Source organism: Pseudorhizobium endolithicum (genome assembly GCF_902153245.2).
GTDB classification, from domain to species: domain Bacteria; phylum Pseudomonadota; class Alphaproteobacteria; order Rhizobiales; family Rhizobiaceae; genus Neorhizobium; species Neorhizobium endolithicum.
The window spans coordinates 230,981-275,346 of the sequence record NZ_CABFWF030000011.1; the positions used below are offsets into that span (position 1 = coordinate 230,981).

46 protein-coding genes and 2 pseudogenes (1 of these 48 cut by a window edge) are annotated in these 44,366 nt (G+C 59.1%); 19 read left to right on the forward strand and 29 right to left on the reverse strand.

What is annotated here, in order from left to right:
- Both RTCK_RS09160 and RTCK_RS09165 read right to left on the reverse strand, forming a co-directional pair.
- Positions 1-176 carry the 5' end (the start) of an SDR family NAD(P)-dependent oxidoreductase gene (locus RTCK_RS09160; protein WP_142523153.1) on the reverse strand. 622 nt of this gene lie to the left of the window's left edge, so 176 of the gene's 798 nt are visible here — the first part of the coding sequence; it begins with the start codon at positions 174-176; its stop codon lies beyond the left edge, outside the window.
- The gene (locus RTCK_RS09165) at positions 173-934 is read right to left on the reverse strand and encodes a FadR/GntR family transcriptional regulator (protein ID WP_142592672.1); all 762 of its coding nucleotides are present in this window, start codon (positions 932-934) and stop codon (positions 173-175) included. Before RTCK_RS09165 ends, RTCK_RS09160 begins: the two co-directional genes overlap by 4 nt.
- Positions 935-1,065: 131 nt before the next feature.
- Here RTCK_RS09165 and RTCK_RS09170 point away from each other — a divergent pair, with 131 nt between their 5' ends.
- The 4 genes from RTCK_RS09170 to RTCK_RS09185 all read left to right on the forward strand — a co-directional run bounded on the left by RTCK_RS09170 (position 1,066) and on the right by RTCK_RS09185 (position 3,720).
- A complete protein-coding gene (locus RTCK_RS09170; RefSeq protein WP_142523151.1) occupies positions 1,066-2,208 on the forward strand; it encodes a mandelate racemase/muconate lactonizing enzyme family protein in 1,143 nt (380 codons plus the stop codon).
- A gap of 17 nt (positions 2,209-2,225) precedes the next feature.
- The gene (locus RTCK_RS09175) at positions 2,226-3,131 is read left to right on the forward strand and encodes a DUF6772 family protein (protein WP_235988634.1); all 906 of its coding nucleotides are present in this window, start codon (positions 2,226-2,228) and stop codon (positions 3,129-3,131) included.
- A complete protein-coding gene (locus RTCK_RS09180) occupies positions 3,131-3,466 on the forward strand; it encodes a hypothetical protein (protein ID WP_142523150.1) in 336 nt (111 codons plus the stop codon). The genes RTCK_RS09175 and RTCK_RS09180 overlap by 1 nt, the downstream gene beginning before the upstream one ends.
- 98 nt (positions 3,467-3,564) lie before the next feature.
- Positions 3,565-3,720: a hypothetical protein gene (locus tag RTCK_RS09185; RefSeq protein ID WP_185927966.1), complete on the forward strand. Its 156-nt coding sequence runs from the start codon at positions 3,565-3,567 to the stop codon at positions 3,718-3,720.
- Between the two features lie 217 nt (positions 3,721-3,937).
- On the opposite strand, the gene RTCK_RS09190 is transcribed toward RTCK_RS09185, so the two are convergent.
- Positions 3,938-5,083 (reverse strand): FAD-dependent oxidoreductase, encoded by a 1,146-nt coding sequence (locus tag RTCK_RS09190; protein ID WP_142523149.1) that lies wholly within the window; start codon positions 5,081-5,083, stop codon positions 3,938-3,940.
- 90 nt (positions 5,084-5,173) lie between these two features.
- On the opposite strand from RTCK_RS09190, the gene RTCK_RS09195 reads away from it, so the two are divergent.
- Entirely contained in the window at positions 5,174-5,728 is a 555-nt protein-coding gene (locus RTCK_RS09195; RefSeq protein WP_235988653.1) for a TetR/AcrR family transcriptional regulator, read from the forward strand.
- Positions 5,729-6,031: 303 nt separating this feature from the next.
- Here the strand turns inward: RTCK_RS09195 and RTCK_RS09200 are convergent, their stop codons facing one another.
- Positions 6,032-7,024: an MBL fold metallo-hydrolase gene (locus tag RTCK_RS09200; RefSeq protein WP_142523147.1), complete on the reverse strand. Its 993-nt coding sequence runs from the start codon at positions 7,022-7,024 to the stop codon at positions 6,032-6,034.
- A 180-nt stretch (positions 7,025-7,204) separates the two neighbouring features.
- Here RTCK_RS09200 and RTCK_RS09205 point away from each other — a divergent pair, with 180 nt between their 5' ends.
- Positions 7,205-8,107 carry a LysR family transcriptional regulator gene (locus tag RTCK_RS09205; RefSeq protein WP_142523146.1) on the forward strand — a complete coding sequence of 301 codons (903 nt, stop codon included), beginning with the start codon at positions 7,205-7,207 and terminating at the stop codon, positions 8,105-8,107.
- A 62-nt stretch (positions 8,108-8,169) separates the two neighbouring features.
- Here RTCK_RS09205 and RTCK_RS09210 read toward each other — a convergent pair whose 3' ends face one another.
- The 3 genes from RTCK_RS09210 to RTCK_RS09220 form a co-directional block, all read right to left on the reverse strand.
- Positions 8,170-8,715, reverse strand: coding sequence for a hypothetical protein (locus tag RTCK_RS09210; protein WP_142592577.1), 546 nt, complete (start codon positions 8,713-8,715; stop codon positions 8,170-8,172).
- A 121-nt stretch (positions 8,716-8,836) separates the two neighbouring features.
- Positions 8,837-9,532 (reverse strand): transcriptional regulator, encoded by a 696-nt coding sequence (locus tag RTCK_RS09215; protein ID WP_142523144.1) that lies wholly within the window; start codon positions 9,530-9,532, stop codon positions 8,837-8,839.
- 442 nt (positions 9,533-9,974) lie between these two features.
- Positions 9,975-10,781: an IclR family transcriptional regulator gene (locus RTCK_RS09220; RefSeq protein WP_142523143.1), complete on the reverse strand. Its 807-nt coding sequence runs from the start codon at positions 10,779-10,781 to the stop codon at positions 9,975-9,977.
- A gap of 420 nt (positions 10,782-11,201) precedes the next feature.
- Between RTCK_RS09220 and RTCK_RS09225 the strand changes: the two genes are divergently transcribed.
- The 10 genes and pseudogenes from RTCK_RS09225 to RTCK_RS21190 form a co-directional block, all read left to right on the forward strand.
- Complete coding sequence (locus RTCK_RS09225; protein WP_142592578.1) at positions 11,202-12,329, forward strand: iron-containing alcohol dehydrogenase; 1,128 nt, start codon at positions 11,202-11,204, stop codon at positions 12,327-12,329.
- Complete coding sequence (locus tag RTCK_RS09230; protein WP_142592674.1) at positions 12,329-13,111, forward strand: SDR family oxidoreductase; 783 nt, start codon at positions 12,329-12,331, stop codon at positions 13,109-13,111. The genes RTCK_RS09225 and RTCK_RS09230 overlap by 1 nt, the downstream gene beginning before the upstream one ends.
- Before the next feature lie 112 nt (positions 13,112-13,223).
- Positions 13,224-14,189, forward strand: coding sequence for a tripartite tricarboxylate transporter substrate binding protein (locus tag RTCK_RS09235; protein ID WP_142523140.1), 966 nt, complete (start codon positions 13,224-13,226; stop codon positions 14,187-14,189).
- 66 nt (positions 14,190-14,255) lie between these two features.
- Positions 14,256-14,726 (forward strand): tripartite tricarboxylate transporter TctB family protein, encoded by a 471-nt coding sequence (locus RTCK_RS09240; protein ID WP_142523139.1) that lies wholly within the window; start codon positions 14,256-14,258, stop codon positions 14,724-14,726.
- Between the two features lie 9 nt (positions 14,727-14,735).
- Positions 14,736-16,247 carry a tripartite tricarboxylate transporter permease gene (locus RTCK_RS09245; RefSeq protein ID WP_142523138.1) on the forward strand — a complete coding sequence of 504 codons (1,512 nt, stop codon included), beginning with the start codon at positions 14,736-14,738 and terminating at the stop codon, positions 16,245-16,247.
- Between the two features lie 91 nt (positions 16,248-16,338).
- Positions 16,339-16,836 carry a 2,4'-dihydroxyacetophenone dioxygenase family protein gene (locus RTCK_RS09250; RefSeq protein ID WP_235988635.1) on the forward strand — a complete coding sequence of 166 codons (498 nt, stop codon included), beginning with the start codon at positions 16,339-16,341 and terminating at the stop codon, positions 16,834-16,836.
- Positions 16,814-17,578, forward strand: a complete 765-nt coding sequence (locus RTCK_RS09255) for an SDR family NAD(P)-dependent oxidoreductase (protein ID WP_142523137.1) — start codon at positions 16,814-16,816, stop codon at positions 17,576-17,578. The genes RTCK_RS09250 and RTCK_RS09255 overlap by 23 nt, the downstream gene beginning before the upstream one ends.
- A gap of 370 nt (positions 17,579-17,948) precedes the next feature.
- On the forward strand, positions 17,949-18,248 hold the full coding sequence (locus RTCK_RS09260; RefSeq protein ID WP_142523136.1) for a hypothetical protein: 300 nt from the start codon (positions 17,949-17,951) through the stop codon (positions 18,246-18,248).
- The gene (locus RTCK_RS09265) at positions 18,248-18,679 is read left to right on the forward strand and encodes a type II toxin-antitoxin system VapC family toxin (RefSeq protein WP_142523135.1); all 432 of its coding nucleotides are present in this window, start codon (positions 18,248-18,250) and stop codon (positions 18,677-18,679) included. The genes RTCK_RS09260 and RTCK_RS09265 overlap by 1 nt, the downstream gene beginning before the upstream one ends.
- Positions 18,680-18,828: 149 nt before the next feature.
- Positions 18,829-19,011 (forward strand): annotated as a pseudogene (locus tag RTCK_RS21190) (hypothetical protein); the annotation flags it as partial.
- A 265-nt stretch (positions 19,012-19,276) separates the two neighbouring features.
- Here RTCK_RS21190 and RTCK_RS09275 read toward each other — a convergent pair.
- From RTCK_RS09275 to RTCK_RS09300, 6 genes are all read right to left on the reverse strand, one after another.
- Positions 19,277-20,353, reverse strand: a complete 1,077-nt coding sequence (locus tag RTCK_RS09275) for an ABC transporter ATP-binding protein (protein WP_142523134.1) — start codon at positions 20,351-20,353, stop codon at positions 19,277-19,279.
- Positions 20,350-21,177, reverse strand: coding sequence for a carbohydrate ABC transporter permease (locus RTCK_RS09280; protein WP_142592579.1), 828 nt, complete (start codon positions 21,175-21,177; stop codon positions 20,350-20,352). Before RTCK_RS09280 ends, RTCK_RS09275 begins: the two co-directional genes overlap by 4 nt.
- Positions 21,174-22,076: a carbohydrate ABC transporter permease gene (locus tag RTCK_RS09285; protein ID WP_142592580.1), complete on the reverse strand. Its 903-nt coding sequence runs from the start codon at positions 22,074-22,076 to the stop codon at positions 21,174-21,176. Before RTCK_RS09285 ends, RTCK_RS09280 begins: the two co-directional genes overlap by 4 nt.
- 104 nt (positions 22,077-22,180) lie before the next feature.
- Positions 22,181-23,410: an ABC transporter substrate-binding protein gene (locus tag RTCK_RS09290; RefSeq protein ID WP_142523131.1), complete on the reverse strand. Its 1,230-nt coding sequence runs from the start codon at positions 23,408-23,410 to the stop codon at positions 22,181-22,183.
- Between the two features lie 75 nt (positions 23,411-23,485).
- Positions 23,486-24,394 (reverse strand): sugar phosphate isomerase/epimerase family protein, encoded by a 909-nt coding sequence (locus RTCK_RS09295; protein ID WP_142592581.1) that lies wholly within the window; start codon positions 24,392-24,394, stop codon positions 23,486-23,488.
- Entirely contained in the window at positions 24,387-25,439 is a 1,053-nt protein-coding gene (locus tag RTCK_RS09300; protein ID WP_142592582.1) for a Gfo/Idh/MocA family protein, read from the reverse strand. Before RTCK_RS09300 ends, RTCK_RS09295 begins: the two co-directional genes overlap by 8 nt.
- A 124-nt stretch (positions 25,440-25,563) precedes the next feature.
- On the opposite strand from RTCK_RS09300, the gene RTCK_RS09305 reads away from it, so the two are divergent.
- Both RTCK_RS09305 and RTCK_RS21195 read left to right on the forward strand, forming a co-directional pair.
- Complete coding sequence (locus RTCK_RS09305) at positions 25,564-26,580, forward strand: LacI family DNA-binding transcriptional regulator (RefSeq protein ID WP_142592583.1); 1,017 nt, start codon at positions 25,564-25,566, stop codon at positions 26,578-26,580.
- A 65-nt stretch (positions 26,581-26,645) separates the two neighbouring features.
- On the forward strand, positions 26,646-26,924 hold the full coding sequence (locus tag RTCK_RS21195) for a serine hydrolase (protein ID WP_408004520.1): 279 nt from the start codon (positions 26,646-26,648) through the stop codon (positions 26,922-26,924).
- A 249-nt stretch (positions 26,925-27,173) separates the two neighbouring features.
- Here RTCK_RS21195 and RTCK_RS09315 read toward each other — a convergent pair whose 3' ends face one another.
- The 14 genes and pseudogenes from RTCK_RS09315 to RTCK_RS09380 all read right to left on the reverse strand — a co-directional run bounded on the left by RTCK_RS09315 (position 27,174) and on the right by RTCK_RS09380 (position 40,574).
- Positions 27,174-28,205: an AbrB family transcriptional regulator gene (locus RTCK_RS09315; protein WP_235988636.1), complete on the reverse strand. Its 1,032-nt coding sequence runs from the start codon at positions 28,203-28,205 to the stop codon at positions 27,174-27,176.
- A 13-nt stretch (positions 28,206-28,218) separates the two neighbouring features.
- Positions 28,219-28,512, reverse strand: coding sequence for a putative quinol monooxygenase (locus tag RTCK_RS09320; RefSeq protein ID WP_142592586.1), 294 nt, complete (start codon positions 28,510-28,512; stop codon positions 28,219-28,221).
- A gap of 11 nt (positions 28,513-28,523) precedes the next feature.
- Positions 28,524-28,931: a cupin domain-containing protein gene (locus RTCK_RS09325; RefSeq protein ID WP_142592587.1), complete on the reverse strand. Its 408-nt coding sequence runs from the start codon at positions 28,929-28,931 to the stop codon at positions 28,524-28,526.
- 10 nt (positions 28,932-28,941) lie between these two features.
- Entirely contained in the window at positions 28,942-30,342 is a 1,401-nt protein-coding gene (locus tag RTCK_RS09330; protein WP_142592588.1) for an NAD-dependent succinate-semialdehyde dehydrogenase, read from the reverse strand.
- 1 nt (position 30,343) lies between these two features.
- Positions 30,344-31,177 carry a TIM barrel protein gene (locus tag RTCK_RS09335; RefSeq protein ID WP_142592589.1) on the reverse strand — a complete coding sequence of 278 codons (834 nt, stop codon included), beginning with the start codon at positions 31,175-31,177 and terminating at the stop codon, positions 30,344-30,346.
- Positions 31,178-31,187: 10 nt separating this feature from the next.
- A pseudogene (gene rraA / locus RTCK_RS21200) lies at positions 31,188-31,663 on the reverse strand (ribonuclease E activity regulator RraA).
- A 9-nt stretch (positions 31,664-31,672) separates the two neighbouring features.
- Positions 31,673-32,311 (reverse strand): 3-oxo-tetronate 4-phosphate decarboxylase, encoded by a 639-nt coding sequence (otnC, locus tag RTCK_RS09345; protein ID WP_142592590.1) that lies wholly within the window; start codon positions 32,309-32,311, stop codon positions 31,673-31,675.
- Positions 32,308-33,579, reverse strand: coding sequence for a 3-oxo-tetronate kinase (gene otnK, locus RTCK_RS09350; RefSeq protein WP_142592591.1), 1,272 nt, complete (start codon positions 33,577-33,579; stop codon positions 32,308-32,310). The genes otnC and otnK overlap by 4 nt, the downstream gene beginning before the upstream one ends.
- A gap of 2 nt (positions 33,580-33,581) precedes the next feature.
- Positions 33,582-34,280, reverse strand: a complete 699-nt coding sequence (locus tag RTCK_RS09355; protein ID WP_142592592.1) for a 6,7-dimethyl-8-ribityllumazine synthase — start codon at positions 34,278-34,280, stop codon at positions 33,582-33,584.
- A gap of 62 nt (positions 34,281-34,342) precedes the next feature.
- Positions 34,343-35,419, reverse strand: a complete 1,077-nt coding sequence (locus RTCK_RS09360) for an ABC transporter ATP-binding protein (protein WP_142592593.1) — start codon at positions 35,417-35,419, stop codon at positions 34,343-34,345.
- Positions 35,412-37,172, reverse strand: coding sequence for an ABC transporter permease (locus tag RTCK_RS09365; RefSeq protein WP_142592594.1), 1,761 nt, complete (start codon positions 37,170-37,172; stop codon positions 35,412-35,414). Before RTCK_RS09365 ends, RTCK_RS09360 begins: the two co-directional genes overlap by 8 nt.
- A gap of 63 nt (positions 37,173-37,235) precedes the next feature.
- On the reverse strand, positions 37,236-38,342 hold the full coding sequence (locus tag RTCK_RS09370) for an ABC transporter substrate-binding protein (RefSeq protein ID WP_142592595.1): 1,107 nt from the start codon (positions 38,340-38,342) through the stop codon (positions 37,236-37,238).
- A 124-nt stretch (positions 38,343-38,466) separates the two neighbouring features.
- Positions 38,467-39,561 (reverse strand): isocitrate/isopropylmalate dehydrogenase family protein, encoded by a 1,095-nt coding sequence (locus RTCK_RS09375; RefSeq protein ID WP_142592596.1) that lies wholly within the window; start codon positions 39,559-39,561, stop codon positions 38,467-38,469.
- Between the two features lie 86 nt (positions 39,562-39,647).
- On the reverse strand, positions 39,648-40,574 hold the full coding sequence (locus RTCK_RS09380) for a GntR family transcriptional regulator (RefSeq protein WP_142592597.1): 927 nt from the start codon (positions 40,572-40,574) through the stop codon (positions 39,648-39,650).
- Positions 40,575-40,754: 180 nt separating this feature from the next.
- Here RTCK_RS09380 and acnA point away from each other — a divergent pair, with 180 nt between their 5' ends.
- The gene (acnA, locus tag RTCK_RS09385; protein WP_142592598.1) at positions 40,755-43,391 is read left to right on the forward strand and encodes an aconitate hydratase AcnA; all 2,637 of its coding nucleotides are present in this window, start codon (positions 40,755-40,757) and stop codon (positions 43,389-43,391) included.
- A gap of 632 nt (positions 43,392-44,023) precedes the next feature.
- Here acnA and RTCK_RS21205 read toward each other — a convergent pair.
- Complete coding sequence (locus RTCK_RS21205) at positions 44,024-44,287, reverse strand: DUF433 domain-containing protein (protein WP_408004521.1); 264 nt, start codon at positions 44,285-44,287, stop codon at positions 44,024-44,026.
- Positions 44,283-44,366, reverse strand: an 84-nt coding sequence (locus RTCK_RS09395; RefSeq protein WP_185927978.1) for a TIGR02186 family protein, incomplete at its 5' end; no start/stop codon positions are given. The genes RTCK_RS09395 and RTCK_RS21205, both read right to left, overlap by 5 nt.

Genomic DNA, 44,366 nt, shown 5'->3' on the forward strand with positions numbered 1-44,366 from the left:
CAGCCCGTTGCGCGCAGACTACCGGCGAACGTCTCAGTCACCTCGTCCGCACCGAAATGATGCAGGACGAGATCTGCACCCAGTTGCGCAAGTCCACGTGCAATGGCTGCGCCAATGTCGGAATTGCCCCCTGTTACGAGCGCCCGTCGCCCCTTCAAGGAAAAGGGCACGCTCATTCCCTGCCTCCTTCGCCGAGCTTGTTGGCAACCTCCAGCGAGGCAATGTCGGCAGCTTCGTAGTGAACCTCTATCTGTTTCTGGGCGAGATCAGGATCACCTGCGGCAATGGCCTCATAGATTGCCCGGTGCCTCTCAACGGTCGCATTCCAATCCGCATCAGTGCGATTCGAGCGCCGGGAAAACAGCTCTGAGACCTCGCGCTGCACGGCGCGCATGCCTTCCATCTGAACCCGGATCATCGTGTTCCCGGTGGCCAGTGCCATGCCCGAATGGAAGAGGATATCGGCGTCGGTAAAACCATCGGGGTGCTTCAGCGCACGCCCCATCTCGACAAGTGCGCGATCCATAACCGTAAGGCCCGATCTTTCTCGACGCTCGGCAGCAAGCCGGGCGATCCCCGTCTCTATGACGCGGCGCATCTCGTTAGCCTCACGCAAGCGCTCCAGGCTGAAACGCACTGCATAGCCGTAGATGCGCTCAAGCGGCTCGCCATTGAATTCCTTGGCGCGCGCAACCTTGCCCTGTTGCGTCGAGATCAGCCCGGCAGACGTCAGATGGCGCAACGCCTCGCGTGCGATCGGCTTGGAGACACCGAACTCTTTGGCAATCTCACCTTCGGCAGGCAGGGGTTCGCCTGGCGCGATTCGACCATCCAGTAGAGCCGCGGCAATGGCATCGGATACCGCGTCAGCGAGCCTGGCCGGTGTGGCTGGCTTCCCTCCGAAGATCGACTTTTTCGCGGCGTCGGCACTCATGTTTCTGTCTCCTCGACAAATCGGTAACACAGGTCGCAACGACATAGCAACTATGTTTGTCAGTTGCCAAGTTGCGTAGTTGGAGGATAAGAGGGAGAAGAGACATGTCTGGCGTTCGGAGGAGGCCAAGGATGAACAGGACTGCCAACAGTGCGGACATTCGCATCACCGATGTGATCGCCCATCCGCTGATCCAACAATTGCCGCGGCCCACCGTTACGTCCTGGGGCAAGTACTCCGAAATCTCGATCGTGCTTGTAGAGGTGCGAACGGATGCGGGAATCGTCGGCATAGGCGAGACTCTGGCTCGCTTTGCCCCCAAGGCTTACGCGGAGGCAATTGAGTCACTTCTGAAGCCTCGCCTTGTGGGACAGAACCCGACCGACATTACTGCCTTGTGGCGGAGCATGCGGCGCTCCTTGTCAGGCCGTTCGGGAGGCATGCTCTTCGAGTCGATCGCCGGCGTTGACATCGCCTTATGGGACATATTGGGCAAGGTCGCCGGGATGCCGCTCCACCGCCTGTTGGGCGGCATGGGTCGCACGGAGGTTCCTTGTTACGCAGCATCCGTCAACTGGGGCGATGACGCATTTATGGAGGAGGAGCTTGACCGCTATCTGGAGAAGGGGTTTCCCCGCATCAAGGTCAAAATAGCCAATCCGGTCAAGGATGCGTGCAAGCGCATAGCGCTTCTGAGAAAGCGTGCCGGCGACGACATCGACCTGTGTGTTGATGCCAATTGGGCATACACGCTGGAGGAAGCGGTCGAGGTCGGTCGCGCTCTATCGGACAATAACTACTTCTGGTTCGAGGAGCCGCTGCGCCCTGAGGATGAGACGGGCTATCAAGAACTGCATCGCCGTTGCGCCACGCCGCTTGCGGCTGGTGAGAGCAACTACACGCTCGACCAGATGATGCGTCTGGTTGCCAACCGGACCCTGTCTTACATCCAGCCAGACGTGGCGCGTTCGGGGGGCATATCGGAAACAAGACGCATGGCCGAGTTCGCCGCAGCACACGATGTCCAGTATGCGCCTCACATCGGTATGTCAGGCATCATCTGCGAGACGGCCAGTGTTCATCTGGCCGCGGCAATGCCGAACATCAAGGCGATGGAATGCGAAACCGACGCCAGCCCCTTCAAGACCGCCATCACAGGAACCGCGCCGGGTGCCGACCGGCAGAAGAACGGCATGTTGCCGGTGCCGGTCGGACCGGGACTGGGAATTGAAGTGGATTGGGATGCCGTCAGGCGCCTGCGCGTAAACGGATGAGACGGAGACAGACCGAAATGACGGCATCACAAACACAAACTGAGATGACCGAGGCGGTAAGGCTTGCGCTGCTCCGTGCTGACCCAGAACTGTCACGCTTCGATCCCCTTTCACGCATAATCAGCCATGACCAGTTCGCAAATGGTCACTGTGGCTGGTCGCAACTCGTCGGAAACTACGAGAACGATCTCGACACCATGCTGCCGGGCTATGCCCAGCATACGGGAGCAATGCTGTCCACGCTCGCTCATTGGGATTCTGGTTCCCACGGCGCGATGGGTTCGTCATACGCGCTCAAGATAGCGACCCGTCCCAAGAAAGGCGCACAGAATGTTGCGATCAAGCGTCATACGTTCCGACACCGCGGCAGAATTCGCTTCGAGCTCTACTTCACATTCAAGCCGGAGGCATCCGAACTGAAGCTCAGCGAGACGGACGTCCGCTCCATCGGCTTCCTCTTCGACCTGCAAGCAGGTGATAATGACAAGGCCGGCGAGCGGGTCATGCCCCATTTGCGCTTTCTCAACGCGCTTGATGGCAAGCATCTGCAGAAATGGCAATTCAAGCGGCATACCAGCCCATTCCAGGCCGTCGGCAACGGTGAAAAGACACTCAGCCACTATCATCTCGCCCCTGAGGGCTGGGAGGACCTACCAAGTGGCGAACAAAGGCTCTGCTACAACGAGATCGCGACGAAGGTTAACTGGACCTACTTGCGGTTCGACTTCGATCTTGAAGAGATGAAGGCACTCGAATTCCAGTGCAATGACCGCCAGTTTGACATGTCCGGCTACGAGTCGATCCGTATCCCAGCAATGAAGAATCTATGGTGCATGCTGAATTTCTGCCTGTTCGCAGAGACAGATGCCGACAAACGCGCTTTTCTTTATGTCGACTCCGTTTGCATCTCGGGAGACTTCTGATGCTGCCAGAGAACATCACCTCTGTTGTTTCCCGTAACGAGACCTGGACTGGAGCCGCGGCCAGCGAGCCTCATGAGGCCGGCTGGGCCAGGGAAGCCATCATTTTCGTGCGCGCGCTGAAGGAGCCGAAGGGTAAGCAGCCTGTTGCGCGGGTGGAAATTTCCCCCGATGGCATGCGCTGGGTGGCGGAAGGTACTCAGGCGGCCATGCCCATCGAACAGGATGGGATTGCAGTCATGCGCGTGCACCATTTCGGTAATTGGCTGCGGGTCGCCGCGGACTTCGCAGACGGTTGTGAAAGTACAGTACTCGTAACGATCCACCTGAAGGCCTGAGGCCCGCCCGCTACATGGCTGGACGGCACGCGATCTCGCTGGGCACGGGTCGACAAGCTGGTTTGCGCAGCATTCGATATGTTTCGGAGAATGAGGCCGTGTTTCAGACCCTGCTACCCACGAGTTCCGGGAAAAGTCCTAGCCGTCGCGGTGGCCGTCGCAACACCTGGACCATGGAGAAGGTAGTCATCATCCATCTCCTGCATGGTGCGACCGACTATGGCGCTATCCTGTTCAGCGAAATCATCGAATGAGCGCGACTGAGACCGCCCGACTCCAACACGTAGCCGGGTACGTCGTCGGACTCACGCCGATTGTTGGTTAAGGTGATTCAATCCACGAAAGCCGGTGTGCCCTGCGATCAATTGATCATATAGCCAATAGGCTTTCCACGCAGAACTAGTTCAGCTCGCACCTGATCCCGTAGGGGCAACGGCGGTCTCATCATACGGCACACTTCGAACCGAAATCTCAGCGCATTCCCGCAAGGGTCAGCGCCATCGTTCGTCGGACGAGCGGAACCGTGGCGGCTGCGGAGATCAGTCGATTGCGAATCCAGCGCGCGCCCGGGTTAGACAGCGTTGCCACTTTCGTCAGCCGGTCGGTCATCTCGAGCACCCTGGAAGCTGCCAGCCGCCGCTCCGTGGCATACTCCACAAGAGGCTCCCCGGAACCAGCGCGCAAGGCCGCATCGAGGGCTCGGCTCAGGGCTTCGGCATCGCGCAGGCCCAGATTCATTCCCTGCCCGCCGGCCGGACTGTGCACGTGTGCCGCATCACCCAGAAGGGCGACCGCGCCGTGATGGAATCGGTCGGCGAGCTTATGGTGGACCTGGAACCTTGATCCCCATAACAGTTCACGTACGCGAACACCACGACGTGGACCACGAGCGTTTATGACTTGCTGCACGTCTGCCAGGCTCGGCATCGACGGCGCATCCTTGAGCTGCGCCACCACTCGGTACCGCTCGCGCGACATCGGGGCGACGACAAGCGTACCTGCGCCCGAAAAGAACAGCGTCACCTCCTCGCGGGCGATCGGCCATTCCATTCGCACGTCCGCGAGCAAGAACGATCCGTAGGTTTCTCCAGGAAATCCGATGTTCGCACCGGCTCTTACCGTGCTTTTCTCTCCGTCTGCCCCAACGATGTACTTTGCCTCGGCCACGAACGTGCCTTCTTCACCCTCGCAGTGGGCTTCAACGCCTCCCTCAGTCATTTTGTAGCCTGTCAAACGCACGGGCCGACGTACCGCATGGCCCAATTGCGCGAGCCTGTCGATGAGGATCTGTTCGGTTTCATCCTGAGGGATCATCAGCGCAAATGGTGTGGGCGAAGGCAAGTTCGAGAAGTCCGAATGAAGCAAGATCGAGTCGCGGTCGCGGATCCTGAAGTGCGGCACCTTGATGCCCTGCTGTACAAGGCGCTCACCGATGTTCAGCGAATAGAGGCTTTCCAGCGTGGCCGCGTGAATGACCGCCGCGCGCGACGTATTTTGTGCCTCGGCCAGGGCGTCGACGATGATGAAATCGACGCCCCTTTCGGCGAGGCCGATTGCGGTTGCCAAGCCGGTAGGGCCAGCGCCGACGATCAGAACCGAGGTTGAAATCGCATTCATTGCGGTGCTCCGCCAATAATTGTAAACATGCGTTTACTTTAGACTTGACCTTAAATAAGTCAACAACTGTTTACAAGGAGACAGAAATTGGTGAAGGATGCGGAAGCGACCCGGGAACGCTTGATTGCCGCAGCAAGGACTATGTTTGCGAAGCGCGGGTACGAGGGTACAACTGTGCGCGAAATCGCTGGCGAAGCCAGGGTCAACCCCGCGCTTATCAATCGCTATTTCGGCGGCAAGGAAAAGCTCTTCGCAGAAGCTGTCTCGATCAGCCTCGACCTCCCCAACCTCAAAGACGTCGAGCGCGGCGTTATCGGGCGACGATTGGTAGAGCACTTCTTCACCAGGTGGGAAGGAAGCAAGAGGGATGACCTTTTGAGGGTGCTGGTGCGCACAGCCGTCACGAACGACGAGGCGGCTGCGCGCATGCGTACGATCCTGTTCACGCAAGTCGCCGCCATGGTGGAGCAGGTCACAGGACCCGACCGCGCAAAGGAGCGCGCGGGCCTGATCGCGACGCAGATTCTGGGCCTTGCCTATGCCCGAAACGTTCTTGCGCTTTCGGATCGGGAGTTAGCGCGCGACACGGTGATCGTCATGATCGGCGACACAATTCAGCGCTATCTCGTAGAAGAGTTGCCGTGAAAGCCCACAGGCCATACGGAAAAACGAACAGGGCATTCGGAACGTGCAAAGCCGCACCGAATGAACCCGTCGATCTGTCTGGCCACGATCCAGATAGCGTGGAGTGGTAGGGATCAGCCGAATTACGGCGCACAGGCGCGTCTCCCTTTTCCAGAACCAAGCCACCACAACTGTGAGGACAATGACCGGGCTCCGGTCGGTGTTGACGCCGAGGGCCATGACGGCGACGGAGACCATAGGACCACCAGGCCGGACCTTGAGGTGGCTGGCATCGATCTACAGGCGGCCATTCACCATCAAGCGTCAGAACTGCCAGTTGGCAGGGACCCAGGCGTAGCCATTATCGGTCTTGAGCATGTGGCCGAGACCGGGAAAGGGAAAGTGGAAGCCGAGCACAGTGATGCGATCAGCGGCTGCTCTGTCAAAGATGCGCTTGCGGGAGGCAAGAGCCGTCTCCTGGTCGCGGTCTGGCCCCGGAAGCCAGGGCTTATCGACATTGACGACTGGATGGTAGGCGAGATCCGCTGTCAGCAGCAGTTGGTCGCTTCCGGAATGGACGAGGAAGGTCGCCATGCCGGGCGTGTGACCGGATGCGGCGATGGTCGTCAGGCCTGGCACGATCTCGACGCCGGCCTCGTAGAGTTCAACATCGTTCATGACCGGCTCGAGACTGTTCTTGATATTCGCTGCGAAGCGTATGCGAAACTCCTGCGGTACCGGCATGTAGGAGAGATCGGGATCGGTGCGAACGAAGAAGTCCCAGTCGGCCTTCGGAACGAAAACCGTGGCACGTGGGAAGGCTTTGCCGCCGCCTGCAGTTCTCAAATTGCCGACATGGTCGGGATGGGTGTGCGAAATGACGATCGTATCGATGTCCCCAGGACCGAGTCCGATCGCCGCGAGGTTATCGAAGATGTGGCCACCATTCGGGCCCATGGTCTTGCCGGCACCAGCCTCGATGAGAACCCGCCGACCGCTGGTTTCGATTAGCAGCGTATTGAGGTTAAGCGTCATGTGGTCGCTGGAAAGAAAGGCTTGCCTCAGTACCTGATGAAGCTCGGCCTCGGGCGCATTACTTGCATAGACGCGAGGCGGGCCACCAATCACGCCGTCGCTCAAGACCGTCGCGCTGATCTCGCCGACACGGAAGCGATAGTGGCCTGTGTTGCCGCGCAACTCGGGAGCTGCTTGAGCATTGGCATTGCCGCAGCCGCCCAGGCTCGGGATGAACATGGTCGATGCGCCTGCGACAGCGGACAACATGACCGCTCGCCTGTTTTGAGTGAAGGCATTCATTGGTATGGTCCCTTCTTCGTTGGGTGCTCTGTTGCTTCTTCTGGCTCCAGGGAAGTCTGGCATGACCCGCTGGAAGGTCGAAGACAGAGCACAGCGCCTAGTCCTTAGGCGAACATGACACAGGACCATTGATCTGATAATCTGCACAAAAGTTAGCAGCTTGGTTAGAAATACTTCCCAATGGAAGCTCTTCGGCTAGACAGTTTCGACGTATTCGTCGCAATCGTTCGGTGCGGCGGGTTCCGCGCTGCCGCCCTCGAACGAGGCGTGTCTTCGTCAGCCTTGAGCCAGACCATGAACGGTTTGGAGGAGGCTCTTGGCATTCGGCTCCTCAACAGGACGACCAGGAGCGTAGCCCCGACGGAAGCGGGACAGCGCCTCCTTGAACGCTTGGCTCCAGCCTTGAGTGATATCAGGCTCGCCATCGCAGAAGTCGACGAGTTGAGGGATAGTCCATCGGGGACTTTGCGGATCAATGCGCCGGGACCCGCCATCGACCATGTGCTTTGCCCGCTGGCATTCGACTTCATGAAATCCTATCCGGACGTAAAGATCGAGCTCATCAGCGATGCGGCTGTCATTGACATCGTGGAACAGGGCTTCGATGCTGGAGTGAGATTTGGTAAGCAACTGGCGCAGGACATGATAGCGGTTCCACTAGGTCCCGCGCTTCGTTATGCCATCGTGGCGTCGCCGGAATATGTTGAAAGCCGCGGAAGGCCGCTGACGCCCCACAATCTTGCCAGTCATGACTGCATCAAGCGTAGATTTCCCGGCGGCACCCTCGTCACCTGGCACTTTTCCGATGGAGACGAAGAGATCGAAATCTCACCCGAAGGCCGCCTCACGGTGAGTAGCGCGCCTAACGAACTACAAGCGGCGCTCGCCGGCAGAGGGATCGCCCATGTTTTCGATGACTATGCCAAGCCTTATCTGCTGAGCGGTCGGCTGGTGGAGCTTCTCGCCGACTGGAGCCCGATCTTGCCGCAGTGGTTTCTCTACTATCCCAGCCGCCGTCTTCCCAGCGCCACGATGCGTGCGTTCCTCGACTACATGAGAAGCTACCACTGGCCAAGCAAGTGAGGACGCCCGTGCACACAAATTGGAACCAAAGCCCCTCGATTGGGACGCACGCAAGAATATGCTCACCGTTCGAATCTTTCGAGCATCTTCTTCAGTTGCTCGTTTTGGACCTTTAGTCTGCTCGCCAATTGCCCCTTGAGCACCTTGATCTCCTCGTCCAGGCTCATCCTTTCATCCGAAGCTGTGTCCGGCCCGTGAGAAACCTGAGGCGGAACGACAACCTGCCTCGCAGGCTTGCTATGGCCTCTCCGTTTACGCGTCAGGCCCGCGACAGCCGAATTGGCTTCAGTAGCGTCGTGTGCAGCGGCGACAGGTTCGTCTGCTTCATCGGTTGATGTCGAACCGTCAATTGCCAGAATGTTGGCGCGACCGCCGTCGCCCTTTTCCCTCTCAACTCCAGCCTTAGCGGAGACAATATCGGCTAGATTCTGTAGCTCAAAACCTGCGGGTCGAGCCGCGTCGTCCGAGCCCTCCTCCACAAGCGTTCCAGCAGGGCCGGCAATTGACAGGACTTCCGGCCTTGGGTCGTCCGCCGTATCTGCGTCTTGCTTTCGATCGCTTCCTCGACTCCAAATTCGGCGAAGAAATTTCAAGGGAGATGCCATCATTCAACCTCAGAATTTACCCTAAAGGACGCTACGAGGCTCTCCCCTGGCAACGGTAGACAGGTTCGCGAATGCGTAGTTCACGCGCGAAGATGTACGGCTGGAATCGAGGGCCCGCTCTAAATCAATCGAGCTTGAGCTTCTTCCGCAGATCGGCGTTTTCCGCACGCAGCTTTTCAGCCAAGAGCTTGCGTAGTCTTTGGTTCTCCTCCTCCAACTGCAGAAGATCCGCCATCTCGTCACCGGCCGAAGTCGCCTCGACGGCTGCTGCCTCTTCATACTTGCTTGAACGTCTTACTGGCTCCAGTGTGGAGGCTGCCGCGCCTCCGAGTGTCTTAGGCTTGCGACCGCGCCTCTTTACTCCCTGGCTGCCATCCAATCCAACTGCAGTGTCAGCCCCCGTCATATCAGAGGAAGCTTTCTTCATGCGCGGCTTGCGCTGCTTCTTCGGCGCAGATTCCGCCCTGACCGCCGCTGGCACATCCGCATTGGGAAGTGCGTCGGCGTTAGCCGTCGTATCAGCGTTGGCGGCCATATCATGCTCGTCAGCCATAGAGATCTCCTGTGTATCTGCGACAGCTTTCGAGGTTGCGGCCGGCGCTGTCAATGTCGGCAGTATCAGATTTGCATTCGGCGGAGGGCATTCCCCGTCGCGTTCGATAACGGCTGGATTGTTCGATAGCATCGGCGTCAATGATCTCTCCACGTCTCGTGCGACAGACTTCAGATCTAGATCGCCCCAGACCGAGTTCGGTTTTGCATCTGTCCTACGGCGACTGGATTTGTATTCGACTGCAAAACTGCGCTGGGACTTTTTCACTGAAGGGCCTTTGATTTTTGGCGGCAATAGCACGAGGTGAGAGCGAGTGTTCGCACTGTCCAGAGCACCGCTACTATCGTCGTTTCATATAATATCAAGAGCCGACAGATCGCTAGACAGGATTCTCGACTCCGCGTGGGTGAAAGGCTTTGCTAGTTTCGGCAGGTCAGCTCCACTGCTTTCTCTTCAGTCACAGAGGCGTGCTAGGCGTTCTAGATGCCACTGGCTGAATCGTCGCTCTCCGAAAGGCGATGGTGCCACCGATTCTCCCGCTGATCTGTCAGCGGCCACCTCGCCTCTTGGGGGACGGTGACTATTATGAAGGTGCCAGCATAAACGTCCGGCGCTCGGTTGACCGGAAGCGGAGATCGTCGCTGATCATTACCGCGATCATCTTAAGGAGTTGGCAAACGGTGCGTCTCCTCAGGACGGCCACTGCCGTCTATTTGACCACCGCTGCTAACGACTGTGTAATTGATGCGGCAGTTTCCTGGATCAGGCGAGCATAATCTGCGTGCTCATCCTCGTTATACCTGTAGAGTGGAATGCTGATGCTCACTCCCGCCACCGGCTCGCCTGATCTGTCATAGATGGCGCTGCCGAAACAGCGGATATCCCGTTCGTTCTCCTCATGATCGTAGGAATATCCGCGACTGCGGGTCTTCCTGATCTCTTCAAGGAAGAGGTCCCGGTCGGTAAAGGTGAAATCCGTGAAGGGGCGAAGCTCAAGCCCCGCAATGATCTGCCATGAGCGCTCCTCTGGAAGCGCTGCGAGATAAGCCTTGCCGACCGAGGTTGAGTGAAATTCAACCCGCGCACCGATTCTCGTCATCATGCGCACGGCGTTGGGGCTTTCGAGCTTATCGATATAGGCCATACCGTTGCCACTTGGCACTGCAAGGTGAACCGTTTCCTTGGCGGCATCGCGAAGCGCTTCGATGAAGGGGCGTGCTGCGTTGCGTATATCGGAAGCTTCCCAACTCTTTGATGCTAGTTGAATGAGCCGATAGCCAAGCGAGTAGGTACCATCCAGATTCTGCATTGCCAGCCCTTCAGCGACAAGGCCTGCCGCGATGCGATAGGTCGTGGCACGCGGAAACCGAACTGCGGCTGTGAGTTGCGCGATATCCAGCTTTCCCGGATTGTCACCGATCACCTGCAGCACGGTCATGAATTTCGAGAAGGAGGCAGTACCTTGCACGGCAGGGCTAAACGCCTCTCCTTGAGACACAGCCGTATGTTCGTTCATTGTGTTGACCGTCAGAAGAGATGTTTCATGCGCTAGCACCATGATGCGCGGCTAATGCAGCCTGCGCAAGGAGGGCGCGCCACGAATGATGGTGGAACACAGTTCTTGTCATCTAGCGTCCATACACTCTGCAGGGAAACGCAGGCTTGGCGTGAGCTTTCCAGTTGACAAAGATTTCAGGCTCAGCAACCATGAAGTGGACAGATTGTCCACAATATGGACAGGGTGGTGACTTGCTTTGGAGGAAGCGGTCCGGCCTGATTGACACTGGGAGGTGGCATGACTGCGAAGCATCGGATCAGCCGGGGCATGATGCAGCCCGAGAACGATCGTGACCTTTCCCCAAGGCACCTCTCGGCCTGATTACACGGCCATCTTAGCACTGCCGCCTTCAGTACCAGCATTCTCCCGGGAGCACACATGAACATCATCCAATACCTGACAACGATCCATTTTGGTGCCGGTGCAGTTTCCTCTCTCAGCCAAACCTTAAATGAGCTGGGGATCACCAAGCCCCTGGTCATCAGCGATCACGGCGTGAAGGCTGCAGGGCTGCTGAATGGCGATGCAATGCAGGTGCTTTCGTCAGCTCCGATTTTTCTTGATGTCCCGACCAATCCCACCGAATCTGCCGTGAAGGAAGCACTGGTGGCCTACCGGCAACACGGCTGCAATGGCGTGGTGGCAATTGGGGGCGGATCCCCGATCGATCTTGCCAAGGGCGTTGCCCTGCTTGCGACACATGAGGGTGAGTTGGAGCAATATGCTGCCATCCTTGGTGGCATCCCGAAGATCACCAATGCGGTTGCCCCCTTGGTGGCCGTCCCCACAACTGCCGGCACGGGATCGGAAGTCGGGCGGGCAGCCCTCATCACCTTGGACGACGGTCGCAAACTGGGCTTCATCAGCCCCTACCTCATTCCCCGGCGCGCGATCTGCGATCCCGAGCTGACGCTAGGGCTTCCTCCGGCGCTCACCGCTGCAACGGGCCTCGACGCCTTGTCTCACTGCATCGAAACCTATCTGTCGCCGCGCTACAATCCTCCGGCCGAGGCGATCGCCCTGGATGGCTTCGCGCGCATCTGGGAGGCTCTGCCAAAGGCCTATGCAAATGGAGCCGACCTGGCAGCCCGCACAGAGGTGATGATGGGAGCGCTGCAGGGCGGTTTGACCTTCCAGAAGGGACTGGGTGCCGTTCACGCTCTCAGCCACGCATTGGGCGGGCTGAAGGAACTCAAGCTTCATCATGGCACCCTAAATGCCATACTGATGCCACCGGTCCTGCGAGCCAACGCCTCGGATGCCGCCACAGCGGACAAGATCAGCAGGCTCGAGGCTGCTGCAGGGATTGCGGGCACGGCGCTCGCTGATGCACTTGACGACTTGAACCGCAAGCTCGGCGTGCCCGGCAAATTGTCCACCCTTGGCGTCACGCGCGAGGTCTTTGCCTGGACATGCGAACGCGCGCTTGCCGATCACAGCCATCAAACAAATCCACGCAATCTCACCGGCGAAGACTACGCCGAAATCCTCGAGAGCGTCATGTGATGGAGGCGGCTAAGCATCCCGCAGGGGTACAGCAGAAGAGACCTGTCGCACTCGTCACCGGTGCAAGTCACGGCATCGGAGCTGCGACCGCAAGGCTGCTATCAGCCGATGGCTTCGACGTCTGCGTGAACTTCCTGAGCGACGCAGATGCCGCCGCCAAGGTGGTGGCAGATTGCGAGGCTGCGGGTGCCCGAGCGGTAGCGGTACGTGGCAATGTCGGCGATCGAGAGGAAGTCAGGCAGTTGTTTGCCACTTGCGACGAAACACTCGGCCGCGTTTCCTGCCTGGTGAACAATGCTGGCATCATCGGGCGAGCTTGCCGTCTGGAGGAGCTTCGCCCCGAGGAGCTCGAGAGGACGTTCGCGGTCAATACCTACGGCGTCGTCTATTGCACCCAGGAGGCAGCGCAACGCATGTCGACCCGGCGCGGCGGAAATGGCGGGACAATCGTCAACATGTCTTCCCTTGCGGCGGCTCTGGGCAGCCCGAACGAGTACATCCACTACGCGGCTTCGAAGGGTGCGGTCGAAACGATAACAGCGGGAACAGGAAAGGAACTGGCGCCGGAGGGCATTCGCGTGAATGCCATTCGCGTCGGAACGACCAATACGCGGATCCACCTGGAAGGTGGAAACCCCGAGCGCCCGGCCAAAATTGCGGCCCTGACGCCAATGGGGCGTATCGCCGAGCCGGAGGATATCGCGCGCGCGGCCCTATGGCTCGCCTCACCAGGTTCCGGTTTTATTACCGGTACCGTCATTACGGTGGCAGGAGGACTGTGACCGCGGGCGGTAGGCGCTAGACTGCCACAGAATTTGAGGAGGAGGAACGACGAGACTGATGACATCTCTGACTTGACAACGCCATCACTTGCGAAACCTTGGGAGGAACAACATGAAATTCGCAAAAGGTATCATTGCAGCTCTCTTGCTGTCGGCAACAGCAATGCCCGCATGGGCGGAGTATCCCGATCGCCCGATCACCCTGCTGGTCGCCTGGGGTGCGGGCGGCGGTACAGACGCCGTTGCACGCGTAGTTGCAGTCGGCCTGGAAAAGGAACTCGGACAGTCCGTCAACGTGGTCAACCGTACCGGTGGTTCCGGCGTCGTCGGCCACTCGGCCATGGCCGACGCCGAACCGGACGGTTACACGCTGGGTCTGGCGACCACAGAGGTTAACCTGATGCACTGGCTGGGACTGACGGAGTTGGACTACAACGTCTATACCCCCCTTGCCCTGATGAACCAGGACCCGGCCGGCGTGCAGGTATCTGCCGATTCCGAATATCAGAACCTCGGCGAACTGCTGGAGGCCATCAAGACGTCGCAGCCCGGCACCTTCCGGGCGACAGGCAGCGGCCAGGGATCGAGCTGGCATGTGGCAATCGCGGGCCTGCTCAATGCCGAAGGCATCGAAGCCTCCAAGGTGACCTGGGTACCAAGCGACGGCGCCGCGAGCGGTCTTCAGGAGCTGCTTTCCGGTGGAACCGAGATCGTGCCATCGTCACTGGTCGAAGCCCGGGCTCTCATCGAGGCAGGCCGGGTAAAGTCGCTTGCCTACATGAGCAAGGAACGCTCCAAGCTCTTCCCTGACGTGCCGACGCTGAAGGAGGAGACGGGTTCCGACTGGGAATTTGGCGCCTGGCGTGGGATCGTAGCGCCGAAGGGCTTGCCAGACGACATTCGCGACAAGCTGATTGCCGCCCTGGAGAAGGTCTATAACAGCGAGGACTACAACAAATTCCTGAGCGCACAGGGCTTTGGAGCCAACTTCTTGCCCGGTGAAGAGTTCGGGAAGTTCATGGCGACCAACGACGCGAACTTCGGTGAAACGATGAAGGCAATTGGACTCGCCAAGTAGCCGATTTGAGCGACGGCAGGCCTGGGAAACCTGGGCCTGCCTAACGATCATCAACCAGGTGCTCTCATGCGATTTAGCGACACCACGATCGGAGCGGTATTCCTGCTCGCAGGCGTTCTATTGGGCTGGTACTCCTTCACTCTGCCGGCGATCCCGGGGCAGGATTATGGAGCCGCGACTTTCCCCATTCTCATCGCCCTGGGCCTCGTCGCCTGTTCTGCCCGCCTCCTGTACACCGGCATCAGGCAGGGCAACGAACCCCTGGTTTTCCTCTCGCACGAGGTGAGGAACCCGCGCAGATTTGCCGGTGTCTTGGCAACGCTGCTTCTCGTTCTTTTCTATATCTTCTTCGTGGAGGTCCTCGGGTTCATCCCAACTGCGATCATCATCACACTGTCCCTGTTCCTGATCTTGAAGGTCCACCCGCTCAAGGCCATCATCCTGGCGATCCTTGCGGCTTTTGTTTGCGACTTTATTTTCAGGACAATGCTGCTCGTTCCCCTGCCGTTCGGGATCGTCCCGCGGCTTCCCTGGTAGGAGATACAGATGGACGTCATCCTTCAGGCGGTCGGGCTGGTCGCAAACGGCAATGTCATCATTACGATCATCGCCGCATCGATCTTCGGGCTCTTTGTCGGTGCCGTGCCGGGTCTAACCGCAACGATGGCGACAGCCCTGCTCGTTCCGCTCACCTTCTTCATGGAGCCTGTCGCGGCCGTCGGCGCCATCGTTGCCTGCTCAGCAATGGCTATTTTTGCTGGCGATATCCCGGGCGCGTTGCTGCGCATTCCCGGCACGCCCGCCTCTGCGGCCTATGTCGAGGACACCTACAAGCTCACTCAGAAGGGCCATGCCGAACTCGGGTTGGGAGCCTGCGTCCTATTTTCCGCGCTCGGCGGGCTTTTCGGCACCATCGTACTGATCTTCGCGGCACCTTCGCTCGCTGAATTCGCTGTTAAGTTCTCCTCGCCCGAATATTTCTGGATCGCACTCCTCGGCTTGACCTGCGCCGTCTTCATGGGGGCATCCAGCCCAGCCAAGGGTCTCTTAAGTCTTTTCCTCGGCCTCACCATCGCGTCCGTTGGGTTGAACAACCCGGCCGGCGTCCCGCGGCTTACCTTCGGCTCAACCGAAATGATGGCCGGCATCGACTTCATTCCGGTCATGATCGGCATCTTTGCCATCTCAGAGGTTTTGCGCACGGTTTTGAGCGGGGGTGAAGGCTGGCAACAGACGCCAACGGTGGTCGGCAACATCTTCCGCGACTGGGGTGGCATGCTGAAGACCTATTGGAGGCAGCTTCTGCGCGGTAATATCACGGGAACTGCGGTGGGCATTCTCCCCGGCGCCGGGTCGGATGTCGCGGCCTATGTCAGCTATGCGATCAGCCGCCGTTTCTCCAAGACGCCGGAGAAATATGGTACGGGTCATGTCGAGGGCGTCGTTGAAGCCGGATCGGCCAATAATGCTTCCCTTTCCAGCGCCTGGGTACCCGCACTCGTCTTCGGTATTCCCGGTGACACGATGACTGCCATCGTGATCGGCGTGCTCTACGTAAAGGGCTTGAACCCTGGCCCAACGCTGTTCATCTTCAACCCGCAGACGATCTACGCAGTCTTCCTTATCTTCATTCTCGCCAACCTGATCATGATCCCACTCGGCTGGGCACTGATCAAGTTCTCCAAGAACATCCTTCGGGTTTCCAAGGCGGTTCTAATGCCGTTGATCCTGATCTTTTGCATCGTGGGCGCATTTGCTTCCAACAACGCAGTCTATGGGGTCACAATCATGCTCGTCTTTGGCGTCGTCGGTTATCTGATGGAGGAAAACGGCATACCCATTGCACCCTGCGTGCTCGGCATCGTCATCGGCCCTATCCTGGAAAAGAACCTGATCACCACGCTGATCAAGTCACAGGGCAATCTTCTGGACTTCATCAACCGTCCGATCTCCTTCGGCATCTTTGTAGTCTTCTGCTTGATTTGGGTGTCGATCATCGTCTCCTGGATCAGGGCGGCTCGGCGAACGGACGAAGTGGCGATCGCGAAATCTGGCTGAACGGGGCAAACCGATCGTAAACTGTAGGCGCCGCCTACCTCATGCACCGTGGCCGGAGGCCACTTCGTCAGGAAATGAAAGGCCGCGAAGTATGTACAGCTACATGAAGGGCTCTACGCACGAGCTTGCGTCACTGGAGATCGCAATCAAGGCCATCCCGGACGATCCCCGCGTGTGGGTCCCGCAAGCGCCGAATGTCTATTTCCGCCCGATGTTCCTCAACACGCTGGGCGGCCAATGGTGCAATCTGCTGAAGGTCACCCGTTCCGGGATCCTGTCTCGCCACGTTCATCCAGCTCCGGTGTTCGGGATGGTGATGAAGGGCAAGTGGCACTACTTCGAGCATGATTGGGTTGCCGAGGAGGGTTCTTTCGTCTTCGAGCCGCCGGGGGAAATCCATACACTGAACGTTCCTGAAGACTGCGAGGAGATGATCACCTTCTTCAACATCTCAGGCTGCATGGTCTACCTTGACAAGGATAACAAGCAGATCGGCTACGAGGACGTTTTCACCAAGATCGACATGTGCCGCGCGCACTATGACAAGGTTGGACTAGGAGCAGATTATGTCGACCAGTTCATCCGCTAACTCCGCGGACTGGGCTCGAGGCTGGCTCGAGGGACGACGGGTCTTGGTCACCGGCGGGACCGGCGGCATTGGCGGCGCAATTGCCGGATGCTTCCGAGACGCCGGCGCGACAGTGCACGCGACTGGGGCAACTGAGGCGGAATGCGAAAGGGCTCGAACCTCCGAGACCTCCCGTTCGATTACCTACACCGTGCTGGATGTTCGCTCAAATGATGAAGTCACGCGTTGTGTTGGTGAACTAGACGACCTCCACGTCGTCATCAACTGCGCTGGAATAATATGCCGTGGCCATGAACGGGATCCCGAAGTCTTCGAAACGGTAGTCGACATCAACCTCAATGGCACGATGCGCGTGTGCGAGGCATCGATGGAGAAACTTGCGGCGACTGGAGGTTCCATCATCAACATCGCCTCGATGCTGAGCTTCTTTGGCGGTGGTCTGGTGCCGGGCTATTCGGCCTCCAAGGGTGGCATTGCTCAACTCACCAAATCGCTGGCGATCGCTTATGCCCCCAAAGGCGTCCGCGTGAATGCCATCGCGCCAGGTTGGATCGCAACGCCGCTCACCCAGGCACTGCAGGATGATCCGGCACGAGCCGGCTCCATCCTGGCGCGCACGCCCCTGGCGCGTTGGGGACGACCTGACGATCTACGAGGGATCGCCCTGTTCCTCGCAAGCCCCTACGCGGCGTTTATGACGGGAACGGTCATACCAGTCGATGGCGGCTACTCCGTCTCTTAATGAGCTTACTGCAGCTAGTTCACCTAGGTTTGACAACTCTCCTCGACTGGTGAGCTGCGGGACCTGGACTTCGGGAAACAAGTCGGCCGCCGATGGCGCACGGGAAAATCCACGCGACCGTAGAGCAATGTATGCTTTCAGGTATGCAGAAGGACAGCCTCTACGACCGACATGGGGCTTAAAGCCGTGCGCGTAAGCCGGACGTAGCCCGAGCAAGATGCCTAGCCAGCACCTTCGCCTTGAAGGGACCGAACTGCCGACCCGCTATTCCCTCAGGCTAGTTCGCCGCCTGCATCCCAGATCAGTATCGGTGAGACTTGCAGAAGACTATGGCTCGGTTATATTACCGGATATATATCCGGAGGATCCGATGGCTAGTTCTCAGACACGTGCAATTCAAAAATACAGGAGCCGCCTGGGCGACCGTGGCCTTGCTCGTTTCGAGGTGCTCGGTCGAGATACCGATCGTGGTTTGATCAGATCATTGGCGCGCCGGTTGGCAGAAGATGGCCCGGAAGCAGCCAATCTGCGCGCTGTTGTGAGCGAAACGCTTGCCGGAGAGCTGCCTAAAAAGGGTGGTATCCTTGCGGCCCTTCGTCGATCGCCGCTCGTTGGAGCAGAACTCGAAGTATCCCGTTCACGGGAAGAAGGTCGAGAAATCGATTTGTAATGCGTTACCTCCTCGACACGAACATTCTCAGCAACATCACGAAATTGGAACCGTCGGCGTCGCTACTGACGTGGATGGCCGAACAAGCTGACGCTGATTTATTCATCGCATCGCTCACACTCGCCGAGATACATCGAGGGATAATGGAGAAGCCGGCGGGCAAGAAGCGCGCCGCTCTCGAAACCTGGTTTGTTAGCAATGAGGGGCCACAATCACTCTTTGCGGGTCGCATCCTTCCGTTTGACGAAAAGGCAGCGCTCATCTGGGGGGAGTTGATGGCTCAAGGAAAGGCAGCCGGCCGCCCAAAAAGTGCATTGGACACAATTATAGCGGCCATTGCCCAATCCAATAGCTGCATTGTTGTGACCGACAATGAGCGAGATTTTCATGGGGTCGAAATCCTCAATCCCCTCCGGCAAACCACAATCTGAAACGGCCGGCAGTATATAGCGCTTGAGATCCCCTCAGGGGTGAGTCGCGGCCTACACCGTGGCAGAGTGAGGTCGCTAGAACAACATTCTCGAGGCCGACCATACCGGTACGGGTCGCGGCCTATCCGACCTTTGCGGGCAAGTGGCTCATCCCTCGGCTCAAGGCCTTCAACCAGGTAAGCCGTAGCACGCAGATCAAGATCAGGACGAGCATCGCCCCGATCGATCCCCAGACCAGCACGTTCGACGTGGCCATCCAACTCAGGCCCATCTCGTCCATGGATCCGGAATTCTCCCTGCTGCTGTACCGGGACGTATTGCAGCCCTTTTGCAGCCCCACCTTTTTGAAGCAGCACAAGCTGAGGTCCCCGGAAGACCTGCTCTCAGTCCCACCTTTGAACATTTGGCGCACTGTCAATGAGCGGGCGGGTATAAGGGTCCAAAGCATCGACGGGCGCTTCTCCACGAGACGCCCGGACCGTATCACCGCAACCCTAGTTGGAGACCGCTTCCACCACCGCAAGGTCATGGCTTGTGAACAGGTAGGACAGGCCGAAGCTCTGGTGATGATCCGCCCCGGTGACAGCATTGCGGTACTTAAGGCACGTCAAGCCGCTGGCCAGTTGTTGCATCGAAGAGGTGGATCTGTCTGGTGTCCACCGCAAAACGAACGCGTTCGCCACGTCTGATCGCCGATCTCTCATTCAAGACGACGACAATTTCGGGTGACGTGGCTGCTGTGACATAGCTTGCTGACCCCGTTGATTCGACGGCTGCCACATCGAACTCCAACCCTTCCTCGCCGCCCGCCGCCGGCCGCAAGTGCTCGGGCCGGATGCCGACGACAACGCGTTGATCGGGCGGCAAGGAAGCCGGCGCGGGCAGAACTTGCGGAGACTGCAGGTCCAAGAGCAGGAAACGCCCGTCCGCTGACGATTGGGCATCAATGAAGTTCATGGCCGGCGACCCGATGAAGCCCGCTACAAACCTATTGATTGGGCGGTCGTAGAGATCAAGCGGGGCGCCGTGTTGTTCAACGATGCCCTGACGCATCACCACGACATGATCGGCCATCGTCATCGCCTCCACCTGATCGTGGGTGACGTAGACAGAGGTTGCGCCAAGCCGATCATGCAGCGTCCGGATCTCCTTGCGCATATGAACGCGCAGTGCAGCATCAAGATTGGAAAGTGGCTCATCAAATAGAAACGCCTTCGGGTTACGAATGATCGCGCGGCTCATAGCCACGCGCTGCCTCTGTCCTCCCGACAGTTCACGTGGATATCGGCTTAATAGATCCTTGAGGCCCGTCACGGCAGCAACATCATCCGCCGCCTTCTTTCTTTCCGCCTTTTTGACCCCTTTGATCTTAAGACTGTAGGTCAGATTTTCTTCCACCGTCATGTGCGGATAAAGAGCGTAGGACTGGAACACCATGGCCAGATCCCGCCGCCTTGGGGGAACGCCGTTCATTCGTTCGCCCGCGATCAGTAAGTCGCCGCTAGAGATTGTTTCGAGGCCGGCAAGTGACCGCAGAAGCGTCGATTTTCCGCAGCCGGAAGGTCCCACCAGCGCCACGAAACTACCCTTGGGTATGGCAAGGTCAATGTTCTTCAGCGCGTGATAGGCGCCATAGTATTTGTTGACACCCGATAGCTCGATCTGGTTGGTCATTTGAGCGCTCCTGATGTGAGCCCGGAGACTATGCGGCGCTGCAGTAGGACAAAGATTGCCAGGATCGGCGTAACGTAAAGCGTGGCGTAAGCCATGATGTTGTTCCATTCGCTGGTGTTCGGTCCCATGAAGGAGTTCAGCCCAACGCTGGCAGGTTGAAGCGATACATCCTGGATGATTGACTTTGAGTAGACGAACTCCCCAAAGGCCTGCATGAAGATGAGGATTGCGCTGACAAGGATGCCATTGCGCGCGAGAGGCAGAACGATGTTGACGAAAGCACCGATGCGCGAGTTGCCGTCAACTTGGGCCGCTTCCTCCAGCTCGACCGGCACGGCCATGAAGGTGGCACGCACAAGAACGACGAAGAACGGCATACTCTTCGCCGCGATAGCAAGAACAACGGCAAACCGAGGATATTCCAGCAGGCCCATTTGGGTGAAGCCGACGAAGATCGGCGTGATCATCAGCGATGCCGGCAACACCTGGAGCATCAAAATCAGGAAGAGCCCGATGTCGACCCAGACGCTTCGGTAGCGGGCGAGCACATAAGCACAGCCGGTACCCAGAACAGCAACGAGCGTAACGGCACCGGTCGCAATAACGATCGAGTTCCACAGATAACGGCCCATGTTGCGGCTCTCCCACACATAGGCGAAGGTTCCCCAACTAGGCGAGGTCGGCCAAAAGCTTGGCGGGCTGGCGAACATGTCGGACCCGCTCTTCAATGCTGTGACGTACATCCAGTACAAGGGAAACAGATAGATGGCCGCCATCGCCAGTGCGACGACCAGCATAAGACGGTCACGCGACGTGTCGCTCATCCTCGCACCTCATGTCGGGTTGACCGCACATAGACCATAGCCGCGAGCATGACGAAGCCGGTCATGATCACCGAAATCGTCGCGCCCCGACCGAAGTCGTATTGTCTGAACGACAAATCCCATGCCCAGTATTGCGCCACGTTCGACGCGTTGTTAGGGCCGCCGTCGGTGATGGCAGCGAAGAGGTCGAACTGTTGCAGGGTAAAAATCAGGCCCAGCGCAATGATCGCTCCGATGGTCGATCTCATCATCGGCAATGTGATCGTCCAGAACCTGTGCCAAGCATTGGCACCGTCCATCTCTGCCGCTTCGTAAAGATCGCCCGGAATGGCCGACAGCCCGACCGAGAGCAAGATCATGTTGAAGGAGGTGCCGAGCCAGATATTGGCAAGAACGACTGCCCAGAGCGAGAAGCTGGGATCGGAGCGCCAGAATATATTGCCGCTGATCAACCCCATTTCGCGCAGCATGAAGTTCAGCACGCCGAAGTCGCCGGACAGGATCCAATTCCAGATCGCTCCCACCACAAGCCCTGGCATGACCCAAGAGACAAGGAACAATCCCCGCAGCCAGCTCGCGCCGGGGAAATTGGTCCAGAAGAACAGTGCAAGGCCGAAGCCGATGACGAATTGGCCGGCAATCGAGCCCAAGACGAAGATCACCGTGTTGATCAGGATCGGCACCGTCTCCGGCTGACGAAAGAGATCGGCGTAGTTCTCAAACCCGACAAACGGCCTGATGAAACTTCCGAGGCTGAACATGTCAACCTCCTGAAAGCTCATCAGCACGTTATAAAGCAGCGGAAGTCCTGACAGCAAAAACAGGAACGTGAAAGGGACGCCAACAAGAACGGCGTCGAACCCGTGGCCATCCGTCACGCTTGAAGTCAGTCGTTTCATGAGTCCTCGCTTGATGATCTAGAACTGCCCGGCGCCGGAGCGCCGAGCAGTCCCTCCGGGAGGAAAGACGTAGGGGCGCCGCGGTGCAGCGCCGTGCAAGCGACTTACCCTTCTATCGACTTGATCTTCTCAGCCGCTTGATCGAGGGCAGCCTGAGGGCTTAGTTGGCCAGTCAGGGCCGCCTGTATGGCGTCCTGAATTGCCTTGGAGATCTTCGGCCATTCCGGCGACGGCCCGCGCGGTTGGGCATATTTCAGTTGCTCGACAAAGGTTGCCAGAGCCGCATCCTTGTTCGCATCCCCCGTCGGCGGCACCGGAAGATCGGAGCGCGCCGGAAGCTGACCGAAGTCCTGGTACATTGTCGAATCCCTCGACGCGAAAAACTCCAGCGCCTTGAACGCTTCCTCTGGATGCTCCGTGCTGGAGAAGATCGCCCAGTTGTAGTCGCCCATGGCGGATGAGCGCTGCGCTCCCTCCTGCGGCACGGGAAGCAGTGCGGTCCCCCAGTCGAACTTGGCATCCGTCAGCATCCGGTCGATCTCCCAGGGACCCGAGATCACCATAGCAGCATTGCCGGCATTAAAGGTCGCCGTGGAGTCCCATTGGCTTCGGGTCAGCGTGTCGGGAGAAGCGAGCTTCTCGTCGAGGATCTGCTTCCAAAGGCTGAGTGCCTTCACGGCACCCTCGCTGTTGATCGTCTTGTAGCTCGCGCCAGCCATTTGCGCCCATGGAAGGAATTGGAAAGTTCCCTCTTCATTCGCCTTGGCGGAGAAAGCGAGCCCGTAGATATTCTTCGACGGATCGTTCAGCTTGCGCGCTGCTTCAAGAAGCTCATCCCAGGTCTGCGGCGGCTTGTCAGGATCCAGTCCTGCCGCCTCAAACAGATCCTTATTGTAGTAAAGGGCGATCGTATTCGTGGCCTTGGGCACACCGAAATACCTGCCGTCCCATGTCGCCGACTTAAGGGGTCCAGGGAAATAGTTATCAGCTTTGATGACGCTTGATTCTTCGATCATATCGGTGAGGTCGAGAAAGGCACCGCGGGACGCGAACATCGCGTGGTTCGGGTTGTCGATGGCAATGATATCGGGCGCCTTGCCTGTGGAATAGGCTCTCATCGCCTCGCTGACTACGTCGTCGAACTGGAGCTGACGATACTCGATTTTGATGCCGTTGTTCTGCTCGTTGAACTCCTTGATGAGGTTGGGCGCTGGCTGAATGTCCCGGTCCAGCGACCAAAGCCTCAGCGTCACGTCTTCCGCCCTTGCTGCCAAGCCTGTCAACGCACATGTCGCGGCCAAGGCGATGGCAATCGAATGCTTGCGGATACCCATGGTTCTCCTCCTTGCTGGTTATCCTCATTGCCTTCCCGCGGCGGATCCCCCTGTCCGCCGGCAGAAACTCTCACTTCATGATGGATCGGCGACGAAGCTGCCGCCCCTCGCCTGCTTTAGATGGTTCAGCGCGTGAACCTGCCCGGTCATCTCCAGCGCATCGCGGTAGACCGGATCATGCCAACCTTCAATATCGATAGAGCCCGACCAGCCGGCCAGCCGAAGCTCGGAGATGATGTCGGTCCAGTTGCTGTCGCCGAAGCCGGGGGTGCGCATAAAGACGAAAGGATGCTTGCCGAAGATTCCATGCTCGCGGATCACGTCCCACCGGATGGTGGCGTCCTTGCCATGGACGTGGAAGATCTTATGGGCCCATTTGCGGATCTGGGGCAGCGGATCAATCAAGTAGACCATCTGATGACACGGCTCCCATTCCAAACCGATATTGTCATCCGGTGTTTCGTTGAAGATCAGCTCCCATGCATCAGGATTATGAGCGATGTTCCAGTCTCCGCTCGCCCAGTTGCCGTTCATTGCGCAGTTCTCGAAGGCGATCCTGATCCCTTTGTCGGCTGCCCTTTTGGCCAATTCACTCCAGACCTGTTTGTAACGCGGGAGACTGTCGGTCAGTGGCTTGTTGCGAATGCGGCCTGTGAAGCCTGCCACGCAGGTGGCGCCGAAGTGGTGCGCATTGTCGATGCAGTCCAACCAGCCTTGAAGGGTCTGCTGGTCAAGGTCTGTCTCCTCCAGCGGATTGCCGAACATGCCAATCGTGGAGATGGTGATGTCCCTATCACCAATCGCTTCCACGCAACGCTTTCCCAGTTCGGCGACGTCCTGCCCGTTGGTGGTCTGCCAGAAGAACGGCTCGAAGCTTTCGAAGCCCATACCGGCAATCTGTGCAATCCGTTCAGCCGCGTTGCCTTTCGTAGCATTGACCATAGTGCCGATGCGGATGGAGTGGTGGTGAGGGTGTTCATGCATGTGATGTTCCTTGAGATGTCAGATCGACGGCGCGGCCGGTTTTTGCGCTTTCGATGGCCCCGAAGACCATTGCGAGGCTCTTGATGTTGTCGCTGCCGACGGTTTCCGGGGAACGGCCCGTCTTCAGTGCTGTGAGAAAATCAGACAGCACGCTAGCGTGACCATGGGTCTCCCGCTGATGTCGCGGCTGAGGCACATCGATCGGCAGAGAGCCGCGCAGCAGGCCAGGCTCTTCGCCGGCGATGGAAGCTTTGATATCCTCTTCGCCATCCCAGGTGGCCATGCCCTTGGTGCCGACGACGCGCCACAGGCTCTCCCAGCTGGTCCGCTCGCCTTCGGCACACCAGGAACCGCGATAGGTGAAGATCACGTCGTCACTGAAGTGGAATATGGCATTTGCAGATGCGCCATGCGCATACCAAGACCCTTTCGGATTTGTCTCGAGGCAATACACGGACTGCGGCGAACTGCCGGCAACAAATCGGGCGGCATCGAAAGTGTGGACGGCCATGTCGAGAAGCAGAACATGGTCCATCTGTTCACGAAACCCGCCAAAATGGGGCGCGATAAAGAAGTCGCAATGGATGGCCGTGAGATCGCCAAGCAGCCCTTCCTCGACCATGCGGCGCATGCGGCGCACACCGGAGTTGAAGCGGCGATTTTGGACCACCGCATGAATCCGTCCCGCTTGCGCGGCAGCACGGACAAGCGACTGCGCGTCCTGCAGGGAGGCACCCATCGGCTTTTCGCTCAGGACATGGCAGCCAAAGGAGAGGCACGTCTCCACCACAGCCTGACGTGCCTGAGGAATAACGATGTCGAACACAGCATCTGGTTGTGCCTCCTCCAGCATGCTGCGCAGGTCAGCACCAATAACGACTGGCGACAGACCGAATTCCGCTGCGAGGCGTTCTGCGGCCACGCGGTCAAGATCCACAAGGCCGATGATCTTGAATCCACTCGCCAGTTCAAGGTCAGACTGAAGCGCACGAAGCCACCCTTTGGCCATCGCCCCGCACCCGCACAATACGACCGAGAACGTCATGCCCGCTCCTCCTGCGCGTTTCAGACTTGCCTCAAAACAAGTTCCGTAAACGTTTACGGAGACTATGGACAACGTGCCGGTTCTGTCAATAGTGGTTCTTCAGTGGAAAGGACGAAGGTTCAGGATGACTGGTATCCGGCAGCTTGCCGAGCATCTTCAGATTTCGATTGGTACCGTCTCGCGCGCCCTGAACGGGAAGGCAGACGTCAACCCTGAGACAAGACGGCGTGTTCTTGAAGCCGCCGCGGCTCTGGGCTACGTACCTAACCAGTCGGGCCGCTCGCTACGCAAGGGCACGACGGGTGTGATCGGCTTCATGATGCAGACCGGCCCCGAGATCACCGGCCAGGGTGATACCTTCTTTATGAGCGTGTTTGACGGCGTCCAGAGCGTTCTGGCACGCCACAGCCTTGATCTTGTTGCGCTGCTCTGTTCATCTGAGGAGGATCCTGATGCCTACCTCCAGCGCACCGTCGCTCGCGGCTTCGCGGATGCGATAATCCTCTCTGCAACCCGGCGCCGCGACGAGCGTTTTGCCTTGCTTCACCGTCACAAGATCCCCTTCATCTCGCTTGGTCGCAGTCTGACCGATGTGGGTCAGCCCTGGATCGACCTTGATTTTGAGGGGATGGCGCAAACGGCGATAGAGCGATTGATCAGCGCCGGGCATAAGGAGATCGGTGTGATCTGGCCAATGGGCGACCTGAACCTTGGCTACCTCTTCGTCGACCGGTGCCGTGCAGTTCTTGAGCAGCACGGCCTATCGCTAGACGAAAGCCACATATTTCGCGCAAGACCTAGCGAAGCGGGCGGCTATACGGTGGCGGAGGAGATCGCTTCCAGACCAAAGCGTCCGACCGCGGTCGTTCTGGTCAACGAGACGTTGGTGACCGGCCTATACAAAGGACTTGAGGAGAAGGGGGTGAAGCCGGGCCGGGACATCGCGATCATCGGGCGCTACAGTCCCCAGTCACAGTTTCTGTCCCCGGCTCTCACCTGCTTCAATCTTTCACTTCGCGATCTGGGAATCGCGCTGGCGGAGACGCTCCTGTCGACCATGCCGAGCTACACCGACCACTATGCGGAAGCGGCCCACCGCCAGGTATGGCCGATGACCCTTGTTGAGGGCTCAAGTGGTTGAGCAGCGCGAACAGGGTCGCTGGAGCGCAGAAAAAACCGACGCGCCGTCCCAGATGGTCAAGTAGCGTGTTTTTGCCGGAGCCTCATAGCAGAAAGCAAGTTCTCGGCAGCGTTGGTGGTCCCTCAAGCGTCACTGCCTTCATTCGCGAAGTCGGTGACGAGGCGACGCGTCTGGATCGATGGGAACCGGGGCTCAACGAGGCTCTAGCGGGTGATCCGCGAGACACCACAACGCCGCGGGCTGTTGTGACGAGACTGGAACGTCTCCTGCTGGGCGCCGTACTGTTGCCAGCTTCTCGCCGGCAGTTGGAGGAGTGGATGATCGCTGACCAGGTGGCAGAGTAATTCATCAGAGCCAGTCCGCAAGCCGATTGGATAACGGGGACAAAACCGGCACTGGTGAGCGAGGGTCTCGTTCGATCATTGCGATCATAAGGGTCGCATGGCACAGGTCGCCCAGGGTCTTCGCCACTCCCACGTGCTTTTCTGTTATTGGCGAGTAGGTGACGAGGTGCCCCTCGGCTTCTGCGTACTGTTGTCGATAATCTGACATTCAAGATCAGTGCACGGCTTGGGCAGCATCGTTTCTGATCTCTAAGTGCGGCGCATCAAGCGGAAGACTATGGGCGCCCCAAGGATGACCAGCAGGACGCGCGTGAGATGGTGCACGACCACAAAGCTGAGATCCGCGCCGGATACGAGTGCCAGCATCGACATTTCGGCTTGGCCACCAGGCATGAAGGCGAGGAACCCTTCGACTGGCGGAGCGAGGCCAGTCAGCGTCACCAGCTCCGTCATCGCACCGGCAATAGCACCGAGAATAAGCACGAAAGCCGCCCCGCCCGTGACCGCGGTGCGCAGCTCGCGAAGGGTGACGCCGACGTAGCTGACGCCTATGCCCATGCCAATGAAGAACTGCGCGGCCAAAAGGGCCTCCCGCGGCGGACGCAGATGCAGAAAGCCCGCGAGCGACAGGATTGCGGAAACAATGAGCGGGCCAAGAATCGCCGCGCCGAACAGGCCGACCCGCGCGCCGCCCCTCCATCCGATGAGCGCAGCTAATGCCATGACCAGCATCTCCAATACCGGCAGTTCAGAGGTGGGCGGGCCGACGGAATGCGTAAGGCCAACGCCGTAAATATTCACGAGAATGATCGGGGCCAAGACCATAATGACCATCAGTCTTGTGACATGAACCAACGAGAGCTGCCGGACATTTGCGCCCGCCTCCTGGCCAAAGATCGTCATGTCGGCCGCCCCACCGGGCATCGCGGCGTAGAAAGCTGTCACCGGATCGAAGCCGCAGACGCGGCGAAAAAAGGGGACGCCTGTTACCCCAATCACAGCAATATAGAGCGGCACCAGCGCCACCGAGGCAAGCATGGAAGGCAGATGCCCAACCAGCGCTGGGGTGATGGAGGTTCCGATCGCGACTCCGAGTACTGAGCGCGCGCCCACCGACACCTGGCCTAATCCGGCAAGGGGTGCGCCACATAGCGCCCCCACGAGCGCTGCCGCCATTGGCCCGAACAGGAATGGCAGCGGCAGTTGCAGGAGCAGGAAGATCCACGCGCCTGCTGCCGCAAGCAGAAGGGTCATGCCGCGCCTGAGAAAAAGATCGACCACCGCTCCTTCGCCGTCAGAAAGCTACGGCGGATGAATGGGTTACCGTCGGCACTGCGGCGAAATACGGCGAAGCCAGCGCCCGCCATTTCTGAAAATCTTCCGAAGCGCGGAACGTGACCATATGGTCTTCGACACTGCGCCACTTCACCAGGAGACGGTAGATGTCCGGCGTTTCGATCACCCGATGCAGCGCAAGGTCAAGACAGCCTTCAGCGGCCAAGAAATATGGCCGCGCTGCCGCGACGGCAGCCTCGAAGGCTGCCGGATCTGTGACCTTGATCTCCGCTACTTCAACGACAGGTCCCATTGAACTCTCCATCAATTCTGCGCGTGGCCGTGTTCGGCGTCGATCGACCGGCTTTCGCCTGTGTCAACCATGGTGCGGGTCGCATCGACCGTTGCATAAGTCCAGAAAATGCGCATCGGTTTGCCGGAGGCATTGATGAAGCGATGCGGAACGTTGGCTGGAATCCAGGTCGTATCGTTAGTGGAGAGATGATGCTGCACCCCGTCGATTTCGGCGATCGCCTCGCCCTCGATCACCATGACGCTCTCCTCGCAATTATGGAAATGCACGCCTATCGCCGCACCCGGATCGAAGGCGGTAATGCCGTTGATCATGCTGGTGGAGCCGCAACGGCGGGTGACAAGCGGTGTGGTGCGAGCACCGCCACCACGATCGTTGGTCTTCAGTTCGTGAGGGCGCAAGATTGCCGGTTGTGCCATAGTGTTTCTCCTACTCCGGTGCCTTTGGCGTCGGTGCTGCGGCCTTTGCAGGCCCGACCCAGACCGTCTTGATGTTGACGAACTCCCGGATGCCATAGACGCCAAGTTCTCGCCCGTAGCCGGAGCGCTTGATGCCGCCAAACGGATAGCGAGGGTCGGAGGCAACCATGCCATTGATAAAGACCGCACCGGCGTCGACCTCGCGCGCAAGCCTGCCGGCGCGCTGCATGTCTCTCGTCCAGATCGCGGAGCCCAAGCCGTATTCGGTTTGATTTGCAAGCCGAACCGCCTCTTCCGCATCCTTGACGCGGATGATGGCCGCCACCGGACCAAAGGTCTCCTCGCAGAAGGCTACCATGTCCGGAAGGACATTATCGAGCACCGTCGGCGGATAGAAGAACCCGGCTTGGTCGAGCGGCTTGCCCCCTGCCTTCAATGTCGCGCCTGCAGCGAGTGTCTTCTCTACCTGTGCATGAAGGGCGGTCATGAGGTTCTCGCGTGCCATCGGCCCGATGTTCGTATCCCGCTCCATCGGATCGCCGACCTTGAGTTTTGCGACACCCACGCAAAATAGCTCGACAAACCGGTCCGCGATGGCTTCCTCCACTATGAAGCGCTTGGCGTTGACGCAGGACTGGCCGACATTGATGTAGCGCGCCTTCACGGCAACCGCGGCTGCCTCCTCCAGATCTGCGTCTGCCAGCACGATGAACGGATCGGAGCCGCCGAGCTCCAGCACCTGCTTCTTCAGGGCCTTGCCCGCCTGGGCTGCCACTATAGCGCCGACTTCGGTCGAACCGGTCAGTGTCACGGCTGCGATACGATCGTCGGCGATGAGCGCAGCCACCTTGGAAGGGTCGATGAGGAGCGTGGCGAAAAGCCCCTCGGGGCAGCCTGCCTCCTTCATGATCTCTTGGATCGCCAGCGCACACTCAGGGACGTTGTTGGCATGCTTCAGCACCGCACCATTACCCGCGGCAAAGGCCGGCGCCGCGAAGCGGAAGAACTGCCAGAACGGATAGTTCCAGGGCATAATGGCGAGGACAACGCCGATCGGATCGAAGGCGACCACGCTCTCGGTGGCATTCGACGGAACGGGCTCGTCGGCAAGATAAGCCGCGGCGTGCTCGGCGTAGAAATCGCAGTTGTAGGCGCACTTCTCGATCTCCGCTTCCGATTCCGAGATGGGCTTGCCCATCTCGCGGGTGATCATCTCGGAATATCTCGCCTTGCCCCCGCGAAGGGCTCTCGCCATGCCCCCAAGAAGTTCGACCCGCTTCTCGACCGGCACCTTCCTCCACGCCTTCTGGGCCTTTAGCGCGGCGGACAACGCTGCATCGACATGAGCATCATCATGCAGATGGTAGGAGGCGAGCTCTTCGCCCGTTGCGGGGTTCGTAGTAACGATCATCTCAGACTCCTGCTGTTGTTGTTGATCCGACAGCGTCCGCCTCTGAAATTAACCACTGTTTCCAAACCGGCAGGAAGTCGAGACTTTCAAGCGTAGTTCTGGAAGGGTCGTACTCAAAGCCGATTGCCGCATCGTATCCCTCTTCGACGAGGGTATTGAGTATCGGTTCGAAATCGATGCAGCCCGTGCCGGGCTCCTTACGGCCGCCATGGTCGGCAACATGTACGTGACCGATCCGATAGCTGTTCTGCCTGATCCAGGGCGGGAGGTCGAAGCCATCCGCGGCTGCGTGAAAGGTATCGACAAGAAGGGATAGATTTCCGGGACCGAAGATGTCCTGAACACTTGCGGCTTGAGCCATGCTGTTCAGTGCATATCCTGGTACGGCATGATGGCTTATAGGCTCTATGAGGATCTTAATCGGCAGTCGCATCGTCTTTTCGACAGCGTAATCGATGTTCCGGAGGTAGGTGTCCTTCACCGCATCCGGGCTGGCGCCAGTGGGGACACCCGCCATCGGATGGATCAGTGGGCAGTCGATCGCCAAGGCGAAGTCCAAGCACTGGTCGAAGTTGTCGCGAAAGTCCCACTCGCGCCCCGGCAGCGCAGCCAGTCCTTTCTCCCACAGTTTCGCTTGGCCAAACGCGCATGCGATCTGCGAGAACCTAAGCCCGTTCTCAGCTAGGATTCTCCTTACCACGAGAGCATCATGCTCCTCGACAAAGGGATGCTCTATCGCGCGGAATCCCGCTTCGGCGGCTGCGGCGAAGCGCCTTTCGAAGTCAAGCTCTCTGAACAGATATCCGATATGAGCCGAGAAATAGGGCGCCGCCAAGTTGATGCCTCTACCGCAAATCGTGACGACTGGTCAGGACGCCGTCCGCATCCGCATAAGCATATTCGCCGGGCGTGAAGGTAACGCCGCCGAAGCTGACGGGCACTCCAGCACGACCCACACCCTCCTTGGCCGATTTTTTTGGTGTGACGGAAAGGCAAAATACGCCTACATCCGGTTCGCCGATCTCGGCGCTGTCCCTGACCGAGCCGTTGATGATAATGCCGGCCCAGCCGTTGTCCCGAAGGATCATTGCGATTTGATCACCGAGAAGCGCTACGCGGCTGGAGGCACCGCCGTTGACGACCATCACAAGCCCTGCCCCGGCTTCTGAAGCTCAGTTTTAAGAAGAGCATTGTCTTCAAAGCATTTCACGGTCGCGACAGGGCCGCCGAATGCCTTCTTCTTTCTCAGCATCAGAAAAGGCAGATTGCAAAAATCGACCTTCTCCCCATGGGCGCCGTCAACCAGGTCTGCAGTTTTCATGTTCCATCCTCAATATGCTCCGAAAACCGACTTCAGCTCTGCCACGTTCCCGGATGACAGCATCCGCGTAGATGCTCCCCGCAGCAGGACGAGCAATTTCGCGGTCTCCTCAAGTTCCTCCGCGGCATAGACGGCCGAGGCGATATCCTTGCCCGTCACCACCGGACCATGATTGGCAAGCAGGACGGCCGCATATTGGCCAGACAGATCACGGATCATGTCGCCCATCCGCTCATCGCCCGGCTTCACATAAGGGAGCAGCTTCACCTGCCCGACACGCATGACCACATAGGGAGTGAGTGGCGGGATGCTGTCCTCCGGATCGGTGTCAGCGAGACAGGAGAGCGCGGTGGCGAAGGTGGAATGCAGATGGACGACTGCTCCCGCTTGAGGTCGCGTCTCATAGAAGGCCCTATGCAGGAACACCTCCTTAGACGGCTTGTCGCCGGAGACATGTCGGCCGTCGCGGTCCAGCTTCGAGATACGTGCGGGGTCAAGAAAGCCGAGGCAGGAGTTGGTCGGCGTCATCAGGATGCCATCCTCGACGGCCGCGCTGATATTGCCGGCGGAGCCGACGGAAAAACCGCGATCAAACAGCGACTTCGACAGACGGACAATGTCCTCACGCAATCTGGTTTCTATACTCATCGTCCAGCGAGCCTCTGGAGTGCCTTTTTGAAGAAATCAGGGGCGCCGAAATTGCCGGACTTCAACGCCAGAGCGACAGGCCTCTCTCCCTCAGCGAGAAGTGCCGGCACCCCCGGATCGATCTCTCTTCCGATCGTCAACGCATTGTAGCCCAGAGCCGATGCGACCGCGCCGGAGGTTTCTCCACCGGCGACCACGAGACGGCGGATGCCAGACTTCACCAATTCCTGAGCCGTGGTGGCGAAAAGATCGTCAAGGGCTGCCGCGACCTTCTCGCGGCCGAACCGCGCCTGGCTTGCCTGAACTTCCTCCGGGGTACTCGAGGAGTAGACCAGCGGTGCGTTGCCGGTATGGGAAAGCAGGAAGCTCGTAAGGTCCGCCGCCTTGACGGAACCGTCCATGACACCGGCGACGTCAATCGGGAGCGACGGGTGAAGCATACTGTGCCGTTCCACCTGCCCGCGCGTCGCACCGGAGCAGCTGCCGGCAAGAATGGCTTCCGGCCCGTCGACGCTGAAATCGACCGCGCCCGTGCCCTTTGCGAGACCGCGCTCGATGAAATTGCCAGGAAGGCCGATGGCGATCCCGGATCCACCGGTGATCAAACGATCATCCGCCACCGCCCGCCCAATAGTGACGAGGTCCTCATCCGTGATCGCATCGACGATAACGAGAACACGACGCTCCTCGGCACATTGGCGCAGGGCAGAGCCAATCTTGGCAGGGCCGCGCCGCACTGCGTCAATGCCAACATGCCCCACCTCACCCGCCGTCTGAAGACGCAGCCAGCGCCGGATATCGGCATCCGTCATGGGATTGAGGGGATGGTTCTGCAGCCCGGACTCGTTGAGAAGCCGATCATTCACAAACAGGTGGCCCTGGTAAACCGTCCGGCCTGCCCCAGGAAAGGCCGGACAAGCGACGACCCCCGAAACTCCTAGCGCAGTGGCAAGCGCTTCCCCGACGGGACCGATATTTCCCCCCGGTGTGGAATCAAAGGTGGAGCAGTATTTAAAGACGATCTGCTGGCAACCTTGCTCAAGCAGCCAGTGCATCGCGTCGAGCGACTGCTCGACCGCCAGCTCTGTGCTGATCGAGCGGCTCTTCAGCGCGATCACCCCTGCCTCGACGTTGCGGGCGGCTGCCTCCTTCGGCACGCCCAGGTACTGGACCGTTCTCAGCCCTCCCTGCCCCGGCAGTCCCTTGGCCAGCGTGTTGGCGATATCGCTTGCGCCGGTGAAGTCATCGGCGATGACACCAATCAGCATCGTCACGCTCCGCCGCCCGCCTGGCCGGCAACCGGCACCGCTCCGAGCAGGAGGCGAAGCTTGGCAACTGCCGCGTCAGGACTGCTGAGGACCGGAATGCCGGTTACCGCCTGCACCGCCCGAAGGGCCCGTGCGGTTGAGAAATGGGCGAGCGTGATGGCGTCGAAACCTTCCAGCTTGGCCGCCTTCTCGGCAACGAGGCGGTTGTGGGTCGCTTCGTCGCCTGCCCGCACGGCATCGATCGCTCCCTCGACAAGGAAGCTCACGATCTCGGCATTCGGGTCTACGCGGCGGGCTTCCTCGCGGAACTCCGCCTCCATTCCCTCACGGGCCGGTGGAAAGGTGTAGAGCATTGCGGTTCGGCCACCCTTGCGGATGGCCGCTTCAAACATCGCCTCGTTGGGCTTCAGGACCGGGACGTCAACAAGGGTGGCTGCCTTTTCGATGGCGCTTCCAAAGGAGGAGCATGTGAACAGAATGGCGTCGCTGCCGATCATGCGGCCGTAGCGCGCCAGCGCGACGATCCGGTCCGTCATCTCGTCGCTGACACCGGTCTCCCTCGCCCGATCGGGGGACAGGCTGTCTTCGAGGATGTTTACCCGCTCCGCCTCCGGCCAGGCGTTTTCGAAAGCCACCCTGATCGGATCCATGGCAATTGGCGTGGCATGTATGAGCGCGATGCGGTGAACAGATCTAGTCATGCGAGAATCCCGAGATTGGAAGCAGCCGCCGGGAGGAGCAGCGGCCGCTATATGGCGGTTCGCTATTGCTGGCCCGCCGAAAACACCCAGACACTTTCTTCCGGGATCCGCGCCCAAACCCGCCCAGAGGGCAGTTGCTTCGAGCCATGTGCCTTTGCGACGAAGTCGCCGCGGCTGAGCCGGTATTCCCAGCGGTCGCCGAGATAGATGCTGTCGTCGAGGTTCATTTCCAGCGCGGTGGCGTCTGGCTGATCCGTTACGCTGATCTGCTCGACGCGGATGACCGCGCGAGCATCCTGCGAGGGGCCTAGTCCAGACGTTTCCCGAACAGTCCCGTTGAGGCTCCAGCTATCACCGCCGATGACCGCAGTCTTTCCATCCACCGTCTGGACCTTCGCCTTCACGATGTTGTTGGCACCAAGGAAGTCTGCCGAATAGAAACTATTGGGGTTGGAGTAGATCTCCTGCGGACCGCCCTGCTGAACGATGCGACCATCCTGCAGGAGGAGAATATTGTCCGCCGCCGCCAGCGCCTCGCTCTGGTCATGGGTGACGAGGATAGCGCAGATCTCCAGGTCAAGGATAAGCTTGCGGATCCAATAGCGAGCCTCCTCCCGCAGCTTCGCGTCGAGGTTCGACAACGGCTCGTCGAGAAGCAGCACGCGGGGCTCGTAGACCAGGGCCCGGCAGATCGCGACACGCTGCTGCTGTCCACCAGAAAGTTGTGACGGGTAGCGGTCCGCTAGATGGCCTAGACCCAAGCGCTCCAGGATTGCCTGTACGCGTTTCTCCATGTCGGTAGCAGAAACGTTGCGCAGCTTGAGGCCATAGCCGACGTTTTCCTTGACCGTGCGGTGCGGCCACAGCGCGTAGGACTGGAACACCAGGCCGATGTTCCGCTGCTCGGGCGGCAGGGCAATTTTGCGGTCGCCGTCCAGTACCGTTTTCCCGCCGATGGTGATCTGCCCGACCTCGGGCTGTTCCAGGCCTGCGACGCACCGCAGGAGCGTGGTCTTGCCGCTGCCCGAGGCGCCGAGCAGAGCCACGATGGATCCACGTTGTGCCGTGAAGGAGGCTCCCTTGAGAATCTGTAGGCCGCCCAGCCATTTCTGGACATTGTTGACGACGAGTTCAGTCATGGATTTTTGCTCCCAAACGAAGGGCGAGTGCGAGACCTGCGCCCGTCAATACGATGCTGATAAGGGCCAGGGCTGCGATCGTGTTCATTGCGCCGGTCTGCAGAAGAGAGACCATAAGCGAGCCGATCACTTCGGTTCCCGCACCCATGAGATAGACGCCGGTCGCATATTCCCGCAGGAAGATGATCATGATCAGCGCCCATGCACCGGCGAGACCGGGACGGACGATCGGGATGACGACGTCTTTCCACGTGCGGCCGATGGTAGCGCCGGTCGTACGGGCGGATTCCTCAAGCTCCGGGGCGACCTGGATCAGTGTTCCCTGCAGCAGGCGAAGCCCATAGGAAAGCCCGACGACAAGATACGCTACGAACAGGCTGATCAGAGTCGGACGAAGAGGCGTCAGGAGCGGAACGAAGAGGAAGACCCAGAAGAAGGCGAGACCGATTACCAGTCCCGGCAGCGCCCGTGGCAGAAGGACGATGTAGTCCAGCACCGTGTTCGACATGCCCCAGTTCCGGTGGCCCGCAAGTCCAACCGCGAGGTAGATAGCAACTGCCGCAGCACCGCCCACGACCGACAGGAGGATCGTGTTGATGATGCCGTTGTAAAGGCTCGGCACTTCAAGCAGCCGTCCAAAGTTGCTCAATGTGAGCTGGTTCCAAAGGCTGACGCCCTCCCCCCAGGCATCCACGAAGGCCCGCACCGTTATCCCGCCGATCGGAAGAACGACAGAAACGAAAAGCCAGAGACCGATGATCGACAGGGCAACGGTTTGCCCGCTTCCGCCGAGTTTCAAAGTAGCGACTCGAGCACCCTTGCCTCCAAGAGCCGCGTATTTTCGCGCATTTCGCAGCAGCTTCCTCTGCATCCACACGAGCGGGAGAGTGATGAGGACGAGGACGACGGCGACAACCGCCATCAACTGGTAGGTCGGCGTGCCGAAGAGGGTCGTCAGCTTGTAGATGTAGGTTGTCAGCACCATGATGCCGTTCGGATCGCCGAGAACCAATGGGATGCCGAAGGTCTCGAAGCCGAGAAGGATGTTGAGGGCTGCGGCGAAGATCAGCGCCGGCAGGACCATCGGCAAGGTCACGTCGCGCGACACCTGCCATACGGATGCGCCGGCAGTACGTGCTGCCTCTTCCAGATCGGACGGCAGGTTCCGCATCGCAGCGGACACGTAGAGATAAACGTGCGGAACGTGGCTGAGGCCGGCAATCAGGATCATGCCCGGTAGGCTGTATATGTTCCAGGGGACGACACCGATGATGTCGCGGACAAAGAGCGAGACGAAGCCAGTGGGACCGACTGATACGGTGTAGCCGAATGCCAGCACGATCGACGAGATGAACATCGGCACGAGCACCAGGATCTCGAGCAGGCGCTTGAACTTGATGTCGGTGCGCGTGATCAGGAAAGCCAGCAGACCGCCGAGCGGCACAGCGATCGCTACCATTCCAAAGGAGAACACGGCGGTCGTGCCGAGGGCCTTGTAGAAGTTCTTGTCGGTGAAGACATAGCGGTAGGCATCGAGACCGAACTGGGCGCGAGGCATGAAGAACGCGGCCGTCAGGAAGCTTTGATAGATGATCAGGCCAACTGGTGCGAGGACGGCGATGGCGAGAAGGCCGATCACTATGATCCGGTAAGCACCCGCGTTGCCGTGCCGTGGCATTCTCGCAGGGTATTTCTTTTCGGCTGCAGCTTTGGAAAGCGCGGCTGCGGCCGGTGCGTGAGCATGAGTGGACATTATTAGCCTCTCGCAGTCATGAGCGGAGCCGCGGCGCCGAAAAGCGCCGCGGAAAGCGAAGCATCAGCGGCCGAGAGCCGACTTCCAGTCATTGAGGAACTGGACGCGCTTCATCTGGTCCATGTACTCGAGAACGCCTTCATCGACCGCAATCGGCTTGAGACCGCCGCCGACCCGTTCGTTCAGCGTGTCGATGTTGAAGCCGGACGTCACGTCCTTGCGAACAGAGGGCAGCCCGCCTTCCGCGAGAAGCGCCTGGCCTTCGGCCGACAGGGCGTAGTCGACAAATAGCTTGGCAGCATTCGGATGAGGAGCATCCTTGGTGATTAGGGCAAGCCGAGAGAATGCGGGAGTGTAATCAGAGAAGAAGTGAGCGCCGAGGTTCGGGCTCTCCTTCACCCAATCTAAGGCATAGGAGCCGATGATGTTGATGGCGATAACGTTCTCGCCCGAAACCACCGTCTCTTTCATGCCGCCGGAGCTCGAATAGATTTTCGCACCGTTCTCGCCCATGGCCTTCGCCAGATCCCAGAAGTCATCACGGTTGCGGGCATCGTTGGAATGGTGAAGGAAGCCAGATCCGCTCTTCTCCGGATCGAAGGTTGCCACCTTGCCCTGCAGGCTGTCCTTGTTGTCCTTCAAGAAGGTGATCATGTCCGCGTAGGTCTTCGGAAGCTTGTCCTCCGAAAGCGCGTTGGTGTTGTAGATCACGCCGATCGGTTCGACTGTCGTGGCATACAGCATGTTCTTGTAGTTGGCCCAGTCCGGAACGTTCTCCGCTTCCGGCGACGCATACTCGGCGGCATATCCATCCTGCACGAGCGTCATCTGCAGGTCCATGGCCGAACTCCAGACAACGTCTGCTGTAGTCTGGCTCGCTGCGGCTTCAGAGATGACTTGGTTATAGGTCCCGTTCGTGCCCAGGTCGTTGTAGGCGATGCTGATGCCGTACTTTTTGGTAAAACCGTCCTGCAGCTTCTGCGATTGCGCGGCGTCCGTGGACGTGAAGATAGAAACCGTCCCCTCCTCCTTCGCCTTCGCAACTAGGTCCGCATAGTCCGCCGGATAGCCGGCCGGCACTTCCTGTGCGGCCGCAGGTACAACGAATGCGCTCAAAACGGCCGCAGTGGCCGCAAGAGCGGCCGATCCAGCCCAGATGTGTCTGCTCATGTCTTCTCTCCCAAATTTGCCCGCAGATCCTTCTCCGGGCGCTTGATGCGAGAGCAGGACGCCCCGCCCTCGCTTCCTCCACCTCTGCATGTTTGGCTTTTTTATCGCCAAAATGCAAAGTCTCTTACCCAGCCGCAACTTTACGATCGCCACCGCTGCTCCGGACCGCGGCGGCCACGAGAGAGCCGAACGCGTCCGTATTCATGGTTCCTCCGAGATCACGCGTCCGGCTTGCGGGGTTGGCCAGAACCTCGTCCACCGCGCGCTCGATCTCTGCCCCGGCGGCTTCGAACTGAGGAAGACCGCGCTGCTCGCCGAGCCAACTCAGCATCATCGCCGCCGACAGAATGAGCGAAGTTGGATTAGCGATGTTCTGGTTCTGGATATCGGGCGCTGACCCGTGCTGCGCCTGGGCGCAAACCAGCCCAGTCTCGGCGTTCGCATTGATCGACCCCGCGAGTCCAAGACTTCCGGAAAGTTCACTCGCCAGATCGGATAGGATGTCCGAGTAGAAGTTCGTCGCAACGATGACGTCGAAACGGGACGGATCGCGCACCAGATGGGCGGCCATAGCGTCGATGATGAACTCGCTCAGCGTAACTTCCGGGAACTCGGCAGCTACTTTGCGGACTTGCTTCAGGAAAAGCCCGTCCGTGAGAATGAAATTGTTCGCCTTGTGGACCGCGGTAACCTTCTTGTTGCGCTTCATCGCCAGCAGGAAAGCTTGGCGTGCGATGCGCTCGCAGGCAGACGCGGTAATCTTTCTTACGGAAAGGGCAACCTCCGGCGTCGGCATGAATTCGCCGGTACCGGCATACATGTTGCGGTCCGGATAGAAGCCCTCGGTAGCCTCGCGCATGATGACGAGGTCCATCTTCTTGGCATCGTTCAGGAAGTGACGGGAACGGGCCGGACGGACATTGGCGTAGAGGTCGAGCTTCACTCGGAAGCCGGCCGACACATTGACGCCTCCCTTGTCGCGCGCCGGATAATCCATGTGCGACTGCGGCCCGAGGATGATGCCGTCGAAGGTCCGGGCGCGGTCGATCGTCTCGTCGCGAAGCGTCGTGCCGAACTTCTCGAGGCTCGTGAAGCCGGTGTCCTCGAAGTGGTAATCGAGGCCTAGACCGAAGGCTGCATCCGTCGCCTTCAGGACCTCCATAGTTGCCGCTGTGATCTCCGGCCCGATGCCGTCACATGGCGTAACAAAAATTCTCATCCAACAATCTCCCATGGGGCCACGACCATCGGGCCGCGCAACGTCACGGGAGGATTATTGGCTTTTTGAATTTAAAAATGCAATCGCTATTTTTCGGCTAGCTGTTTTTCATGAGCCTGCTGTGACCAGGACCACGCCACCGGTGACTTCTTCGACAGGGCTCCCCCAAGGTGTCGTCGCATGACGAAGGAAGCCTCCACAATCTCCCCCCGCTCAAGAAGATCAAGAATTTCAAGGTGTTCCTGGCACTGCCTCACCGTCCTGCTGCGGTCCACCCGCGACCGATATTCCAGAAGGCGCCGCATCCGGTTCACGCGCACCAGGGAAATGTGGAAAAAGGGGTTGTTGGACATCTTTATCAGTTCTTCGTGGAACAGCGCACCGTTGTGCAGAAGTCGCTCGGCCGGAAGACGCTGAATGTCCGTCTCCAGCATTCGCATCTGGATCCGCCGTTGCTCATCGATGATCCTGCGGTCGAGCTGGAATTCCGGCTCCAACATGGCGGCCGGCTCGATCAACATCCGAAACCGGTAGATCTGCTCAAAAGCCGCCGGTGTCTTTGCCACCGGCAGAAAACGCCAACCATAGCCTTGCTTGCGCTCCGCCCAGCCTTCGCGTGCAGCCCGCATGAGCACATCGTTGGCTTGGGACTTCGTGAGTTGATAGCGCTCCCGCAGCATCTGCTCCGTGACTTCCGCAGGTATGCGATCCATCAGCCAATCCTCAGCGAGGCGCTGATAATCATTGACCACCTCGAAGGGTTCAGCGTCTTCCTGAACTCGCTCGACGATCGTACTCGGCGGTTCTTTGACGAAGAAGCCACGGTTTTCCTTCTGCTCGATCAGTCCTTGTTCAGCGAGCATTTCCATCGCCTCACGGACAGGAGAGCGAGAGACCCCGAACCGGTCAGCAAGCTGCTGACTCTTCAGGTGATGGCCGACGGCGAGATCACCTGAAGTGATCAACAGGGTGATCTCGTTTGCGATGGTCTGTGCCAGTTGGCTAGAACGCATTCCCCGCTGCCTCCGCTCTCTCAGGATGAACCATTTGTAAGCTAAGCCTTTGACGATGGGAACATAGGCGCGTCCAAATCTGCACGAGCGCCACTCAAAAAATACAATAAGTGGCAAACCATGGTTGACATAAGCGGCATTACTGGTTTTTTGTGTTTAAAAATGCAATAAGGTTCAGCTATGGTACTCTCGACCATCTCTCCTGTTAACCGAGCCGATTGGGAAACCGTTGACCTGCCCCAGATGCTCGGTGTGGACCTGTCTCGTCTGCCTTGGGTTCTACGGGTACTATTGGAGAATGTGGCGAGGCGGGAACCTGCCAAGCTGCCAGATGTAATCGAGCATATGAAGTGCTGGCTCGCCATTGGATCCAGTGATGCCGAAATTCCTTTTCATCCCTCGCGGGTCCTGATGCATGACACAACCTGCGTGCCAGCACTGGTGGACATTGCGGCCATGCGGGACGCTCTGGCGGAAGCCGGTGGCAATCCGCAGAGCCTCACGCCGGTGCTGAAGGTCGATGTCTCTGTCGACCACAGCGTTGGCGTCGATCGCTACGGACAGCCCAATGCGCGTGAGTTCAACATGCAGCGGGAGATGGAACGTAACAGCGAACGCTATCGGTTGATGAAGTGGGCTACTACGGCACTGCCGGGGGTCAAGGTCCACCCTCCAGGCACCGGCATAATGCACACCATCAATCTTGAGCAGCTTGCCACGGTAATATCCGTCGAGGAGCGTGGCGGAAAGAAAGTCGCCTTCCCCGACACCCTCATTGGCACAGACAGTCACACGCCCATGATCAACGGTATCGGCGTTCTGGCCTGGGGGGTGGGCGGATTGGAGGCTGAAAGCGTGCTGTTCGGCTTTCCCGTGATGCTGCGTATCCCCGATGTCGTCGGTGTGCGTCTTCGCGGACGCCTGCCGCAGGGCGTTCTTTCGACCGACCTGGCCTTGGAGGTAACCAGCCTTCTGAGGCGCCACAATATCTCCGGCGAGTTCGTTGAATTCTTCGGCGATGGTGTCTGTTCGCTCACCGGGGGAGATCGGGCGGTGGTCGCAAACATGGCACCAGAGTACGGCGCGTCGACCGGCTATTTCCCGATCGACCAACAAACCATTGCCTACCTTAGAGCGACCGGACGCTCGGCCGATCACTGCGCGCTTGTCGAATCCGTCGCCCGCGGCTTGGGGATCTGGTTCGACCCGTCAGCCACCCCGCGCTACACGCGCATCATCAACCTTGACCTTTCGACGGTCGAGCCCTTGGTGGCAGGGCCCCGCCGGCCGCAGGACAAAATCTCTCTGGCAGCCGCAGCGTCGGCGCTGGAGACAGCCAGCGGCCGCATTTTCGCCTGCACCCAATCGTCCATCCCGCACGGGGCGATTGCCATCGCCGCCATCACAAGCTGCACAAATACCACGGACCAGAAGCTGCTGGCGGCAGCTGGCTTGGTCGCTCGCAAGGCTGTCCGGCTCGGCCTCCACCCGCCGAAATGGGTCAAGACGTCGCTTGCTCCCGGGTCGCCCTCGGCCGAGTTTTTCCTTAGGCGGAGCGGGCTACTGTCCGACCTTGAGCAGATCGGCTTTGGTATCGTCGGCCACGGCTGCACGACCTGCATCGGGAATTCGGGCCCGCTCCAAAAAGATATGGCAGATGCGATCGCAGGCGGCACCGTCGCTGCCGCCCTATTGTCCGGTAACCGAAACTTTCCCGGACGTGTTCACCCAAGTCTTGAATTTGGCTTTCTGGCCTCACCGCCGCATGTCGTCGCCTTGGCATTGCTCGGAAAGCTCGTAGCAGATCCTCTGAATACGAAGGTGGCCGAAGGGCCGGACGGCGAACTCGTCCGGCTACGGGACCTGCTCCCCAGCGACGAGGAAATCGAGGCGGTCCTCCGCGACTTCTCGCAAGCCGGGGACTTTCGGCAGGCATTCCAGGAGGCGGAGAAGAATGTGTCGTGGCGGGATTTGGAAGCGCCTACCACGCCAACCTTCCCTTGGGATCATGCCTCCACATATATTCGACGCCCTCCTTTTGCTGCAGCCGAGCTTGCCAGCCGTTTGGGCAGGTATACGGCGCATCCTCTGCTTGTGCTTGGCGATGACATGACGACGGATCATATCTCGCCTGCCGGGCAAATATCCGCCCAAAGCTATGCCGGCAGATACCTCGTCTCGGCCGGCGCCCCTGAGGATGACCTGAACGTTTATGCCGCCCGCCGCGGCAACTGGGAAGTAATGGTTCGCGGCCTCTTCGACAACCGTACTGCCGCGAACCTGCTGCTCGCCAGACGCCCGGCGAGCAGCACCGTTCACGCCCCCAGCAATGAAGAGGGTCCCTTATGGGAAATCGCGGAACGCTACAGGAGAGAACGTCGGTCGGTGGTCGTTGTCGCGGGAGAGCGGTACGGCGCAGGGTCATCACGCGACTGGGCCGCAAAGGGCGTCGCTATGTTGGGTGTGCGAGCGGTTATCGCGAAGAGCTTCGAAAGGATTCATCGAACCAATCTCATTGGCATGGGCGTGCTTCCCATCATCCTGCCAAACAACCAGGAATTTTCGGTTCTCGCTGGCGACATGATCGATGTCGACGCTCTGACCGTTTCGCCTCGTTGTAATATTGGATTGTCGATAAGGGGCTCTCTCGGCACACGACAAGTGGTCACGGGCCAAGCCGCGGTGGAGACTGATCAAGAAGTTGAGACCTTGCGGTCAGGCGGAATGATCCCCCAAATATTGAAGACATTCCTGTCATCGCACAAGGACATCTTCGACCCCAATCAGTGCCGGCCAGCAAGCGCCCCGGGGGCTTGATTGAAGTTCGGGTGGCCTCTTTATTTGGCGCTATGGTGTTCGGATATGGCTTGTCGACATATCCCGCTGATGTCTTGATAGACCTTGCGCCGTCTTCATCGGCTGATTGAGCGCAAGGTATGGGTCTACGGATGGCTCACGAAGTCCGACGGCGCCGTCAAATCTTACGTGCTGGGAGACCAGAAGCCATTTTCAGAAATAAGACTTCCACCTACTGTGACGTCCGCATTACCCCCCGTGCCGGATTGGGTGCTAGATAACAACCGGCCCTACCTGTTACCAAGACCGCCCCTTATTTCGCAATCCGGCTCCGTCACCACCCTCGCCGACGCAATCCGGATCCATGTTGATCCACTGGCGGTATAGGGTCCTCGGATGTTCAGCGACGTCCAACCTGCTGAATACTACCAGGCCTTGAAGACTGGTCCCAGGAGCCCCTGATCGGAATCGCCCTAGACGAGGGCGAGATCGAAGCTCTTCTCGCATTCGTCGCACGCTGGAGTATCGCGTCACGTCTGTCCGCGAAACGGATTGAGACAAGGCAGCAGATCTTGTGCCCACTGGTAGTCTCCGGCCTTTCTGGAACTTTGGGATGCTGGAGATCAGGTGATAGACGCGGTCTTCAAAGCCAATCAGGACGTAGGAAAAGCAACGAGATCCCGTGCGGCTCGGGTGGACCTCAGTACATTATCGAGCAGATGTTCAATCTCAGTCATCCAGCGCGCTAAGATCGGCTGCGGGCATGGGGGTTTTGCCGTTTGCTTCGGGTACGGTCGACCCGCCTTCGAATGCGCCTCCGCATAAGCTCGCGCCGCCACGACCTGTTGTTCCTTCAATGAGGGATAGTCGCGAAGAACCTCTTCGACCGTGGCGCCGGCGAGATTGGCATATTCAATCCTTGCGGAAGATCAGGCTGGCGCCCCAGCCCGTTATCACCGCGATCAGGACGCACAGGAAGCCGTAGGCGATCGGCTG

Coding starts and splice junctions, on each gene's coding strand:
- RTCK_RS09165 (WP_142592672.1), bottom strand. CDS start 934: ATGAGTGCCGACGCCGCGAAAAAGTCGATCTTCGGAGGGAAGCCAGCC.
- RTCK_RS09170 (WP_142523151.1), top strand. CDS start 1,066: ATGAACAGGACTGCCAACAGTGCGGACATTCGCATCACCGATGTGATC.
- RTCK_RS09175 (WP_235988634.1), top strand. CDS start 2,226: ATGACGGCATCACAAACACAAACTGAGATGACCGAGGCGGTAAGGCTT.
- RTCK_RS09180 (WP_142523150.1), top strand. CDS start 3,131: ATGCTGCCAGAGAACATCACCTCTGTTGTTTCCCGTAACGAGACCTGG.
- RTCK_RS09190 (WP_142523149.1), bottom strand. CDS start 5,083: ATGAATGCGATTTCAACCTCGGTTCTGATCGTCGGCGCTGGCCCTACC.
- RTCK_RS09200 (WP_142523147.1), bottom strand. CDS start 7,024: ATGAATGCCTTCACTCAAAACAGGCGAGCGGTCATGTTGTCCGCTGTC.
- RTCK_RS09205 (WP_142523146.1), top strand. CDS start 7,205: ATGGAAGCTCTTCGGCTAGACAGTTTCGACGTATTCGTCGCAATCGTT.
- RTCK_RS09210 (WP_142592577.1), bottom strand. CDS start 8,715: ATGATGGCATCTCCCTTGAAATTTCTTCGCCGAATTTGGAGTCGAGGA.
- RTCK_RS09220 (WP_142523143.1), bottom strand. CDS start 10,781: ATGAACGAACATACGGCTGTGTCTCAAGGAGAGGCGTTTAGCCCTGCC.
- RTCK_RS09225 (WP_142592578.1), top strand. CDS start 11,202: ATGAACATCATCCAATACCTGACAACGATCCATTTTGGTGCCGGTGCA.
- RTCK_RS09230 (WP_142592674.1), top strand. CDS start 12,329: ATGGAGGCGGCTAAGCATCCCGCAGGGGTACAGCAGAAGAGACCTGTC.
- RTCK_RS09235 (WP_142523140.1), top strand. CDS start 13,224: ATGAAATTCGCAAAAGGTATCATTGCAGCTCTCTTGCTGTCGGCAACA.
- RTCK_RS09240 (WP_142523139.1), top strand. CDS start 14,256: ATGCGATTTAGCGACACCACGATCGGAGCGGTATTCCTGCTCGCAGGC.
- RTCK_RS09245 (WP_142523138.1), top strand. CDS start 14,736: ATGGACGTCATCCTTCAGGCGGTCGGGCTGGTCGCAAACGGCAATGTC.
- RTCK_RS09250 (WP_235988635.1), top strand. CDS start 16,339: ATGTACAGCTACATGAAGGGCTCTACGCACGAGCTTGCGTCACTGGAG.
- RTCK_RS09255 (WP_142523137.1), top strand. CDS start 16,814: ATGTCGACCAGTTCATCCGCTAACTCCGCGGACTGGGCTCGAGGCTGG.
- RTCK_RS09260 (WP_142523136.1), top strand. CDS start 17,949: ATGGCTAGTTCTCAGACACGTGCAATTCAAAAATACAGGAGCCGCCTG.
- RTCK_RS09265 (WP_142523135.1), top strand. CDS start 18,248: ATGCGTTACCTCCTCGACACGAACATTCTCAGCAACATCACGAAATTG.
- RTCK_RS09275 (WP_142523134.1), bottom strand. CDS start 20,353: ATGACCAACCAGATCGAGCTATCGGGTGTCAACAAATACTATGGCGCC.
- RTCK_RS09280 (WP_142592579.1), bottom strand. CDS start 21,177: ATGAGCGACACGTCGCGTGACCGTCTTATGCTGGTCGTCGCACTGGCG.
- RTCK_RS09285 (WP_142592580.1), bottom strand. CDS start 22,076: ATGAAACGACTGACTTCAAGCGTGACGGATGGCCACGGGTTCGACGCC.
- RTCK_RS09290 (WP_142523131.1), bottom strand. CDS start 23,410: ATGGGTATCCGCAAGCATTCGATTGCCATCGCCTTGGCCGCGACATGT.
- RTCK_RS09295 (WP_142592581.1), bottom strand. CDS start 24,394: ATGCATGAACACCCTCACCACCACTCCATCCGCATCGGCACTATGGTC.
- RTCK_RS09300 (WP_142592582.1), bottom strand. CDS start 25,439: ATGACGTTCTCGGTCGTATTGTGCGGGTGCGGGGCGATGGCCAAAGGG.
- RTCK_RS09305 (WP_142592583.1), top strand. CDS start 25,564: ATGACTGGTATCCGGCAGCTTGCCGAGCATCTTCAGATTTCGATTGGT.
- RTCK_RS09320 (WP_142592586.1), bottom strand. CDS start 28,512: ATGGGACCTGTCGTTGAAGTAGCGGAGATCAAGGTCACAGATCCGGCA.
- RTCK_RS09325 (WP_142592587.1), bottom strand. CDS start 28,931: ATGGCACAACCGGCAATCTTGCGCCCTCACGAACTGAAGACCAACGAT.
- RTCK_RS09330 (WP_142592588.1), bottom strand. CDS start 30,342: ATGATCGTTACTACGAACCCCGCAACGGGCGAAGAGCTCGCCTCCTAC.
- otnC (WP_142592590.1), bottom strand. CDS start 32,311: ATGAGTATAGAAACCAGATTGCGTGAGGACATTGTCCGTCTGTCGAAG.
- otnK (WP_142592591.1), bottom strand. CDS start 33,579: ATGCTGATTGGTGTCATCGCCGATGACTTCACCGGCGCAAGCGATATC.
- RTCK_RS09355 (WP_142592592.1), bottom strand. CDS start 34,280: ATGACTAGATCTGTTCACCGCATCGCGCTCATACATGCCACGCCAATT.
- RTCK_RS09360 (WP_142592593.1), bottom strand. CDS start 35,419: ATGACTGAACTCGTCGTCAACAATGTCCAGAAATGGCTGGGCGGCCTA.
- RTCK_RS09365 (WP_142592594.1), bottom strand. CDS start 37,172: ATGTCCACTCATGCTCACGCACCGGCCGCAGCCGCGCTTTCCAAAGCT.
- RTCK_RS09370 (WP_142592595.1), bottom strand. CDS start 38,342: ATGAGCAGACACATCTGGGCTGGATCGGCCGCTCTTGCGGCCACTGCG.
- RTCK_RS09375 (WP_142592596.1), bottom strand. CDS start 39,561: ATGAGAATTTTTGTTACGCCATGTGACGGCATCGGGCCGGAGATCACA.
- RTCK_RS09380 (WP_142592597.1), bottom strand. CDS start 40,574: ATGCGTTCTAGCCAACTGGCACAGACCATCGCAAACGAGATCACCCTG.
- acnA (WP_142592598.1), top strand. CDS start 40,755: ATGGTACTCTCGACCATCTCTCCTGTTAACCGAGCCGATTGGGAAACC.